47 protein-coding genes and 1 tRNA gene (2 of these 48 running past the window's edge) are annotated in these 56,609 nt (G+C 69.2%); 25 read left to right on the top strand and 23 right to left on the bottom strand.

From position 1 onward, the window contains the following. Nucleotides 1-237, top strand: the 3' portion of a protein-coding gene (locus tag AC1PMG_RS05290) for a UDP-N-acetylglucosamine-peptide N-acetylglucosaminyltransferase (protein ID WP_481110895.1). The gene continues 150 nt to the left of window position 1, outside the view; only the last 237 of its 387 coding nucleotides appear in the window; the start codon falls outside the window, past its left edge; its stop codon occupies nt 235-237. Between the two features lie 50 nt (nt 238-287). Here AC1PMG_RS05290 and cysK read toward each other — a convergent pair whose 3' ends face one another. Continuing rightward, the gene (cysK, locus tag AC1PMG_RS05295; protein WP_017908608.1) at nt 288-1,247 is read right to left on the bottom strand and encodes a cysteine synthase A; all 960 of its coding nucleotides are present in this window, start codon (nt 1,245-1,247) and stop codon (nt 288-290) included. Between the two features lie 29 nt (nt 1,248-1,276). Then, entirely contained in the window at nt 1,277-2,467 is a 1,191-nt protein-coding gene (gene cobA, locus AC1PMG_RS05300) for a uroporphyrinogen-III C-methyltransferase (protein ID WP_481110896.1), read from the bottom strand. Between the two features lie 167 nt (nt 2,468-2,634). On the opposite strand from cobA, the gene AC1PMG_RS05305 reads away from it, so the two are divergent. After that, a complete protein-coding gene (locus tag AC1PMG_RS05305; RefSeq protein ID WP_481110897.1) occupies nt 2,635-3,618 on the top strand; it encodes a LysR family transcriptional regulator in 984 nt (327 codons plus the stop codon). A 371-nt stretch (nt 3,619-3,989) separates the two neighbouring features. Then, nucleotides 3,990-4,577, top strand: coding sequence for an LURP-one-related family protein (locus AC1PMG_RS05310; RefSeq protein WP_481110898.1), 588 nt, complete (start codon nt 3,990-3,992; stop codon nt 4,575-4,577). A gap of 384 nt (nt 4,578-4,961) precedes the next feature. Here AC1PMG_RS05310 and AC1PMG_RS05315 read toward each other — a convergent pair whose 3' ends face one another. The 4 genes from AC1PMG_RS05315 to AC1PMG_RS05330 all read right to left on the bottom strand — a co-directional run bounded on the left by AC1PMG_RS05315 (nt 4,962) and on the right by AC1PMG_RS05330 (nt 8,108). Beyond that, nucleotides 4,962-6,164, bottom strand: a complete 1,203-nt coding sequence (locus tag AC1PMG_RS05315) for a GAF domain-containing sensor histidine kinase (RefSeq protein WP_481110899.1) — start codon at nt 6,162-6,164, stop codon at nt 4,962-4,964. Nucleotides 6,165-6,299: 135 nt separating this feature from the next. Continuing rightward, nucleotides 6,300-6,722: an arsenate reductase (glutaredoxin) gene (gene arsC / locus AC1PMG_RS05320; RefSeq protein WP_481110900.1), complete on the bottom strand. Its 423-nt coding sequence runs from the start codon at nt 6,720-6,722 to the stop codon at nt 6,300-6,302. A gap of 168 nt (nt 6,723-6,890) precedes the next feature. Beyond that, a complete protein-coding gene (locus AC1PMG_RS05325; RefSeq protein ID WP_481110901.1) occupies nt 6,891-7,874 on the bottom strand; it encodes a DUF6976 family protein in 984 nt (327 codons plus the stop codon). Between the two features lie 12 nt (nt 7,875-7,886). Further along, nucleotides 7,887-8,108, bottom strand: coding sequence for a hypothetical protein (locus AC1PMG_RS05330; protein WP_481110902.1), 222 nt, complete (start codon nt 8,106-8,108; stop codon nt 7,887-7,889). A 309-nt stretch (nt 8,109-8,417) separates the two neighbouring features. Between AC1PMG_RS05330 and AC1PMG_RS05335 the strand changes: the two genes are divergently transcribed. The 3 genes from AC1PMG_RS05335 (at nt 8,418) to AC1PMG_RS05345 (ending at nt 12,387) form a co-directional block, all read left to right on the top strand. Beyond that, complete coding sequence (locus tag AC1PMG_RS05335) at nt 8,418-8,822, top strand: DUF2946 family protein (RefSeq protein WP_481110903.1); 405 nt, start codon at nt 8,418-8,420, stop codon at nt 8,820-8,822. A 68-nt stretch (nt 8,823-8,890) separates the two neighbouring features. Then, nucleotides 8,891-10,945 carry a TonB-dependent receptor gene (locus tag AC1PMG_RS05340; RefSeq protein ID WP_481110904.1) on the top strand — a complete coding sequence of 685 codons (2,055 nt, stop codon included), beginning with the start codon at nt 8,891-8,893 and terminating at the stop codon, nt 10,943-10,945. Beyond that, a complete protein-coding gene (locus AC1PMG_RS05345; RefSeq protein WP_481110905.1) occupies nt 10,945-12,387 on the top strand; it encodes a PepSY-associated TM helix domain-containing protein in 1,443 nt (480 codons plus the stop codon). Before AC1PMG_RS05340 ends, AC1PMG_RS05345 begins: the two co-directional genes overlap by 1 nt. A 315-nt stretch (nt 12,388-12,702) precedes the next feature. On the opposite strand, the gene AC1PMG_RS05350 is transcribed toward AC1PMG_RS05345, so the two are convergent. From AC1PMG_RS05350 to AC1PMG_RS05360, 3 genes are all read right to left on the bottom strand, one after another. Beyond that, nucleotides 12,703-13,443, bottom strand: a complete 741-nt coding sequence (locus tag AC1PMG_RS05350; protein ID WP_010341781.1) for a phosphoadenylyl-sulfate reductase — start codon at nt 13,441-13,443, stop codon at nt 12,703-12,705. Further along, nucleotides 13,440-15,164 (bottom strand): assimilatory sulfite reductase (NADPH) hemoprotein subunit, encoded by a 1,725-nt coding sequence (gene cysI, locus AC1PMG_RS05355; protein ID WP_481110906.1) that lies wholly within the window; start codon nt 15,162-15,164, stop codon nt 13,440-13,442. Before cysI ends, AC1PMG_RS05350 begins: the two co-directional genes overlap by 4 nt. A 141-nt stretch (nt 15,165-15,305) precedes the next feature. Next, the gene (locus AC1PMG_RS05360) at nt 15,306-17,180 is read right to left on the bottom strand and encodes an assimilatory sulfite reductase (NADPH) flavoprotein subunit (protein WP_481110907.1); all 1,875 of its coding nucleotides are present in this window, start codon (nt 17,178-17,180) and stop codon (nt 15,306-15,308) included. A 195-nt stretch (nt 17,181-17,375) separates the two neighbouring features. Here AC1PMG_RS05360 and cysD point away from each other — a divergent pair, with 195 nt between their 5' ends. The 6 genes from cysD (at nt 17,376) to AC1PMG_RS05390 (ending at nt 28,667) form a co-directional block, all read left to right on the top strand. Continuing rightward, nucleotides 17,376-18,284: a sulfate adenylyltransferase subunit CysD gene (cysD, locus tag AC1PMG_RS05365; protein WP_481110908.1), complete on the top strand. Its 909-nt coding sequence runs from the start codon at nt 17,376-17,378 to the stop codon at nt 18,282-18,284. Nucleotides 18,285-18,357: 73 nt separating this feature from the next. Further along, nucleotides 18,358-20,265 (top strand): sulfate adenylyltransferase subunit CysN, encoded by a 1,908-nt coding sequence (cysN, locus tag AC1PMG_RS05370; protein WP_481110909.1) that lies wholly within the window; start codon nt 18,358-18,360, stop codon nt 20,263-20,265. Nucleotides 20,266-21,074: 809 nt separating this feature from the next. Continuing rightward, the gene (locus AC1PMG_RS05375) at nt 21,075-23,753 is read left to right on the top strand and encodes a M1 family metallopeptidase (RefSeq protein ID WP_481110910.1); all 2,679 of its coding nucleotides are present in this window, start codon (nt 21,075-21,077) and stop codon (nt 23,751-23,753) included. 119 nt (nt 23,754-23,872) lie between these two features. Beyond that, nucleotides 23,873-24,295: a hypothetical protein gene (locus AC1PMG_RS05380; protein WP_481110911.1), complete on the top strand. Its 423-nt coding sequence runs from the start codon at nt 23,873-23,875 to the stop codon at nt 24,293-24,295. Nucleotides 24,296-24,447: 152 nt separating this feature from the next. Beyond that, on the top strand, nt 24,448-25,545 hold the full coding sequence (locus AC1PMG_RS05385) for an efflux RND transporter periplasmic adaptor subunit (RefSeq protein ID WP_481110912.1): 1,098 nt from the start codon (nt 24,448-24,450) through the stop codon (nt 25,543-25,545). Continuing rightward, nucleotides 25,542-28,667 carry an efflux RND transporter permease subunit gene (locus tag AC1PMG_RS05390; RefSeq protein ID WP_481110913.1) on the top strand — a complete coding sequence of 1,042 codons (3,126 nt, stop codon included), beginning with the start codon at nt 25,542-25,544 and terminating at the stop codon, nt 28,665-28,667. The genes AC1PMG_RS05385 and AC1PMG_RS05390 overlap by 4 nt, the downstream gene beginning before the upstream one ends. A gap of 24 nt (nt 28,668-28,691) precedes the next feature. Here the strand turns inward: AC1PMG_RS05390 and AC1PMG_RS05395 are convergent, their stop codons facing one another. Further along, a complete protein-coding gene (locus tag AC1PMG_RS05395) occupies nt 28,692-29,813 on the bottom strand; it encodes a glycosyltransferase family 4 protein (protein ID WP_481110914.1) in 1,122 nt (373 codons plus the stop codon). Continuing rightward, nucleotides 29,810-30,553, bottom strand: a complete 744-nt coding sequence (locus AC1PMG_RS05400) for a polysaccharide deacetylase family protein (RefSeq protein WP_481110915.1) — start codon at nt 30,551-30,553, stop codon at nt 29,810-29,812. The genes AC1PMG_RS05395 and AC1PMG_RS05400 overlap by 4 nt, the downstream gene beginning before the upstream one ends. Before the next feature lie 156 nt (nt 30,554-30,709). Between AC1PMG_RS05400 and AC1PMG_RS05405 the strand changes: the two genes are divergently transcribed. Then, a complete protein-coding gene (locus AC1PMG_RS05405; protein WP_481110916.1) occupies nt 30,710-31,267 on the top strand; it encodes a GNAT family N-acetyltransferase in 558 nt (185 codons plus the stop codon). A gap of 42 nt (nt 31,268-31,309) precedes the next feature. Here the strand turns inward: AC1PMG_RS05405 and AC1PMG_RS05410 are convergent, their stop codons facing one another. Then, nucleotides 31,310-32,371: a hypothetical protein gene (locus tag AC1PMG_RS05410; protein WP_481110917.1), complete on the bottom strand. Its 1,062-nt coding sequence runs from the start codon at nt 32,369-32,371 to the stop codon at nt 31,310-31,312. Between the two features lie 486 nt (nt 32,372-32,857). Here AC1PMG_RS05410 and AC1PMG_RS05415 point away from each other — a divergent pair, with 486 nt between their 5' ends. The 3 genes from AC1PMG_RS05415 to AC1PMG_RS05425 all read left to right on the top strand — a co-directional run bounded on the left by AC1PMG_RS05415 (nt 32,858) and on the right by AC1PMG_RS05425 (nt 35,225). After that, a complete protein-coding gene (locus tag AC1PMG_RS05415) occupies nt 32,858-33,721 on the top strand; it encodes a TrmH family RNA methyltransferase (RefSeq protein ID WP_481110918.1) in 864 nt (287 codons plus the stop codon). A 198-nt stretch (nt 33,722-33,919) separates the two neighbouring features. Further along, the gene (locus AC1PMG_RS05420) at nt 33,920-34,009 is read left to right on the top strand and encodes a tryptorubin family RiPP precursor (protein WP_017911958.1); all 90 of its coding nucleotides are present in this window, start codon (nt 33,920-33,922) and stop codon (nt 34,007-34,009) included. Nucleotides 34,010-34,097: 88 nt separating this feature from the next. Further along, the gene (locus tag AC1PMG_RS05425; protein ID WP_481110919.1) at nt 34,098-35,225 is read left to right on the top strand and encodes a cytochrome P450; all 1,128 of its coding nucleotides are present in this window, start codon (nt 34,098-34,100) and stop codon (nt 35,223-35,225) included. On the opposite strand, the gene AC1PMG_RS05430 is transcribed toward AC1PMG_RS05425, so the two are convergent. The 5 genes from AC1PMG_RS05430 to AC1PMG_RS05450 form a co-directional block, all read right to left on the bottom strand. Next, nucleotides 35,177-36,229 (bottom strand): LacI family DNA-binding transcriptional regulator, encoded by a 1,053-nt coding sequence (locus AC1PMG_RS05430; RefSeq protein WP_481110920.1) that lies wholly within the window; start codon nt 36,227-36,229, stop codon nt 35,177-35,179. The two genes, AC1PMG_RS05425 and AC1PMG_RS05430, sit on opposite strands and share 49 nt — an antisense overlap. A gap of 62 nt (nt 36,230-36,291) precedes the next feature. Further along, a complete protein-coding gene (locus AC1PMG_RS05435) occupies nt 36,292-37,707 on the bottom strand; it encodes a M28 family peptidase (RefSeq protein ID WP_342074126.1) in 1,416 nt (471 codons plus the stop codon). Nucleotides 37,708-37,803: 96 nt separating this feature from the next. Further along, nucleotides 37,804-38,223, bottom strand: a complete 420-nt coding sequence (gene mscL / locus AC1PMG_RS05440; protein WP_017910415.1) for a large-conductance mechanosensitive channel protein MscL — start codon at nt 38,221-38,223, stop codon at nt 37,804-37,806. Between the two features lie 109 nt (nt 38,224-38,332). Then, nucleotides 38,333-39,040 carry a fumarylacetoacetate hydrolase family protein gene (locus AC1PMG_RS05445; protein WP_481110921.1) on the bottom strand — a complete coding sequence of 236 codons (708 nt, stop codon included), beginning with the start codon at nt 39,038-39,040 and terminating at the stop codon, nt 38,333-38,335. A gap of 118 nt (nt 39,041-39,158) precedes the next feature. Further along, the gene (locus AC1PMG_RS05450) at nt 39,159-39,431 is read right to left on the bottom strand and encodes a hypothetical protein (protein ID WP_017910413.1); all 273 of its coding nucleotides are present in this window, start codon (nt 39,429-39,431) and stop codon (nt 39,159-39,161) included. Between the two features lie 202 nt (nt 39,432-39,633). Between AC1PMG_RS05450 and AC1PMG_RS05455 the strand changes: the two genes are divergently transcribed. Next, on the top strand, nt 39,634-39,972 hold the full coding sequence (locus AC1PMG_RS05455) for a Rieske (2Fe-2S) protein (protein ID WP_481110922.1): 339 nt from the start codon (nt 39,634-39,636) through the stop codon (nt 39,970-39,972). A gap of 33 nt (nt 39,973-40,005) precedes the next feature. On the opposite strand, the gene AC1PMG_RS05460 is transcribed toward AC1PMG_RS05455, so the two are convergent. From AC1PMG_RS05460 to thiS, 4 genes are all read right to left on the bottom strand, one after another. After that, nucleotides 40,006-41,874 carry an SLC13 family permease gene (locus AC1PMG_RS05460; RefSeq protein WP_481110923.1) on the bottom strand — a complete coding sequence of 623 codons (1,869 nt, stop codon included), beginning with the start codon at nt 41,872-41,874 and terminating at the stop codon, nt 40,006-40,008. A 122-nt stretch (nt 41,875-41,996) separates the two neighbouring features. Continuing rightward, entirely contained in the window at nt 41,997-42,749 is a 753-nt protein-coding gene (gene trmB / locus AC1PMG_RS05465; protein ID WP_481110924.1) for a tRNA (guanosine(46)-N7)-methyltransferase TrmB, read from the bottom strand. A gap of 10 nt (nt 42,750-42,759) precedes the next feature. Then, complete coding sequence (locus tag AC1PMG_RS05470; RefSeq protein ID WP_017910410.1) at nt 42,760-43,554, bottom strand: thiazole synthase; 795 nt, start codon at nt 43,552-43,554, stop codon at nt 42,760-42,762. Between the two features lie 64 nt (nt 43,555-43,618). After that, nucleotides 43,619-43,819, bottom strand: a complete 201-nt coding sequence (gene thiS / locus AC1PMG_RS05475; protein WP_342074122.1) for a sulfur carrier protein ThiS — start codon at nt 43,817-43,819, stop codon at nt 43,619-43,621. A 172-nt stretch (nt 43,820-43,991) separates the two neighbouring features. Between thiS and AC1PMG_RS05480 the strand changes: the two genes are divergently transcribed. The 3 genes from AC1PMG_RS05480 (at nt 43,992) to AC1PMG_RS05490 (ending at nt 47,384) form a co-directional block, all read left to right on the top strand. Beyond that, a complete protein-coding gene (locus AC1PMG_RS05480; RefSeq protein ID WP_481110925.1) occupies nt 43,992-45,812 on the top strand; it encodes an autotransporter outer membrane beta-barrel domain-containing protein in 1,821 nt (606 codons plus the stop codon). Between the two features lie 262 nt (nt 45,813-46,074). After that, a tRNA-Gly gene (locus AC1PMG_RS05485) sits at nt 46,075-46,148 on the top strand. 324 nt (nt 46,149-46,472) lie between these two features. Next, the gene (locus AC1PMG_RS05490; RefSeq protein ID WP_481111737.1) at nt 46,473-47,384 is read left to right on the top strand and encodes a hypothetical protein; all 912 of its coding nucleotides are present in this window, start codon (nt 46,473-46,475) and stop codon (nt 47,382-47,384) included. Nucleotides 47,385-47,501: 117 nt separating this feature from the next. Here the strand turns inward: AC1PMG_RS05490 and AC1PMG_RS05495 are convergent, their stop codons facing one another. After that, entirely contained in the window at nt 47,502-48,122 is a 621-nt protein-coding gene (locus AC1PMG_RS05495; RefSeq protein WP_481110926.1) for a histidine phosphatase family protein, read from the bottom strand. Nucleotides 48,123-48,313: 191 nt separating this feature from the next. On the opposite strand from AC1PMG_RS05495, the gene AC1PMG_RS05500 reads away from it, so the two are divergent. Further along, entirely contained in the window at nt 48,314-50,362 is a 2,049-nt protein-coding gene (locus AC1PMG_RS05500; protein ID WP_481110927.1) for a phosphocholine-specific phospholipase C, read from the top strand. Between the two features lie 256 nt (nt 50,363-50,618). Here AC1PMG_RS05500 and AC1PMG_RS05505 read toward each other — a convergent pair whose 3' ends face one another. After that, nucleotides 50,619-52,928, bottom strand: a complete 2,310-nt coding sequence (locus tag AC1PMG_RS05505) for a TonB-dependent receptor family protein (protein WP_481110928.1) — start codon at nt 52,926-52,928, stop codon at nt 50,619-50,621. A 280-nt stretch (nt 52,929-53,208) separates the two neighbouring features. Here AC1PMG_RS05505 and rimK point away from each other — a divergent pair, with 280 nt between their 5' ends. From rimK to AC1PMG_RS05525, 4 genes are all read left to right on the top strand, one after another. Beyond that, nucleotides 53,209-54,102, top strand: a complete 894-nt coding sequence (rimK, locus tag AC1PMG_RS05510) for a 30S ribosomal protein S6--L-glutamate ligase (RefSeq protein ID WP_342074118.1) — start codon at nt 53,209-53,211, stop codon at nt 54,100-54,102. 263 nt (nt 54,103-54,365) lie between these two features. Next, nucleotides 54,366-54,812: a hypothetical protein gene (locus AC1PMG_RS05515; protein WP_481110929.1), complete on the top strand. Its 447-nt coding sequence runs from the start codon at nt 54,366-54,368 to the stop codon at nt 54,810-54,812. Between the two features lie 14 nt (nt 54,813-54,826). Beyond that, nucleotides 54,827-55,504: a response regulator transcription factor gene (locus tag AC1PMG_RS05520; RefSeq protein ID WP_010340533.1), complete on the top strand. Its 678-nt coding sequence runs from the start codon at nt 54,827-54,829 to the stop codon at nt 55,502-55,504. Next, nucleotides 55,497-56,609 carry the 5' portion of a sensor histidine kinase gene (locus AC1PMG_RS05525; RefSeq protein ID WP_481110930.1) on the top strand. 222 nt of this gene lie beyond the right edge of the window, so 1,113 of the gene's 1,335 nt are visible here — the first part of the coding sequence; the start codon lies at nt 55,497-55,499; the stop codon falls past the right edge of the window. Before AC1PMG_RS05520 ends, AC1PMG_RS05525 begins: the two co-directional genes overlap by 8 nt.

The following is a 56,609-nucleotide window of genomic DNA, read 5'->3' on the forward strand; positions in this document are numbered from 1 at the left end:
CCGCTCACCTGCCTGGGTGCAGTGCTGTGCGATCGCGGCCACTACCGGCGGGCGCTGACCGCCCTGCGCCGCGCGGTGCGCCTGCGGTCCGACGACCGCAACACCTGCTTCAACCTCGGCGTGGCCTTGCTCAATGCGGGCCAGGAGGCCGAGGCGATGGCGGCATTCCAGCAGGCGGCCGGCTTGCGTGCCGCGCCGACCTCATGGACGGCGTATTTCGATCCGCACGCGCACTAGCGACACCGCGCCGGTGTCGCGCGGCGCCGGCACCAGCATGCGGTTGCGCGTTACGGCAGACCAGCCAGCCAGTCGTCGTCGCTGCCTTCGTTGATGTCGGCGAACAGCGGCGTGGAGAAGTAGCGTTCGCCGGTATCCGGCAGCATCGCCAGGATCACCGCGCCGGGCGCCGCGGTCTCGGCCACGCGCAGCGCGGTGGCTACCGTGCCGCCGCCGGAGATGCCGGTGAAGATGCCTTCCTCGGCGGCGAGGCGGCGCGACACCGTGATGGCGTCGGTGTCTTCCACGCTCAACACTTCGTCGTAGACCTCGCGGTTGAGCACCTCGGGCACGAAATCCGGCGTCCAGCCCTGGATCTTGTGCGGCTTCCACTCCTGGCCCTGCAGCAGGGCCGCGCCGGCCGGTTCGGTGGCGGTGATGTGCACTTCCGGACGCGCGAGCCGCAGCACTTCGCCGACGCCGGTGAGGGTGCCGCCAGTGCCCCAGCCGCTGACGAAATGGTCGAGCCGGCGGCCGGCGAAGTCGCGCAGGATCTCCGCGGCGGTGGTGCTGCGGTGGTAGGCCGGATTGGCCGGGTTGGCGAACTGCCGGGCCAGGAACCAGCCGTGCTGCCTGGCCAGTTCCTCGGCCTTGCGCACCATGCCGCTGCCGCGCTCGGCCGCCGGGGTCAGGATGACCTTGGCGCCGTAGGCGCGCATCAGCTTGCGGCGCTCGATCGAGAAGGTTTCCACCATCGTCGCCACGAACTTGTAGCCGCGTGCGGCGGCGACCATCGCCAGCGCCACGCCGGTATTGCCGGAGGTCGCTTCGACGATGGTGTCGCCGGGCTTGAGCAGGCCGCGCGCCTCGGCGTCGAGCACGATCGCCAGGGCCAGGCGGTCCTTGACCGAACCGCCGGGATTGAAGGCCTCGACCTTGACGTACAGGTCCACGTGCGCCGGCGCCAGCCGCTGCAGCTTGACGATCGGGGTGTGGCCGATGGTGTCGAGGATGTTGTCGTAGATGGCCATGGGCAAGGTCTCCGGGAATGGGGGGCGGGTCAGGCGGCGTGGGCCAGGGTAGGCGCCGCCTGCTTCGGGGAAGGTGAGGGCAGCGCGTGCAGCGGCGCGGCGCCGAACCAGTGCAGGGTGTCGGCCAGCGCGGCCACCTCGCCCAGGATCAGCAGCGCCGGCGCACGCACTGCATGCGCGCGGGCGGTGTCGGGCAGGTCGGCGAGGGTGCCGCGCACCACCCGCTGCTCGGCACGCGAGCCGTTCTCCACCAGCGCGAACGGCGTGCCGGCGGCGCGGCCGGCGGCGAGCAGGCGCGTGCGCACCGTGTCCAGGCCGGCCACGCCCATGTACACCGCCAGGGTCTGCCGTTCCTGTGCCAGTGCGGTCCAGTCCAGGGTGTCCAGCGAGGCCTTGCAGTGCGCGGTGACCAGGCGCAGCGATTGCGCGTGGTCGCGATGGGTCAGCGGGATGCCGGCATAGGCGGCGCAGGCCAGCGCCGCGGTGATGCCGGGCACCACCGCATAGGCCACGCCGTGCGCGCGCAGGTATTCCAGTTCCTCGCCGCCGCGGCCGAACACGAATGGGTCGCCGCCCTTCAGCCGCACCACCCGGCGTCCGCGCCGCGCGTGTTCCAGCAGCAGCGCATGGATCTGCTCCTGCGCCACGCTATGGCCGTCGGCCGACTTGCCGACGGCGATGCGCTCGGTGCCGGCCGGCACAAGCTGCAGGATCGCGGCGCTGACCAGGCGGTCGTGCAGGACCACGTCGGCCTGGCGCAGGGCGTGCAGCGCGTTGCCGGTGAGCAGGCCGGGATCGCCGGGCCCGGCGCCGACCAGGGTCACGCTGCCCGGGCGCAGCGGCAGCGCCTGCTGTGCGGCGGTCTCGTCGGCAGCGGCATCGGCCGCGGAGGCCGGCTCGGCCGGCACGGCTTGCGCCAGCACCCGTCGCGCGGCTGCGGCGTGCAGCGCCTGGCGGTTGGCCGCCGGATCCTCGCTGGCGGCGATCAGGAACCACACGGTCTCCAGCCAGGCGCTGTCGAAGTCGCCGTGCAGCCAGGCCAGCCGTCCCTGCGCGGCCAGCGCATGCAAGGCCGGGGTCAGGGTCGGCGCGGCCACCCGTGGCAGGGCGCCGGCGGCGAGCAGCGCCTGCACCTTGCGCTCGGCGGCCGCGCCGCCGCCGATCACCAGCACGGCCCGGTCGCGCAGGTCCGGATACAGGGCAATCGGGGCTGGACTCACAGGGACGGCTCGCAACGCAGGGCAGGCGGGAGCGATGACCGTAGCGCCGGCTCATAGCCCCAGGAAATGACTTCATGCCCAAGGCAGATAGCTTTCGGTTATAAGGTGAAAGGCCGAATTCCACTACAGTCGAGCGTCCCGCCTGGCGGCGCCTCGCCCTCGTCCCGATGACGCTGACCCAACTCCGCTACCTCGTCGCCATTGCCGATGCCGATCTGAACATCACCCTGGCGGCGGCGCGCGTGCACGCCACCCAGCCGGGGCTGTCCAAGCAGCTCAAGCAGCTGGAGGACGAACTGGGCTTCCTGTTGTTCGTGCGCAAGGGCCGCAGCCTGGAAACGGTGACCCCGGCCGGGCGCGAGGTGATCGAGCGCGCGCGCGCGGTGCTGGCCGAGGCCAACAACATCCGCACCTACGCCGCCAACCAGCGCCGCGAGAGCCAGGGCCAGCTGACCCTCACCACCACCCACACCCAGGCGCGCTTCGTGCTGCCGCCGGCGGTGGCGCAGATCAAGCAGGCCTATCCGCAGGTCAGCGTGCATCTGCAGCAGGCCGCCGAGAGCGCGGCGCTGGACCTGCTCAGCCAGGGCGACGCCGACATCGCCATCGTCAGTACCGCCGGTAGTGCGCCGGCGGCGGGCATCGCCGTGCCGCTGTACCGCTGGCGGCGGCTGGTGCTGGTGCCGCGCGGGCATGCGTTGGACGTGCCCAAGCGGGTGCCGGACATGGCCGCGTTGGCGGCACAGCCGCTGATCAGTTACGAATCCTCGACCCGCGCCGGCTCCTCGCTGCAGCGCGCCTTCGGCCGGCTCGGGCTGGAGCCGCGGATCGCGTTGACCGCACTGGACGCGGACCTGATCAAGACCTACGTGCGCACCGGACTCGGCGTGGGCCTGCTGGCGGAGATGGCGGTGAGCGCCAACGACACCGACCTGCGCGCGTGGCCGGCACCGCCGGAGATTCCCGACTGCATCGCCTGGGCGGTGCTGCCGCGCGACCGGGTGCTGCGCGACTACGCGCTGGAGCTGGTGCACGTGCTGGCGCCGCAGATCGACACCCGCGACCTGCGTCGGGTGATGGAAGGCAACCAGCAGCCGGACTGGCCGGCGCCGCCGAGCTGGGAAGCGCTGACTCAGACCATTACCAGTTGAAGCCGGGATTGGGGAATCGGGATTGGGGAATCGCGGTGAAGCTGGGATTGGGGAATGGGGAATGGGGATTGGGGAGTCGCGACAGCGGCGTCCTGTGCGTGATGCGTCGATTGGCTTTAGACGGATTTCCGAGCAGAAGATGTGCGGGCCACGGTACCGTGGCCTGTCGCTGAAATGCCGGAATGGCGACCACGCGGTGGCGCGGCTGCCTGCCGCGCGCGTTGCCGCGGCCGCGGCCGCCCCCTATCATGCGGCCCGCACTGCCGCCCGGCAGACCGCGACCCTGGATGTGCCGGCGGCTGTCGGCACCGCGCCGCCGCTGTGCGGCCGTCGCCCAGGGCGCGTCGACTATCCCAACGCAAGGACGCCCGATGCATCCTGTTCTCCAGCACAACCTGTTCTTCGTCAAGGAACAGGTCGGCATGTTCAAGGCCGCCAACAACTACGACGTGTTCGATCCGCACAGCAACCGCAAGCTGGTGGAATGCCGCGAGCCGAACCTGGGCGTGTTCACCAAGATCTTCCGGTTCACCGACTACAAGCGCATGACCCCGTTCCAGGTGGAAGTGCGTACGCCGGACGGGCAGAAGGTGCTGACGGTCAAGCGCGGCTTCTCGCTGTTCCTGTCCAGGGTCGAGGTGCTGGACGAGCGCGATCGGCTGGTCGGCTCCTTCAGCCAGAAGTTCTTCTCCATCGGCGGCAAGTTCGACGTGCTCGATGTCCAGGGCGCGCCGGTGTGCACCCTGCGCGGCAAGTGGACCAGCTGGGATTTCCGCTTCGTGCAGGGCGAGCGCGAACTGGCGCAGGTCTCCAAGAAGTGGGCCGGGCTGGGCAAGGAACTGTTCACCAGCGCCGACAACTACATGCTGTCGATCGCCGAGAGCCTGCCGGCCGAGGATCCGCGGCGGATCCTGATCATGGCTGCGGTGCTGTGCATCGATATGGTGTTGAAGGAGTGACGGTTGAAGAGCCGGGAATGGGGAATCGGGATTGGGGACTCGCAAAAGCGGGATTCCTGCGGCGGCTGCGCCCCGGCTCATTCGACTGAGCGGAGCCGTTGTGGGAGGGACTTCAGTCCCGACTGCAGGCTGCCGGAAGAACCCGGTGTTTCGCCGGTTGCTGCCGAGGCCTGACCCAGTGCGCGGTTGCCCGAAGGAGCGGCTCCAGCCGCGACGTGCATTCCCTGAAACGCGTCGCTTCCGCTGGCGCATAGCGCGCTCCGCCGCCGCTGACCCACCCTTCTCCCCCCAGGACCATGGCCCCCTTTTCGGGGGAAGGTGCCCCGAAGGGGCGGATGAGGGTACGGTCGCCAGTGCCAGTAACCGCGCCCAGCGCAGCGCAGCTCAGACGTCCGTGCTCGCCGCCGGCAGCAGCACGGTGAAGCGGCTGCCGTGGCCCGGCTGGCTGCGCACTTCCACGGTGCAGCCCAGGGTCTCGGCGGCGCGGCGCACGATCCACAGGCCCAGGCCGAGGCCGTCGCTGCGCGGGTCGGCCTGGTGGAAGGCCTGGAACAGCGTGCGCAGGCCGTCTTCGTCCATGCCGATGCCGCGGTCGATGATCTCCACCGCCACCTGGTCGCCGCGGCGCCGGCAGCCGATCAGCACCTTGCCCTGCGCGGTGTACTTGACCGCGTTGCCGAGCAGGTTGCCGAGCAACGTGGACAGCAAGGCCACGCTGCTGCGCACGCGCAAGGAGGTCGGCACGCTGCGCAGCTGCACGCCCTTGGCTGCAGCCTGCGGCTGCCAGGTGGCCAGGATCGGCGCCAGCACGTCGGCCAGGGCCAGGGTCTGCAGCGCCGGCAGGCGCAGCTCGCCGGCGGCGGCGTTGGTGGCGAGCTGGTCGAGCCCGCTGGCGACCTGGTTCAAGGCGGTGCGCGCGGTCTCCAGCGAACCATCCTGCGCGGCGTCCTGCTGGCGCTGCAGCTTGCTCAACGCATACGACGCGGTGCGCAGCGGAGTCTTCAGGTCGTGGCCGGCGATGGCCATCAGGCGACTGCGGTAATGGTTGGATTCCTGCGCCAGGTGCAGCGCCTTGCGCAGTTCCAGTTGGCCCATCGCCTGCCGCGCCAGCGCGCGCAGCGCTTCGATCTGCTCGTAGCTGAGCTGGCGCGGGCGCCGGTCCAGCACGCAGACGGTGCCCAGGGCCAGGCCGTCGGAGGTCTTCAGCAGCGCGCCGGCGTAGAAGTGCAGGCGCATGTCGCCGGTGACCAGCGGGTTGCAGGCGAAGCGCGGGTCCTCGCGGGTATCCGGCACCAGCAGCAGGTCGTCCTCGAGCAGGGCGTGCGCGCACAGCGAGGTCGCCAGCGGCGTTTCGCGCGTGCCCAGCCCGATCTCGCTCTTGAACCACTGGCGCTCGCTGTCGATCAGGTTGACCACCGCGATCGGCGCCTGGCAGATCAGCCCGGCCAGCCGGGTGATGTCGTCGAACGCCGGCTCGCGCGGGGTGTCCAGGATCGCGTAGCTGTGCAAGGCGTCCAGCCGCAGCGCTTCGTTGCGGGGCTTGGCCGCGCAGTAGACCGGGTCGGCGGCGGGTTCGACGGTGGACATGCGGCGCGACTCGGTCAGGAAGGCGCGCAGTTTATGGTAACTGTCACGGTTTTTGCCGACGCGGCGTTCACGCGGCGCTCGCGTGGGCTGCACCCGCGCTTAGCGAACCAGAAGATGGCCATCGCGGCCGGCGGTTCAGCCGACCCAGCGGCCCTGCGCGTCGACCAGCGGCGTGCCGTCCTCCTTGGCGAAGGCGCCGCGCTGCGGCGACGGCAAGATCTCCAGCACCGTCTCCGACGGCCGGCACAGGCGCGTGCCCAGCGGGCTGACCACGATCGGCCGGTTGAGCAGGATCGGGTGCTGCAGCATGGCATCCAGCAGCGCGCCATCGTCCAGCGTCGGGTCGTCCAGCCCCAGCTCTGCATAGGGCGTGCCCTTCTGCCGCATCAGGTCGCGCAGCGGCAGCCCGCTGGCCGCCGCCAGCGCCTGCAGGGTGGCGCGGTCCGGCGGCGTCTTCAAATACTCGATCACGGTCGGCTCGACGCCGCTGTTGCGGATCAGTCCGAGCACATTGCGCGAAGTGCCGCAGGCGGGGTTGTGGTAGATCGTGATGGTCATCTGGTCGACTCGCTCCGTGAACATGGCCGGTGGCGGCGCAGCGGCAAGGCAGGCGCCGCCGCGCCCGCCGCCGCCGATGGTGCCGGAATCGCCAGGACACGCAAGCCCTGAGCATCGGCACGACGACGGGCGCATCGCTGCGCCCGTCGCGGTCGACCGGTGCCGGGGTCAGGCCGGCGCGTCTTCGATCTGCAGGTACACCATGGTCTGATTGAGCAACTGGTAGGCGACCTCGCCGAAGGTCACCGGTCCGATCAGCTCGCCGGTGCGCTTGCCCTCCAGCTCCGAGTACAGGAAGTTGAGGATGCAGTTGCAACTGAACTCGGGGTGTTCTACCTCCTGCGGCAAATGTCGCGAGAACGCCTCCACGTAGTTGGCCACTGGCGCGGCGACGCGGTACTCGACCCCACGGAACACCGGTGCGTAAAGGGTGACCCGGTGCGCGCCGGTGTCGACCGACTGGATGCTGACATTGATCTTTTCGCCGTTGTAGTCGGCCACCAGCGGCAGGCGCAGATCGATCTGCGATGCGGTCAGATATTCGGCGAAATCGCGGGGCTGGCCGTTGATCAGCGCCTGACCGACAGTGAAGCCATCCTCCGGGAAGCCGATGCTGTCGCCGCTGCCTTGCGCGAAGCAGTTGACGATGCCCACCGAGACCATCTTGCTGTCCGGCAGGGTCGCGTGCAGTGCTACACAGCCTTCGCTGTAGGAGATGCCCGTGGTGCCGTCGTACACCCGTGGCGCCACGGCGCCAAGATCGGCCAGGTCCACGCCAGCCACCCAACCTACGATGTTTTTCATGAACAGGCCCGGATACTCCGGCGAATCCTGCGCGTAGCGCACGTGGGCCTGGCTGGTGGCGGGCAGGATGATGACGCTGAAGCCGTGGTCGGGCGAGTCGCTGGCGATTGACGGCAACGCGTCCACGTCGTACCAGCGTACCTGCGACGCCACGACGCAGGGATTCTGCTCGCTGACGAAGATCAATTCGCGGCTATGCGTGCCGCCCTGGGTGTCCATGAAATAGGGAATGGTGCCGCCGATCCAGTTGCCCTTGGGCAGGCCATCGAGCAGGGCCTGGTCTCCAGCCAGGTAAAGGGTGGCGCCTGCGCGGATCTTCTCGGCGACTTGTTCGCGTGTCATCAGCATGTCGGCGCTCCGTCAGAAATGGGCCTTCAGTTCGGCCGTGTAGAGGTTTTCGTACTTGCTGAAGAACGCATACGCCTCATCCACGCAGGACTGCAGGGTCTGCGGCGATGGGTCGCTTTTGATCTTGCGCGCGCACTGGCTCAGCATCATGTTGCCTGCGAAGACCTTGAATTGCAGCTTGGTATCGCCGCGCAGCAGCGGAATCCATTTTGGATGGGTCTTGCTTGGAATCATCTCGCCTCTCCCCGATGACGTCGGTCGACGGCCGAACCCATGTCCGGCTCGTAGTCGGCTAATCGGCGTCGGCGCTGGCGGCTTGAGCGCGGCGGCACGTTGTAAGCGCTTTCCTGTCGGGAATTGCGGAGTCCATCAACGCCGCTGCCTCGGCACACGAGCGGGAGGGCGGGGGGCGCCCGGCCAGGCGAAACATCGGTGGTCGCCGGCGCTGCAGACGCCATGCGATGCAACCGCCGTTTTGGCGCAACGCGCCGCAGGCCGTTCCGCCGTCGTCGCAATGTGCGCCGCACACTCTAGAATGCACGGATGTTCCGTCTCCGCCAGCTGCCGTCGTGTTGGGCCGCGCTCGCCGCGCTGGCGCTCGGCCTGCTGCTGCTGGCGCCGCCGATCAGCCAGTGGCGGCAGGCGCAGGCCGAGGCGGCGGCATTGCAGGACCAGGCGCTGTGCACCAGCGGCGGCTTGCGCCTGGCGGCGCTGGCAGGTGCTGTCTCCGCGGCGCATGGCGGCCACCACGACGATGCCGGCCTGGCGCACGCGCCGGCCTGCGATTACTGCCTGCTCGCCGCGCGGCTGCTGCCGTGGGTAGTGCTGTTGCTGGCGTTGCTGCCCTGGCGCTGTCCGCCAGTGCCGGTGGCGGCGCGGCACAGCCTTGTCGTCACGGCCACCGCACGCCGCGCACACCCGCCGCGCGGGCCACCGCTGCTCTCCTGATCCACGGGTTGTTGTTTCCGTGCCGCGGCGCCGCTGCGGCACGCCCTCGTGCCGATGGAGTTTTCGCCATGTTCCGTTTTCCTGCCATGCCACCGGTGGTGGCGTGCTGTTGTGTGTGTCTCGTCGCGGCCGCGCCCGCCCATGCCGCCGACGCGCCGCCCGGCGCCGCCGGCGATTCCGTGCTGACCCTGGGCAAGGTCCAGGCCACCTCGCCGCTCGCCGCCGGTTCCAGCGCGCGCAGCGTGTTCAGTTCCGTCGACATCCTCGGCGGCGACCTGCTGCAGGACCAGCATGTGGACTACAGCTGGGAGTTGCTGATGCGCGCACCCGGCGTGCAGGTGACCCAGTTCAAGATGGGCACCGACGCCGGGCGCTTCTCTTTTCGCGGCTTCAACGGCGAAGGCCGGGTCAATGCGGTCAAGCTGCTGATCGACGGCGTGCCCAGCAACGACAATGCCGGCGCCATGCCGTACCTGGACGCGGTGTTCCCGCTGGACATCGCCGCGATCGAGATCGTGCGCGGCACCAACGACCCGCGCTACGGCCTGGATGCGATCGCCGGCAGCGTCGACGTGCTGACCCGCAGCGGCGGCAACGACGGCCGCGCCAGCGTCACCGTCGGCAGCTTCGGCACCCGCGAGGTGCAGGCGACGCAGGGCATCGAGCGCGGCGCCTGGAGCCAGAACTACTTCGCCGCCTGGCGCGACAGCGACGGCTACCGCGACCACGCCGACGCGCGCAAGCACGCGTTCGCCGGCAAGTGGTTCTACACCGATCCGGACGGGCGCTGGCGTGCCGGACTCAGCGCGCGCGATTACCGCAACACGGCGCTGGAGGCGGGGTATCTGGACTATGCCACCGCGCAGCGCGCGCCACGCAGTTCGCCCGACTACGCGCGCGACGACCGCAGCCAGCGCCACACCACGCAGGTGTCGCTGCACCTGGATGCGCGCCTGGCCGAGACCGTGCAGGGCAGCGCCAAGGCGTACTGGAACCGCTACGACAACCAGCGCTGGGTGCGCTTCACCGCGGCCGGCGCGCAGCAGGAACGCGACACCGACGAGCGCCAGCGCGGCGTGCTGGCCAGGCTCAGCTGGCGCCCGGCGCTGGCCCGTGCCGACGCCTTCGCGCTGGAGGGCGGGGTCGATGCGCAGTGGCATGACAACCTCTCGCAGCGTTATCGCACGGTGGCGCGCGTGCGCACCGTGCCGTTGCGCGACTGGGACTTCGATCTGCATACCGAAGGCGCCTACATGCAGGCGGTGCTGCGCCCGACCGCGCGCCTGCAGCTGGTGCCGGGCTATCGGGTGGATCGCGTCGGCGGGCAGTTCCGCGACGTCGCCAGCGGCGCGCGCTATCCGACCTACGCCTACGGCACGATCCGCCAACCCAAGTTCAGCGCGGTGTACGCGCTGACCGCGCAGGCCAGCCTGTACGCCAACATCGGCCGCACGTTCCAGATCGGCAGCGGCAACGGCGCCTACCGCACCCAGGCGCGCAACCTGGCACCGTCCTACAACGACGGCTGGGAGACCGGCCTGAAGTTCGCCGGTGCGCAGCAGCGCTGGGACGCACGCGTGGCCTACTGGGAGCAGCGCGCGTCCGACGAAGTGGCCACCATCCTCGGCGTGAACGGCAGCGTCGGCACCGGCGAGGTCGGCAACGTCGGCAAGACCTTGCGCCGCGGCTGGGATGCGCAACTGAACCTGCGTCCGGACGAGCGCTGGACGCTGTGGCTGGCGTATTCGCGGCAGCGCGCGCTGATCGTCACCCCCGACCCGAGCGCGCCGGCCACACGCGGCAAGGAAATCGAGAACGTGCCGCACTACCTCGCCAACGCCGGCATCGACTGGCAGGTCACGCCACGGCTGACACTGTCGGCCTGGGGCAACGCACAGGGCGATTACTACGTGGAGCGCAGCAACACCCTCGGCCGCTACGGCGGCTACGCACTGGCCAATCTCGGCGCGACCTGGCGCTGGCGTGCGCAGCGCGAGGTCTCGCTGCAACTGAAGAACCTGACCGACCGGCACTACGTCTACGCCTGGTACGACAGCGGGTCCTCCGGTTACTCGCCCGGCGACGGCCGCGCGCTGTACGCCACGCTGAGCTGGGGCTGGTGATGGCGACGCACTCTCCCGCGTCGGCTGTGGCGCCGGCACGCTTCTACCGCGCCGTGTGGCGCTGGCATTTCTATGCCGGCCTGTTGGTGCTGCCGCTGCTGGTCTGGCTGGCGTTGACCGGTGCCGCATTCGTCTACCAGCAGCCGATCGACGGCTACTTCCACCGCGCGCTGAAGACCGTGCCGGTACCCGCCCACGCGCAGACACTGGCGCCGCAGCGGCTGCTGGACGCGGCGCTGGCCGCGCAACCGGGCCAGGCATTGCGCTACACCACGCCGCCGCGGCGCGATGCCTCGGCGGAAGTGACCATCGCCACCGCCGATGGCCGCCGCGCGGTCGTGTACGTGGACCCGTACCGGGCGCGGGTGCTGGGGCAGTTGCCCGAGCACGGTACCGTGGCCTGGACGATCCGCCGCCTGCACAGCCTCGACTATGTCGGCTGGTTCGCCAACGCGCTGATCGAAGTGGCGGCCGGCTGGGCGATCCTGCTGGTGTTCACCGGCGTGTACCTGTGGTGGCCGCGCGGGCGCCGCGGTGGCGTGACCACGGTGCGTGGGCGGCCGGCGCAGCGGCTGTTCTGGCGCGACCTGCACGCGCTCACCGGCAGCGTGGTCGGGGTGTTGCTGCTGTTCCTGGCGCTGACCGGGATGCCGTGGTCGTGGTTCTGGGGTGCGCAGGTCAACCGCTTGTCCAATGGTCATCACTACGGCTATCCCTCCGGGCTGCGGGTGGACCTGCCGATGTCGACGCAGCGGCTGAGCGACAGCGAGGTGCCGGCGTGGTCGCTACGCCAGGCGCGCCTGCCGCAGTCGTCGCCGCCGGCCGTGGACCCACACGCGGCGCACGGCGCGCATGGCGGACACGAGGAGCATGGCGAACACGGCGGCATGGCCGACATGCCGGACGCCATGCCGGCGGCGGGCGCGATCGGCCTGGATGCGGCGGTGGCGCGGTTCCAGGCGCGCGGCATCGCGCCGGGCTACAGCGTGGCGCTGCCGCGCGGCGTGAGGGGGGTCTATACCGCCTCGGTGTATCCGCCGGACCTGGCCCAGCAACGGGTGATCCACCTGGACCAGTACAGCGGTCAGGCGCTGCTGGACATGCGCTACGCCGACTACGGCCCGCTGGCCAAGACGCTGGAGTGGGGCATCAACGTGCACCTGGGCCAGGAGTACGGTGCGCTCAACCAGATCGTGCTGATCGTGGCCTGCCTGGGCATCGTGCTGCTGTGCGTGAGCGCGGCGGTGATGTGGTGGAAGCGGCGCCCGCAGGGCGGGCTCGGGGTGCCCCCGTTGCCGGCGGACCGGCGCACGCTGCGCGGCGTGGTCGCGCTGCTGGTGCTGGGCGGGATGCTGTTTCCGCTGGTGGGTCTGTCCCTGCTGCTGATGCTGGCGCTGGACTGGGCGCTGGTGTTGCGGCGCGAGCCGGTGGTGGGGGCTTAGGGCGTCGGTGTAGCAGCCCACTGTGTGCCCGCGGCGATAAGCAAAGTCATCGGCGCATCCGGCCTGGCTGCAGTCGGGACTGAAGTCCCTCCCACAAGGAGGGACCAGCGGTCAGCGCTGGCGTCAGGATTTGCATAGAAGACACGGGGCTGCCCTTGTAGGAGCGGCTTCAGCCGCGACCGGGCGTATCCATGAGCGCCCGGTCGCGGCTGAAGCCGCTCCTACGGAGAAGACTACGGTGTGGTCGGTAACGTCTTTCGCAGCTGAATCCACTCCTGCGAAGGCAGAAAAAAGCCGGGCGCGCGTTCGGGCGCGTCACAGATCCTCGTGGATGCCACACTCGCGCTTGAGGCCGAAGAAGCGGGTGTCTTCCTCGCGCATGCCCGGTTCCCAGCGGCGGGTGGTGTGGAAGTCGCCGATGGAGACGTAGCCCTGTTCCCACAGCGGGTGATAGGGCAGGTCGTGCTGCTGCATGTATTGCCACAGGTCGCGATCGCTCCAATCGGCGATCGGGTTGATTTTGTAGCGCTCGCCGCGCTTCTGCACGAACGGGGTCTGCGCGCGGCTGTCGGACTGGCTGCGGCGCAGGCCGGTGAACCAGGTGCCGACCTTCAGTTCGTCCAGGGCGCGACGCATCGGCTCGACCTTGCGCAGATTGTTGTACTGCTCGATGCCGACCATGCCCTGTTCCCACAGGCGGCCGTGGCGCGCTTCCATCCAGGCGCGGCTGACCAGCGGGCGATAGATCTTGAGATTGAGCTTGAGCCGCTCGGTCAGCGCGTCGGCGAAGCGGTAGGTCTCGGCGAACAGGTAGCCGGTGTCGATCAGGATCACCGGGATGTCCGGGCGCTGCCGGGTCAGCAGGTGCAGGGTGGCGGCCGATTGCGCGCCGAAGCTGGACGACAGCGCCGCTTCGGCCGGGCCGTGCTGCAGCGCCCAGGCCACGCGCTCGGGCGCGGACAGCGTCGCCAGCAGCGCATTGGCGGCATCGAGATCCAGGGCCGGCACCGGTGCGTTGGCGGAGGCGTCTTGGGAGGCGGCGGGCAGAGCGCTCATGCGTGCAGTTCCGACGGAATCAGGTGACGGTGGGTGGGATAGGCGGGCAACTCGACCACGCCGGTGCGGTGCAGGAAATCGCCGAAGCGCTCGTCCTCATGCCGCTCGTTGGCATAGCGCGCGAACAGCGGTTCCAGCGCGGCGAGGATCTCCGGCTCGGCGATGTTCTCGCGGTACAGGGTGTTGAGGCGCTGGCCGCGGTGGTCGCCGCCGAGCATCAGGTTGTAGCGGCCCGGCGCCTTGCCGACCAGGGCGATCTCGGCCAGGTACGGCCGCGAGCAGCCGTTCGGGCAGCCGGAGAGGCGCAGCAGGATCGGTGCGTCTTCCAGACCGTGGCGGGCCAGCAATGGCTGCAGCTGCGCGGCGAAGGCCGGCAGGTAGCGCTCGGCCTCGGCCATCGCCAGGCCGCAGGTGGGCAGGGCCACGCAGGCCATCGCCGCGCGCGCCAGGGCGGTGGGTGCGCGGTTGCCGGCGTCCAGCGCATGCGCGCGCACCAGCGCGTCGATCGCCTCGCGTTGCGCCGCGGGAACGCCGGCGATCACCAGGTTCTGGTTCGCGGTCATGCGGAAGTGCGCGCCGTCGCCGGCGTCGCGCAGCAGCGCGGCGATCGCGCGCAGGCCGCTGAGGTGCTGCACGCCGTCGGCATGGTCGGCGATGCGCCCGGCCGGCAGCGACAGGGTCAGGTGCCAGCGGCCGTCCTCGCCGGCCTGCCAGCCGGCACGGTCGCCGTTGTGTTCGAAGACGAAGTCGCGCGTGGCCTGCAGGCGCACGCCGGCGCGTCGCTCGATCTCCGCCAGCACCGTGTCCAGGCCGTGGTCGTCGATGGTGTACTTGAAGCGCGCGCGCTTGCGCACCGTGCGGTTGCCCAGGTCGCGCTGGGTGGTCACCACCGCGGTGGCGACGTCGAGCAGGTGCGCGCGGTCGATGAAGCCGACCACGTTGGCCACACGCGGGTAGGTCTCCGCATCGCCATGGCTGGCGCCCATGCCGCCGCCGAGGCTGACGTTGTAGCCGGCCAGCGTGCCGTCGGCGTCGAGCACGCCGATGAAGCCCAGGTCGTTGGCGAACACGTCGACGTCGTTGACCGGCGGCAGCGCGAAGCCGATCTTGAACTTGCGCGGCAGGTAGGCGTTGCCGTAGATCGGCTCGTCCTCCTGGCCGCTGCCGGCGACCTGCTCCTCGTCCAGCCAGATCTCGTAGTAGGCGCGGGTGTTGGGCAGCAGGTGTTCGGACACGCGCGCGGCGTCGGCGTAGAGCGTGGCGTGCGCCTGCGAGGCCAGCGGATTGGCGGCGACCTGCACGTTGCGGTTGACGTCGCCGCAGGCGGCCAGGGTATCGATCAGCGCGGCGTTGATCGCCTGCATGGTCGCCTTCAGCTCGCGCTTGATCACCCCGTGGAACTGGAACGCCTGACGCGTGGTGACGCGCAGCGAGTGGTTGCCGTAGGTGGTGGCGATGGCATCGAGCTTGAGCCACTGCGCCGGATCGACCACCCCGCCCGGGGTGCGCGTGCGGATCATGAACTGGTAGGCCGGCTCCAGCTTCTGCCGGCGCCGCTCCTCGCGCAGATCGCGGTCGTCCTGCTGGTAGCTGCCGTGGTACTTGATCAGCGTCTGATCGTCCTCGCGCAGCGCCCCAGTGACCGGATCGGCCAGGCTCTGCAGCAGCGACCCGCGCAAGCGCTGGCTGTGGTGCTTGATGTCTTCGACGGAGTGGGACATTGAGGGGCCGGGATTGGGGATTCGGGATTCGGGATTGGTGAAGCGAGCAGACGTGTGCTGAAGGATTAGGACCTTCGACAGTTCTCAGTGCAGGGAGAGCGGCTCTTGCGAATCCCCAATCCCGACTCCCCAATCCCCGCCTCAATAGACATCACGCGCATACCGCCCCTCCCGCTGCAGTTGGCTGAGGTAGGCCGCGGCGTCCTCGGGGCTGTGGGCGCCGTGTTCGGCGACGAGCTCCAGCAGGGTGGCGTGCACGTCCTTGCCCATGCCGATGGCGCCGCACACGTACAGGTGCGCGCCGTTCTGCAGCCAGTCGTAGACGGCGCGGCCGTGTTCGCGCAGGCGCTGCTGCACGTAGACCTTGGAAGGAGCGGTGTTCCCGCGCAGCGGTTGCACGTCGCGCGAGAACGCCAGGTCCAGCCGGTGCAGTTCGCCGCTGCGCAGCGCCTGTTGCCATTCGGCCTGGTAGAGGAAGTCGCGGTTGAAGTGGCGGGCGCCGAAGAACAGCCAGTTGCGGCCGCTGGCGCCGCTCTCGGCGCGTTCCTGCACGAAGCCGCGGAACGGCGCCACGCCGGTGCCGGGGCCGATCATCAGGATGTCGCGGCTGCCGTCGGCCGGCACTCTGAAGCGTTCGTTGGGTTCGATGTACACCGGCGCGCTGTCGCCTTCGGCCAGGGCGGCCAGGTAGCCGCTGGCGGCACCGCCGTGCGCATGGCCGTGGGCGTCGTAGGCCAGCACGTCGACGGTGAGGTGGGCTTCGTCGCCGACCCGCTTGCGGCTGGAGGCGATCGAGTACAGGCGCGGGACCATCGGCCGCAGCGCCTGCAGCAGCGCGGCGTGGTCCCAATCCGCCGGCCAGCGACGCAGCACGTCGATCACTTGATGATCGGCGAGCAGCGCCGCCAGGCCGGCGGTCTGGGTGGGGTCGAGCAGCTCGGCCAGCGCGGTCGCGCCGGCGCGTTCGGCGACCGCGCTGAGCAACGGGCGAGAGGCCCGGGTCAGTTCGCGGTGGCCGCTGAGCCACTCGTGCAGGGACAGTGTCTGCCCATCGGCGGTGAGTTCGACGTGACCGTCCAGTCGCGTCGCGGTCAACACCGCCTCGACCAGCGCAGGCGGGTTGCGATGGCGCACGCCCAGGGCATCGCCGGGTTCGTAGTGCAGGCCGCTGCCGGCCAGCGACAGCTCCAGGTGGCGCACGTCCTTGTCGGCCGGGCCGTGCGCGGCGTAGCGCGGGCCCTTGAAGTCGCGGCCGCTGATCGGCTGGTTGGCCAGGACCTCGGCGGCGAACGGCTGGGTGCGGCTCCACGGCGCGGCCACAGCGCCGCGCAGCGGGGTCACCGTGGCCGACGGCGTCGCCGGCGTGCGGCCGAGGATGTCGCGTGCCTGCGCCAGCGCCTGCGCGCGCCACGGTGCCGCCACCGTCTCGATCTCCAGGTCGGCCTCGCCCAGCGGCAGCAGCCGCTGCGCGCCGAGTTCGGCCAGGCGCGCGTCCAGGCGCCGGGCGATGCCGCAGAAATCGGCGTAGCTGGAATCGCCCAGGCCGAGCACGGCGTACTGCAGCTGCGGCAGCTTTGGCGCGCGCCGACCCTGCAGGAACTCGACGAAGCCGATCGCATCGTCCGGCGGGTCGCCCTCGCCCTGGGTGCTGATGACCACGTACAGCAGGCGTTCGTTGCCCAGCTCGCGGGTGGGATAGACGTCGGCGCGCAGCAGGCGCACCGCCAGCCCGGCCGCCTCGGCCTCGGCGGCCACCTGTTCGGCGGCGCGGCGCGCGTTGCCGGTCTGGCTGCCGTAGACGATGCTCAACTGCGGCGCCGGCGAGGGTGACGCGGCGGCGCCGGCGACTACGGCCAGCGCCGGCGTTGCGGGGCCCTGTGCCTGGGCCAGGCCGGCGGCGTAGCCGGACAGCCACCACAGGCCGGCCGCGTCCAGGCCCTCCACGGTCCGCGCCAGCAGTGCCTTGCGCTCCTCGGGCAAGGGGCTGGGCGGCAACGCGGGCGAGGCGGCGGTCATGGCCGGTCCGGGGGTTGGGAAGGGATGACCGATGTTAGGGAAGCGTTGCGCGGTGCAGAAAGGAACAGGGGTTATCGGCTCATGCCCGGGGCTTATTTCTGCCGGGCGGCCGGCGCGACGCACACTGCCGCCCCGACTGCCACGACCGCTGCTACGCTTCGGTCCGGTCTCCCACTGCCTGCCGCCGCCGTCTCGATGAGTGCGTTCCCCCTGTCCCACCTCGACCGCCTAGAGGCCGAGAGCATCCACATCCTGCGCGAGGTCGCTGCCGAGTTCCGCAACCCGGTGCTGCTGTATTCGGTGGGCAAGGACAGCTCGGTACTGCTGCACCTGCTGCTCAAGGCGTTCGCGCCGGCGCCGCCGCCGATCCCGCTGCTGCACGTGGACACGCGCTGGAAGTTCCGCGAGATGATCGCCTTCCGCGACTGCCGCGCCGCCGAGACCGGCGTGGAGCTGCGCGTGCACATCAATCCCGATGGCGTCGCCCAGGACGTCGGCCCGTTCAGCCACGGCGCCAGCGTGCACACCGACGTGATGAAGACCCAGGCGCTGAAGCAGGCGCTGGACCTGTGGAAGTTCGATGCCGCCATCGGCGGCGCGCGCCGCGACGAGGAGAAGGCGCGGGCCAAGGAGCGCGTGTTCTCGTTCCGCAACGCGCACCACCGCTGGGATCCCAAGCAGCAGCGTCCGGAGCTGTGGAATCTGTACAACCCGCGCATCCATCCCGGCGAGAGCGTGCGCGTGTTCCCGCTGTCCAACTGGACCGAACTGGACATCTGGCTGTACATCTACCGCGAAGCGATTCCGGTGGTGCCGCTGTACTTCGCCGCCGAACGCCCGGTGGTGGAGCGCGACGGCGCACTGATCATGGTCGACGACGCGCGCCTGCCGCTGCGTCCCGGCGAAACCCCGCAGCTGCGCCGCGTGCGCTTCCGCACCCTCGGCTGCTACCCGTTGACCGGCGCGATCGAGTCGCAGGCCGACACCCTGGAGAAGATCATCGCCGAGATGCTGCAGGCCACCACCTCCGAACGCCAGGGCCGGATCATCGACCAGGATCCGGGTGCGTCGATGGAGCAGAAGAAGGTGGAGGGCTATTTTTGATGAGCCGGGATTCGGGAGTGGGGATTCGCAAGAGCGCAGTCCGGCGACGGATGCGGTATCGGGAGGGGACGCCGTGACGACTCCCCAATCCCCAATCCCCAATCCCGTAGGCGGCGACGCAGTCGCCGCCTACCTGCAACAGCACGAACACAAGCCGCTGCTGCGCTTCATCACTTGCGGCAGCGTCGACGACGGCAAGAGCACGCTGATCGGACGCTTGCTGTACGACAGCAAGCGGCTGTTCGACGACCAACTGGCTGCGCTCGGTGCCGACAGCAAGCGCCACGGCACCCGCGGCGGAGCCATCGACTATGCGCTGCTGCTGGATGGCCTGGCCGCCGAGCGCGAGCAGGGCATCACCATCGACGTGGCCTACCGCTATTTCGATACCGACCGGCGCAAGTTCATCGTTGCCGATTGCCCGGGGCACGCGCAGTACACCCGCAACATGGCCACCGGCGCCTCCACCGCCGACGTGGCGGTGGTGCTGGTCGACGCCGCCAAGGGCGTGCTGACCCAGACCCGCCGGCACAGCTACATCGTCGCGCTGCTGGGCATCCGCCACGTGGTGCTGGCGGTCAACAAGATGGATCTGGTCGGCTTCGCGCAGGAGACGTTCGAGACGATCGCCGCCGAGTACCGCGCGCTCGCTGCGCAGCTGGGCATCGCCGATGTGCAGTGCATCCCGCTGTCGGCGCTGGAGGGCGACAACCTCTCGCAGCGTTCGGCGCGCATGCCCTGGTATGCCGGCCCGGCGCTGCTCGAACACCTGGAAGGCGTGCAACTGGACGCGCGCGGCGGCGACGGCGGCCTGCGCCTACCGGTGCAGTGGGTCAACCGCCCGCACGCGCAGTTCCGTGGCTTCGCCGGCACCGTGGCGGCCGGCGCGGTGCAGCCCGGCGATGCGGTGGTGGTGCTGCCGTCGGCGCGGCGCGCGCAGGTCGCGCAGGTGCTGATCGGCGCCGAACCAGTGCCGCGCGCGGTGGCCGGGCAGGCGGTGACCCTGACCCTGACCGAGGAGATCGACGTCAGCCGTGGCGATGTGATTGCCGCTGCCGGCGATCCGCCGGAGGTGGCCGACCAGTTCGCCGCGCACGTGCTGTGGATGGACGATGCCGCGCTGCTGCCGGGTCGCCCGTACTGGCTGAAGATCGGCGCGCGCACCGTGGCCGCCAGCGTCACCGAGGTCAAGCACCGCATCGACGTCAACACGCAGGAGCGGCTGGCGGCCAAGCGCCTGGAACTCAACGAGGTCGGCTACTGCAACCTGGCGCTGGACCAGCCCATCGCCTTCGCCCCGTACGCGCAGGATCGCGCGCTCGGCGGCTTCATCCTGATCGACCGTCACAGCAACGCCACCGTCGCCGCCGGGACCCTGGATTTCGCGCTGCGCCGCGCCGGCAACGTGCACTGGCAGCACCTGGACGTGGACAAGGCCGCGCGCGCGCGGATCAAGGGACAGACACCGAAGGTGCTGTGGTTCACCGGCCTGTCCGGCGCCGGCAAGTCGACCATTGCCAACCTGGTCGACAAGCGCCTGCACGCGTTGGGCTACCACACCTTCATCCTCGATGGCGACAACGTGCGCCACGGGCTCAACCGCGATCTCGGCTTCACCGACGAGGACCGCGTGGAGAACATCCGCCGCGTCGCCGAGGTGGCCAGGCTGATGACCGATGCCGGCCTGATCGTGCTGGTCAGCTTCATCTCGCCGTTCCGCGCCGAGCGGCAACTGGCGCGCGAGCGCTTCGGCGAGGGCGAGTTCCTCGAGGTGTTCGTCGACGTGCCGCTGCCGGTGGCCGAGGCGCGCGACGTCAAGGGCCTGTATGCCAAGGCGCGCGCCGGCCAGATTCCCAACTTCACCGGCATCGACTCCCCGTACGAGGCGCCGGAGCGGCCGGAACTGCACCTGCACGCCGACGGCGACAATGTCGAAGCGCTGGCCGCGCAGGTGCTGGCGGTGCTGGGGCTGCAGGACTGAGGTGGCGAGGGGGGGCAATTGGCGCGGCAGGTGTCGACCGTCTCGCCGTGCCCCTGTAGCGCCCTTTGTAGGAGCGGCTTCGGCCGCGACCACGCTTTCCCGGTAACGCCCGGTCGCGGCTGAAGCCGCTCCTACAAGTTCCGCTCGTCCGACAAGCAAAATCAAGCAACAGCAACGGCTTTCGCCCTTTCGGGCGAGTTACTTTTCTTTGCTCGCGCAAAGAAAAGTAACCAAAAGAAGCGCTTTACCACAGCCGAAGGCTGGTCAAGCGCGCCCTGCCTTGCGCCCTCCGCGCTTTGCGCTCCGGGTCCGCGTCCATCCCTGGGATCCGCGGAAGGGGCATCCTGCCCCTGCCGCGGACGGCGCACATCCATGTGTGCCGCCCTTCGGGTGTTTCCCCGCGATGGCCGCCGCTGCGGAAGGGAACCCGGCAAGTCAAAAGCCGAAGCAACAGCGATAGCAAAGCGAATGCGCTGTACTTGGTGGCCGACGTCGCCTGTTGATCGTGGTGGGCACGCAACAACGCTGTCCTCCGCAGCAGCCGCGGGCGTCATTCGCGCGTGTGGAACGACTTCTGCCGGGACTTACGATACGTTGGCCGAGTTCACTGTGGGAGGGACTTCAGTCCCGACGCCTTTCAAGGTTGGGGCACAGCAGGAATCGTTCGTCGCGGCTGCATGACAGTTGATTCCTAAGACGAACTACTCCCGCCGCGCTAGCGCCTGTGTTGTCACACTGGCCGCCATCACGTGACAGCCGCGGCCGCGCATGCTTAAGTCGTCGCCCTCCTCATCGGCGAAGGCCCGTCCATGCCAACTCTGTCCCGTCGCGTGCTGTTCTCCGTCCTCGCGCTGTGCTGCGGCGCGGCCTGTGCGCAGGCGCCCGATGCGGTGCCGACCGGACGCCTGCCGGATTGGGCGGTGCCCGAACACTATGCGCTGGACCTGAAGATCGATCCGGAGCGCACCGACTTCGACGGCACCGCCACCCTGCGCGTGCGCCTGGAGCGCGCCTCCGACCATCTGTGGCTGCACGGCAAGGAGTTGCGGGTGAGCAAGGCCACGCTGCGCACCGCCGATGGTGCGTCGTTCCCGGTGCGCTACACCCAGGCCGACGCGCAGGCCGGCGTGGCCCGCATCGCCTTCGGGCGCACCCTGCAGCCGCAGGAGCTGACCCTCACCATCGTCTACAGCGCACCGTTCAACCAGCAGTTGCAGGGGCTGTACCAGGTCAAGGCGCAGGGGCATGCCTACGCCTTGACGCAGATGGAGCCGATCAGCGCGCGCTACGCCTTCCCCGGCTTCGACGAGCCGGCGCTGAAGACGCCGTTCGCGCTACGCCTGACCGTGCCCGAGGGCGAGCAGGCGCTGGCCAATACCCGCGCCGCGTCCACCGAACCGGCCGGCAAGGGCTGGAAGACCGTGCGCTTCGCCGAGACCGTGCCGCTGCCGACCTACCTGGTGGCTTACGCGGTCGGGCCGTGGGACGTGGTCGACGGGCCGGCGCTGCCGGCCACGCCGCAGCGGCCGCAGTCCACCCCGTTGCGTGGTGTCGCCGCGCAAGGGCAGGGCCCGCGCATCCGGCGCGCGCTGCAGCAGACGCCGGAGATCATCACCGCGCTGGAGGACTACTACGACTTCGGCTATCCGTTCGACAAGCTGGATCTGGTGGCCGCGCCGGACTTCTCCGCCGGCGCGATGGAGAACCCCGGGTTCGTCACCTTCCGCGACTGGCTGCTGTTGCTGGACGACGATTCGCCGCGGCACAACGTCGAGGGCTCGTTCAACGTCACCGCGCACGAGTTGGCGCACCAATGGACGGGCGACACGGTGACCATGGCCTGGTGGGACGACCTGTGGCTCAACGAGGCCTTCGCCACCTGGATGCAGCAGAAGATCACCATGCGCCTGCGGCCGCAGTACCGCGCCGACCTGGACCGCATCAGCGCCGCGCATGACGCGATGAACAACGACAGCCTGGTCAGCGCGCGCAAGATCCGCCAGCCGATCACCGGCAACGGCGACATCGAGACCGCCTTCGACAGCATCACCTACCGCAAGGGCGCCGCGGTACTGGGCATGTTCGAGCAGTTCGTCGGCGAGGACACTTTCCGCAGCGGCATGCGCAGCTACATCCGCGCGCACCGCTTCGGCAACGCCACTGCCGACGATCTGGTCGACGCCATCGCCGCCGCAGCCGGCAAGGGCGAGGATGTCAAGGCCGCGTTCCGCAGCTTCCTCGATCAGCCGGGCGTGCCCTACCTGCAGGCGCGTGTGCAGCCGCAGGCGGGCGGGGCGGTGCTGCAGTTGCACCAGCAGCGCTTCCTGCCGCTGGGGTCGCGTGGCAGCGCCGCGCAGACCTGGGGCGTGCCGGTCTGCGTCAAGTACGGCACGCGCCAGGGCGTGCGCCGCGCCTGCCAGATGCTGTCCGCCAGCGACGGCCGCCTCGCGCTCGCTGGTGCCGATGCCGACAGCTGGGTGATGCCGAACGCCGGCGGCACCGGCTACTACCGTTTCGCCCTGCCCAAGCCGCAACTGGCCGCGCTCGGCCGCCATCTCGATGCGCTCGACGATGCCGAGAAGCTGGCCTATGCCGACGCCATCGACAGCGCGTTCCGCACCGGCGAGGCCGATACCGCGGACGTGATCGCGGCGATGCAGCAGCTGGCGCCGGCCAAGGCCACGGCGGTGGCCACCGCGATGAACGACCGCATCGGCTGGATCTGGCGGGTGCTGGCGCGCGACGAGGCGCAGCGCGCCATGCTGCGCCAGGCCACCGACGCCGCTTTCGGCGCACGCCTGCAGGCGCTGGGCGATCGGCGCCGCGCCGGCGACAGCGATGACGACGTGGCGCTGCGCTCCGATCTGGCCGAACTGCTCGGGGTGACCATGGGCGTGCCGGCGGTGCGGCAGGCGCTGCTGGCCCAGGGCGATGCGGTGCTGGCCGGCAAGGGTGGCGCGCCGGATTTCGCCGCCGCCAACCCGGATCTGCTTGGCGCAGCGCTGACGGTGGCGGTGCAGGCGCGCGGCGCCCCGGCGGTGGACGCATTGATCGCGGCCTTGCGCGGTCACGGCGAACCGGCCCAGCGCAACGCGATGATCGAAGCGCTCGGCGCCGTGCAGGATCCGCAGCAGTTGCAGAAGGTGCGCGATTTCGCTCTGACCGATGCGATCAAGGTCGGCGAGATGAACAGCCTGCTGATGGGCGCGCATGCCGAGCCGGCCACGCACGCCTCGATGTGGCCCTGGTACACCGCCCACTTCGATCGCATCGTGGCGCGCTCGGGTTCCTTCGACGGCGGTCGCTTGCCGGCGCTGGCGGCCAGCGGTGGCTGCGATGCCGCCGAAGCGGACCGGCTGGAGGCGTTCTTCACGCCGCGCCTGAAGGCACTCAGCGGCGCCGACCGCGGCCTTGCGCAGACCGCCGAAACCATTCGCCTGTGCAGTGCGCTGCAGGCGCGGCAGCGCGCCGCTTTTCCGCCGCAATGATTGCAATTGCCAGGTCCCTGCGCCGCCCGCATGCGATGCGGCGCGCGCTCGCGCGGCAGGCGCAGGGATGGCGGATTCGGTGGCGGACGACGCTGCCGGGCAACGTTCACGGGGGATGCATGGATCCGAAGCTGCATGACGTGTTGGCCAGAACCAATGTGGCCGAACTGGTCCAACCGGCGTGCACCGAACAGGTGACGCATCAGCCGGTGCAGCCGGAGCCAGCGCCGCCACCGCCGCCCAGATACGCTACCTCCGATCCGTTCCAGTACCACTTGGCCAGCACAGAGGTCGTCGGCAAATTAGCCGAGGGGCGTACGTCGCCGGCGCTGCGCTTTTTCGGTTGGCTGGTGTTCGGACTGCCGATGGCCTCGTTCGGATTGATGATGCTGCACGCGATCTGGTATGACGCGTCGGCGCATGCCCTGTCTGTGCCGCACACCCTGGGGCAGGCGGTGCGCATGCTGCTTGGGACTGCATCGGCGCTTGCCTTCATGGTGGCCTATCCGTACTTCACCCGGCGTCGTACCGGCAAGGACTGATTGAGCGGCCCAAGCCGCAACACGCGTGCGCTGCGTCTCATCGCGCAGCGCATGCGTTGGCCGGCAAGGGTCGTCGGTCATGGTCGCGACGTGTCAACGCCCGTCACGCCAGGCCGTTAGACTGGGTCGAACTCCACGCGTCCGGGATCTCCATGCCGCACCGACCACGCGCCGGCGTCCGCCTGGTGTGCCTCCTGTTGTCCTCGCTCGCGCTCGCCGGTTGCGGCAAGGCTCCGGCGCCGGCCGCAGCCAGTGCCGCGATCCCGGTGACGCTGCAGACGGTGCAGCCCCGCGAGTGGAACGACAGCCTGGCCGCGCTGGGCACGGTCAAGGCTCGCGAGTCGGTGACGCTGACCGCCAAGGTCAGCGAGATCGTGGAGCGCGTGCATTTCGAGAGTGGCCAGGAGGTGGCGGCCGGCGCGCCGCTGGTGACGCTGCGCGGGCAGGGTCAGCAGGCGGCGTTGCGCGAGGCCGAGGCCACCTACACCGAGGCCGAGCAACTGTATCGGCGGCAGAGCGAACTGGTCGGGCGGCAGCTGGTGTCGCGCGCGCAACTGGACACGCAACGCGCGCTGCGCGATGCCGCGCAGGCGCGGGTGCTGCAGATGCGCGCGGAGATCGGCGACCGCAGCGTGCGCGCGCCGTTCGCCGGCGTGCTCGGCCTGCGTCAGGTCAGCCCCGGCGCGCTGCTGACGCCGGACGCGACCATCGCCACGCTCGACGACGTGGCCCAGGTCTACGTGGATTTCCAGGTGCCGGAGGCGGCGCTGTCGACGGTGAAGGCGGGCGATGCCGTCGGCGGCCGCAGCGTGGCCTATCCGGGACGCGCCTTCGACGGCAAGGTCGCCACCGTGGATGCGCGCGTGGACAGCGCCACCCGCGCGGTCACCGTGCGCGCGGCCTTCGACAATGCCGACCGCGCGCTGCGCCCGGGCATGCTGATGGACGTGCGCCTGTATCGGCCCGCCCGGCAGGCGCTGGTGATCCCGGAGATCGCGGTGGTGCAGGTGGGGCGCGACGCTTTCGTCTATCGCGTCGGCGCCGACGCCACCGTGGCCCGCGCCGACGTGCGCACCGGCGCGCGCCGCGACGGCCTGGTCGAGATCGTCGACGGCCTGCAGCCCGGCCAGCGCATCGTGGTCGAGGGCACCGGCAAGCTGCGCCCGGGCGTGGCGGTGGTCGATGCCGCCGCCGGCACGCGCGGTGGCGGTGCGCGCAGCGGCAGCGCCGCGGCGGACCTGGCGCGATGAAGCTGTCCGACGTCTCCATCACCCGGCCGGTGTTCGCCGCGGTGATGAGCCTGTTGCTGGTGGTGCTGGGGGTGATGGCGTACAGCCGGCTGACCCTGCGCGAGCTGCCGGCGATCGATCCGCCGATCGTGTCGGTGGAGGTGCGCTACCCCGGCGCCTCGGCGGCGGTGGTGGAGAGCCGCATCACCCAGGTGCTGGAGGACGCGCTGGCCGGCATCGAAGGCATCGAGACGATCCAGGCACGCAGTTCCAACGGCGTGGCCGACATCAGCATCGAGTTCCGCGCCACCCGCGACATCGAGGCCGCCGCCAACGACGTGCGCGACGCGGTCAGCCGCGTGCTCGACCGCCTGCCCGACGAGGCCGACGCGCCGCAGATCGCCAAGGTCGAGGCCGATGCCGATGCCATCCTGTGGCTCAACATGAGCTCCAGCACGATGGACGCGCTGCAGCTGTCCGACTACGCCGAACGCTACGTGGTGGATCGTTTGTCCAGCATCGACGGCGTGGCCCAGGTGCGCCTGGGCGGGCGCCAGCGCTATGCGATGCGGATCTGGCTGGACCGCGACCAGTTGGCCGCGCGCGACCTCACCGTGGCCGACGTGGAGAACGCGCTGGCCCGCGAGAACGTCGAACTGCCGGCCGGCCGCCTGGAGTCGGCCGACCGCGACTTCACCCTGCGCGTGGAGCGCAGCTACCGCGCGCCGGCGGATTTCGCCACGATCCCGCTCGGCAAGGGCCGCGACGGCTACGTGGTGCGGCTGGGCGATGTGGCCAAGGTGGAACTGGCCTCGGCCGAGCGCCGCGCCTACTTCCGCAGCAACGGCGTGCCCAACGTCGGCCTGGGCATCGTCAAGACCTCCACCGCCAACAGTCTGGATGTGGCCCGCGCCGCGCGCGCGGCCGCGCAGCAGATCCAGCAGACCCTGCCCAAGGGCACGCAGATCTTCGTCGCCTTCGATTCCACCGTGTTCATCGATGCCTCGGTGGAACGCGTCTACCACACCCTGATCGAGGCGGTGGTGCTGGTGCTGGTGGTGATCTGGCTGTTCCTGGGCAGCGTGCGCGCGGCGCTGATCCCGGCGGTGACGGTGCCGGTGTGCCTGGTGGCCGCGTTCATCGCGCTGTATGCGTTCGGCTTCTCGATCAATCTGCTGACTCTGCTCGCCCTGGTGCTGTGCATCGGCCTGGTGGTGGACGATGCGATCGTGGTGGTGGAGAACATCCAGCGCCGCGTCGACTTGGGCGAACCGGCACTGGTGGCGGCGCGGCGTGGCACCGCGCAGGTCGCCTTCGCGGTGATCGCCACCACCGCGGTGCTGGTGGCGGTGTTCCTGCCGGTCGGGTTCCTCGAAGGCAACACCGGGCGCCTGTTCCGCGAACTGGCGGTGGCGCTGGCCGCGGCGGTGGCGATCTCCGCCTTCGTCGCGCTGACCCTGACCCCGATGATGTCGTCCAAGCTGCTCAAGGCGCATGCGCGCGAGAAGCCCAACCGCGTGCACGGCTGGGTCGAGGCACGGCTGCAGGGGCTGAGCGCGCGCTATCGGCGCGTGCTCGAGCGCCACGTCGGCCGCGCCTGGGTGTTCGGCGCGCTGATGCTGGCGGCGCTGGCGGCCAGCGCGCTGCTGGCGCGGATGATTCCCTCGGAACTGGCGCCGGCCGAGGACCGCGGCTCGTTCCAGGTGATGATCGATGCGCCGGAAGGCGCCGGCTTCGACTACACGGTGGGGCAGATGCACCAGGTCGAGGCGATCCTCGACCGCCACCGCGGCGACGGCCAGCCGATCGCGCGCGCCAACCCGCGCGTGCCCGGCAGCTTCGGCGCCAGCGAGGAGATGCACACCGGCCGGGTCAGCGTGTTCCTGCGCGACTGGAGCGAGCGCGACGTGGCCACCGCCGACGTCGCCGCGACGCTGCAGGAAGAGCTGCGCGCCTTGCCCGGCGTGCGTGCGCGCACCCAGGTCGGCGGCGGCCTGGTCAACAGCCGCGGGCAGCCGTTCCAGATCGTGCTCGGCGGTCCCGACTACGCCGAGATCGCGCAATGGCGCGACCGCCTGCTCGCGCGCATCGCCGACAACCCCGGCCTGGTCGGGGCGGACTCGGACTACAAGGAAACCCGGCCGCAGATGCGCGTGGAGATCGACCGCCAGCGGGCCGCCGACCTCGGCGTGCCGGTGACCGAGATCGGCCGCGCGCTGGAGACGCTGATGGGCGCGCGCCAGGTCACCACCTTCGTCGACAACGGCGAGGAGTACGACGTGATGCTGCAGGCCAGTCGCGACGGCCGCGCCGATCCGGCCGACCTGGCGGCGATCCGGGTACGCGCCGACAGCGGCCAGCTAATCCCGCTGTCCAACCTGGTGACCCTGCGCGAAGTCGCCGAGCCGGGCAACCTGCATCGCTTCAACCGCCTGCGTGCCATCACCATCAACGCCGGCCTGGCCCCGGGCTATCCGCTCGGCGAGGCGATCGCCTGGGCGCAGCAGGTGGCGCGCGAGGAACTGCCCGATTACGCGCAGCTCGACTGGAAGGGCGAATCGCGCGAGTACCAGAAGGCCGGCGGCGCGGTGCTGCTGACCTTCGCCCTGGCTTTGCTGATCGTGTACCTGGTGCTGGCGGCGCAATTCGAGAGCTTCATCCACCCGCTGGTGATCATGCTGACCGTGCCGCTGGGCGTGCTCGGCGCGCTGATCGGCCTGGCGATCAGCGGCGGTACGCTCAACCTGTTCAGTCAGATCGGCATCGTGATGCTGGTCGGGCTGGCGGCCAAGAACGGCATCCTGATCGTCGAGTTCGCCAACCAGTTGCGCGATGCCGGGCGCAGCGTGCGCGACGCGATTGTAGAAGCCTCGGCGGTGCGCCTGCGGCCGATCCTGATGACCTCGCTGGCCACCGTGGTCGGCGCGATCCCGCTGGTGGTCGCCGGCGGCCCCGGGTCGGCCAGTCGCGCCACCATCGGCATCGTGGTGATCTTCGGCGTATCGGTGTCCACGCTGCTGTCGCTGTTCGTGGTGCCGGCGTTCTACGCGCTGCTGGCGCCATACACGCGTTCGCCGGATGCGGTGCAGCAGCGCCTGCAGCAACTGGAAGCGCAGACCCCGTCGGTCGGCGGCCACGCCTGAGCCGGGCCGCTCAGGCAGCGGCGCTCAGGCCGGATCGACGCGCGACGGTGCCAGCGGCTGCGGCGCGCAGCGCGGCTGCTGCAGCAGATGCACGAACTGCGCGGCGATCACCGCGCCACCGAAATGGCGCTGCACGAAGTCGCGCCCGGCCTGGCCCATGCGCTGGCGCCGTTCGCTGTCGCACAGGCGCAGGATCGCGTCGCGCCAGCCGTCCACGTCGCCGGGCGTGAGCAGTTCGCCGCTGACCCCGGGGTCCAGCGTCTCGGCGGTACCGCCGACGTGGCTGGCCAGCACCGGCACGCCACTGGCCTGCGCCTCCACCGAGACCCGGCCGAAGGTTTCCGGCGCCAGCGACGGGAACGCCAGCATCGACATCGCGTTGTAGTACGGCGTGGTGTCGTTGACCCAGCCGACGAAACGGTGGCGCTGGCCGTGCGGCTGCGCTGCGGCCTGCGCCTGCAACTGCGCCGCGTCCGGGCCGTCGCCCAGCCACAGGCAGTGCAGCCGCGGCTCCTGCGCCATCGCTGCCCCAGCGGCTTTCAGCAGCGGGAAGATGCCCTTGCCGGCATGCATGCGGCCGCTGTAACCGAGCACGATCGCATCCTCGGGCAAGCCCTGCGCGGCGCGGATGGCGCGGCCGCGTTCCGGATCCGGGCGCAGCCGCTCCATGGTCACCGGGTTGTACAGCACCTGCACCAGCGCCTCGGGCACGCCGCGCTCCAGGTAGGCCTGGCGGGCGTAGTGCGAGACCGCGAAGAAACGCGCGGCCAGGCGCGGGATCGCGTAGCCGGACAGCGCGCTCATCGCCGGCGTGCGGTGGCGGAACAGCGTGACCGGGATGCCCAGCGCGCGTCCGGCCAGCAGCAGCGGCCAGTATTCCTTGCCGAAGTTGCCGACCAGCCAGTCCGGCCGGCTGTGCCGCGCCACCCGCAGCAGCGGCCGGTAGCCGTCCGGGTCCAGCACGTTGCGGAAGTGCCCGACGTGCACGGTGATGCCGCTGCGGCGCAGCTCGTCGGCGATCAGGCCGCCTTCGCAGGCGATGACTTCGACCTGGTGGCCGACGCCGGCCAGCGCCTGCGCCAGCGCCACGAAATGGGTGGCCGCGCCGGTGTTTTCGGGATTGGTGCCGACGAACAGGAATTTCATCCGCGGCGGTCCTCGTAGGCGGTGAAGGCGCGCAGCGCGAATTGCGGCAGCAGGTGATGGCGCGCGACCTGGATGCGCGGATAGCGCATCGGGTCCGAGCCGGCCGGGGCGCGGCCGCGGCGGGTGCTGGTGGCGGCGGTGTAGCCGGCCTCGCGCACCACGTCGGCGACGCGGTCGTCGACATCGCCATAGGGGTAGCAGAACTGTGGCACCGCCTCGCCGAGCAGGTCCTCCAGTTCGCGCTTGCAGCCGCCGATCTCCTCGCGCAGCGCCGCATCGCTGCAGCCGGTCAGGTGCGGGTGCGAGCGGGTGTGCGCGCCGACCTCCATGCCGCCGGCGCGCCACTGGCGCAGCTCGGCGAGGTTCATCAGCGGCTTCTCGATGCCCAGCTTCTGCGCATCCCACACGTTGTGGCGGCCGATGCAGCCGCTGACCATGTACACCGTGGCGGTGAAACCCAGGCGCTGCAGCACCGGCAGCGCCGCGTGCAGGTTGTCCAGGTAGCCGTCGTCCAGGGTGACCACCGCGACCTTGCCCTGGCGCTCGCCACGCAGATAGGGCATGGCGTCGGACATGGACACGCCGCGGTAGCCCAGCCGCTGCAGCAGGCGCATCTGCCGGGCGAAGCGGCCCGGGCTCACGTACAGGCTGCGGTACACCTTCAGGTGCCGCGGCGCCTCGGCCACGTTGTGGTACATGAAGATCGGAATGCGGGCCGTGGCGGCGGTGTCGGAAGGCATCGGGGAACGGCTCTTTGGACGGAAGGGCGAGGTGCGGCGCGGGAGTCTACCGGGCCTGGCTTTCGCTGGTCTGTCGGGTAAAACCCTCAGCCGTAGACGATCGCGCCGCCGCGGCCGGCGGCTATGCTGGGCGTTCCGCCAGCACAGGAGCCGCCGATGTCCGAGACCGCCGCTGCCGCCCCCTGGCGCGATCTGCAGCTGCATCTGGACGGCATCGTGCTGCGCCGCTGGCGCACCGACGACCTGGACGCACTGGTCCGGCATGCCGACGACGCCCAGGTGGCGCGCGGGCTCAGTCGGCGCTTTCCGCATCCCTACACGCGCGCCGACGGCGAGGCCTTCCTGGGCGGGCAGGTGATCGACCTGAACGACCCGGTGCTGGCGATCGAAATCGGCGGCGAGGCCTGCGGCGGCATCGGCCTGCATGCGGCGGCGCAGCCGGCGCCGGAGCGGGCCGAGCTCGGCTACTGGCTCGGCCGCGCGCACTGGGGCCAGGGGCGGATGACCCGCATCGTCGCCGCCTACCTGGACTGGGCGGTGCCGGCGCTGCGCCTGCAGCGGATCGAGGCGCTGGTGCTGCCGGACAATCACGGCTCGGCGCGTGTGCTGCAGAAGAACGGCTTCGCCGAGATCGGCACGCGCCGCGAACTGTCGCTGCGCGACGGAAAGCCGCGCGATCTGCGCCTGTTCGCGCGGACCGGGGCGGCGGCCTGAGTCGCGCGTCGCCCGTGCGAGCGACGCGCGCGGGCCACGGCTTCAGTAGGAAATGGTGGCCGAGGTCGCGGTGGTGTCCACCGCGTAGTTGCATTGCACGTCCAGGCCCGAGCTGTCGCTATACGACACCCACGCCGGCGACGCCACCTTCTGCATGCGGTAGTCGTAGACGCCGATCGCATCGAAGGTGATGCTCCCGTCCGGCGGATACTGGTCGCAGCTGTCCACCGCATAGACTTCCAGCGCGCCGCCCACCACCAGGTGCGTCCGGGAGTTGATGTCGTAGGTGGTGCTGAGCCGCACGCTCTGGCCGGTGGTGACGTTGCGCGTGTCGACGTTCCAGTTCGTGCAGGGCAGGCCGTTGTTGCAGGTCGCGTAGGTGTCGCCGACGATCCGGTCGCCGGCCCTGGCCGCGATGAAGTCGCTGTGCCACACCATGCCGTCCTGGCAGCAGTTCCAGCTGCTCAGGTCCCAGCTGTCGTTGTAGCCGCGGTAGCCGAGCACCGGTTGCAGGATCGTGGGATCGTCGCTCTGCATTCCCGGGAAGAAGTACACCGTCTGCTGGGCCACGTTGGTCGGGTTCTGCGGCACCGTCCAGCTGGCCACGATGCGCCCCATCTTGTTGCCGGTCACGTCGATGGCCGACTGCACCCAGTCGTGGGTGATCGGCGGCGGCACCGCGCCGCGCGCGCGCGCTGCCCGCAGCGCCGCACCAGTGCGGATCGGCTGGCCATCCAGGCCACGTCCGTCGGGGTGCACGCGGGTGCCGTTGGGGGTGAAGTTGTCCTGGGTGCAGGCCTGCGCCTGTTCGCGCGCGCCATCGGCATGCTGCAGGGTGCCGTCGGCGAGCACGCTGTCGCTGCGATGGACCAAGCGCACGCAGGCCGGCGCGAAGTAGCCGAACGGCGTCTGGATGTAGTCGTCGGGGACGTTGGTGGGCTTGTGCGCGGCGGGCAGGGCGCCGACCCGTGCCAGGCGGGCGTCGGGCGCGGCGGTCTGGGCCACTGCGCTGGCGCTCAGGCCGAGCAGGGGCAGCATCAGCAGCAGGGCGGCGTGCACGCAGCGGCGTGCGGACGAGGAAAACGGACGGATGTCGGAGTGCATGGGAATCGCCTTGTCGTGAGAATGCGGAGTGCGTTCTCGGGAGCCCGCGGAACACGGCGCTACGCCATGCGGCGGCGCAGGCCATCGCAGGTCTCCCGTCTGCGAAGCGAATGGCACGGTGATGGTGGGTCGATGGCGCCTGCGTGGTGGCGGAAGGAGCGGCGACAATGGACCCGATGCGCACGTCAGGCTTGTCGGATTTGCGCATGCGCTGCCGCGAATTCCGCACGGTGGAAGGCGGGAGCGAACCACTTCACGGTGCGGCCGGAATGCGGGTTGCGCTTTGCGTGGCATGACGTAGACAAGTCTCGGGGCCGCGCTGCGTCATGCCGGGGCAGCCAGTGGGGCGCGGATGAGCGAAAATCCCCACAGCGCGCCGTCCCTGGCGCGCGCCCCGTGCGTTTTCCAGGAGAGTCCCATGCGTCATGCCCTTCGTTCCCGCTGTGCCGCGCCGGCGCGGTACGCCTGCGCCGCGGGCGTACGCCGATGACCTCGCCCTGGGGCAACCGCCCGCGCGGCTCGCGGCCGCCGGCGCCGTCGGAGCGCCACCCCTCTCCCCCCGGGAGAGGGGCCGGGGGTGAGGGTACGGCGGCGCCGACCAACCGCAACGAACTGCGCCTGTACGGCCTCAACGCAGTGCGCGCGGTGTACGCGCGGCGGCCGGAGGCGATCCGCAAGCTGTACCTGAGCGAGGCACGGATTCCGGCATTGCAGCCGCTGCTGAAGTGGTGCGTGGCCAACCGGGTCGGCTACCGCGTGGTGGACGAGGCCGATCTGCACAAGCTCGCCGCCAGCAGCCATCACGAGGGCGTGGTCGCCGACGTGCTGCGCGTCGCGCCGCTGGCCCTGGCCGACTGGCTGCAGGCGCTGGCGCCGGGTCCGGCGCTGGCGCTGTGGCTGGATGGTGTGGGCAATCCGCACAACTTCGGCGCGATCCTGCGCTCGGCGGCGCACTTCGGCGTGGGCGCGATCCTGTTGCCGGAGCAGGCCGCACTGGCACTGTCCGGTGCCGCCGCGCGCGTGGCCGAGGGCGGCGCCGAGGCGGTGCCGCTGGTGCGGCTGCCACCCACGATGCAGGCGCAGGCGCAATTGCGCGACGCGGGCTTCGCCCTCGCCGCGACGCTGGTGGACGGCGGCGACGATCTGTTCGTCACTGCCTTGCCGCAGCGCCTGGTCTACGTGATGGGCGCCGAGAGCGACGGCATGGACCGCGACTTCGCGCAGGCCTGCGATCTGCGCCTGTCCATCCCCGGCAGCGGCGCGGTGGAAAGCCTCAACGTGGCCGCCGCCACGGCGGTGTTGCTGGGGACCTGGCGCAGCCGGCATCCGCATGGGCGCGCGGCGCGCTGAGCACGGCGTCACGCGCTGAGATGCGGCTGCATTTGGCTACGCAATAGTGTGCGCGGCGGCCGGTTTCGGGTTTGCGAGGGGCCTGCCGGCGGCGTAGCGTGCAGGCGCGCCTCGCCGATGCGATCGCGCCACGCGCGCTGGCGTCGGCGAAACCGCGCAGTCCCCCCGCCCGAAAGGGCCATCGTCACTCCTGCGGAGATGTCGCTCATGAAGCTGCTGTTCTCCATCAAGCACCTGCTGTCGTCGAAGAAGCCGCTGAAGTCGTACGCCTGGTACATCTGGTACTGAGCGCCGTGTGCGTTGCCGCGCGGCATGCCGTGCGGCCGGTGCCCGGCGGATGCACTGCGCCGGGCGTCGTTCCTTCAGGAGACTGGCGATGTCCGCCACCATGGTCGACCGCGATGCGCGCGCCACGGTCTTCGCGCCGCGTCTGCAGGCGTTGCTGCGCACGCATATGGGGCAGGAGGCGTTCCGCCTGGATGCCGACACGGTCGGTGTCGCCGGCGCCGCGCTGAGCGACCGCCTGCTCGCGGCCCGGCCCGCCACCGAACACGAACGGCCGACCTTCAAGCCGTTGCACGGCCGCTCGATCGCGCGCAGCGAAGCGGCGAAACTGATGCAGGCGATCGGCCGCGACGTGCGCGAGGCGCTGAAGCGTCCGCCGCCGCCCACACTCGACCTGTCCGGCCCATGGCCGCACGTCGGCCATGTCTATCTGCGCGACCTGCTGCTCGGCGGCGACCCGTGGCGGCTGCGCCTGCTGATGGACCGCACCCTGGAACTGACGCCGCGCCTGACCTGGGCGGTGATCGCCGCCGGCGCGCTCGCACCGCTGGCGCCGGGCGCGGAGGCTTCGGCGTTGGCCACGCTGCTGTCCGCGGCCGATGGCTACCGCGCGCGCCGCGATGCGATGGGCCTGTACCGGCGCACCGCCGCGCCGGTGTGCTTCACCATTTCCACGCTGGTCGCCAACGCGCTGTGGCTGGGGTCGCCGTTCGACGCGCGCGTCTGCAACCGCAACATCCTCTACGAAACCCTGCGCCTGCTGCCGCCGTCCTGGAACATCCTGCGCAATGCCTCGCCCGAGTACGGTGCACTGGATCCGCGTATCGGCGCCGGCGACGACGTGCTGGTGCTGCCCTTGCTCAGCCATCGCGATCCGGCGCTGTGGGAAGAACCAGAGGCGTTCCGGCCCGAGCGCTGGGACGGCGTGGATCCCGATGCGTTGCCCGGCTACCTGCCGTTCGGCCATGCGTCCGAGCGCTGCTGGCGCCGGCACATGGTCATGCCGCTGGCGGAGCGGCTACTGGACTTGCTGCGCGGTCAGGACCTGGTCGTGGATCCGCGGCAGCGTCGCGCCACTGTGCCGTTGACCGGGCTGCTCGGTGTGGCCCAGGTCGACGTGATCCGGCACGCGCGCGCGCGAGGCGTTGCTGCCGCACGCGGTGCCGACGCTCAGCGCGATGCGGGCGGCGCGGTGGACCCGCGCGTGACCAGGGTGTAGTCCAGCACCTGGTGGGTGCCGCGGCTGGGCAGTCCGTCGCGGCGCTGGCGAATTTCGCCGAGCAGCAGCGTGACCGCGGCCCTGCCCATTGCCGCGACCGGCTGGTGGATGGTGGTCAGCTCCGGCCAGATCGTGGTGGCCACCGGCGTGTCGTCGAAACCGGCGATCGACAGATCCTCGGGCACGCGCAGGCGCAGTCCGTGCGCGATGGCCAGCGCTGCCGCGGCCATGTCGTCGTTGCTGCACAGGATCGCGCTGGGACGCGGGGCGACCTGCAGCAACGCGGTGGCCGCGAGCAGGCCGGAGCGGTAGGTGAACAGGCCTTCGGCCACGCGCTCCGGCGCCACCGTCAGCCCGGCCCCCGCCATGGTGTCGAAGAACGCGCGACTGCGCAGCGCGCTGGGCGTGTGCCCGGGATCGCCGCTGACGAAGCCGATGTCGCGGTGACCCAGGTCGAGCAGATGCCGGGTGAGCGCGCACGCCGCCTGGTAGTCGTCGATGCGCACCGAGCTGACCCCGGGCATCGGTGCGCCGGTGGCGACCGCCACCAGCGGAATGCCGCGCGCATCCAGTTCGGCGATGGTCTGCCGCGCATCGCACAGCGGCGGCGGCAGGATCAGGCCATCGGCGCCGGCCTCGAGCAGGCGTTCGGTGGCGGCGCGCTGGCTGTCGCTGTCGTCGCTCTTTTCCACCAGCACCTGGCAGCCTTCCAGGCTGCTCTGCTCGAGCATGCCGAGCATGAATTGGTTGAGGTAGGCCGCGCTGGGATTGCTGTACAGCACGCCGATGCGCGCCAGTCCTGCGGTGCGCAGCGAGCGGCCGGCGAGGTTGGGGCGGTAGCCGAGCGCCTTGATCGACGCTTCGACGCGCTCGCGCATGGTAGCGCTCACGCGCGGGTGGCGATTGATCACGCGCGAAGCAGTCATCGGCGACACGCCCGCATGGCGGGCTACATCCAGCAACGTCACCGCTGAGCCCGCGCGACGTTGCCGTATGCCCATCAAAGGTCCTGGCGCTGCTGCGGAAGGGAAGCCCCTGCGCGCGTCCTGCGCAGGTCCGGTTTACTTTACTCCCTGGGCGGTTCCACTGTCTTGGCCTGACTGCCGAAACTGCCATCGGCCTGCGCCGCCAGATATGCGAACACCGCATACGCGGCGACGTTCTGCGCCAGCGCCTTCGGGTCGATCTTGTCCAGGGTGTCGTCGGCGGTGTGATGCAGATCGAAGTAATCGCTGCCGTCCTGCGCCAGCCAGGCCCAGGCGCCGCCCTTGGCGGCGAGCGGCCCGACGTCCGGGCCGGGGCCGCCGGCGTCCGGCGCATAGGCGATGCCGAGCGGCGCCAGCGCCTCGGCGATCTGCCGGGTCGCCTCGCGCGAGCCGGCGGCGTCGCCCGAGCCGGTGTTGAAGGCATAGATGCGGCCGGCGCCGAAGTCGCTCTCGGCGGCGATCTGGTGCCGCGCCACGTCCTTGGCATGCGCCTGCGCGTAGGCCTTGCCGCCGTACAGGCCCTGCTCTTCGTTGGCGAAGGCGACCACGCGGATGCTGCGCTTGGGCGCCTGCTTGAGCTGGCCGATCAGATGCCCGGCGGCCATGCTGATGGCGACGCCGGCGCCGTCGTCGATCGCACCGGTGCCCAGGTCCCACGAATCCAGGTGCCCGCCGATCAGCACCACCTCGTTGGGCAGCGTGCGCCCGGTGATCTGCCCGATCACGTTGTAGGAGGTGGCGGTGCCGTCCCAGCCGCAGTCCAGCGCCAGACGCAGGCGCACCGGGCCGCGCGCGAGCAGACGCGCCAGTTGGTTGGCATCGGGCACCGACAGCGCCGCCGCCGGCACCGGCGTCAGTCCCTCGTCGAAGCGGGTGATGCCGGTATGCGGCACGCGGTGCGAATCGGTGCCGGCCGAGCGCATCACGAAGCCGATCGCACCCTTGCGGATCGCTTCGGACGGCCCCTTGCTGCGCACTGCGCCGCCATTGCCGTAGTCCTTGCCATCGCGGGTGCGCAGCATCTGGTAATCGACGAAGGCGATCTTGCCGCGCAGCGCATCGGCCGGCGCCGCCTGCAATGCGGCCAGGTCGGCGAAGCGCACCACCTCGGCCTCGACCGTGCCGCCGGGGCTGCCGCCCAGCGCGGTGACGGTGAGCGGTTGCGCATGCGCGCCGAGCACCTGCGCGTGTTCGCTGCGCCGCTCCCATTTCGGAAACGTCACCGGCTCTGTCCAGACCTTGTCGAAGCCCAGTGCCTTGAACTTGGCGGTGGCCCAGGCCACCGCGCGTGCATCGGCCTCGCTGCCCGCCATCCGTGGGCCGATCTCGGTGGTCAGCGATTCGACCACCTTCCAGCCGGTGTCGTCGGCCAGTGCCCGCTCGCGCAAGGCTGCCGCGTCGCGGAGTGCCGCCTCCGGGATGCGCGTGGCCTCGGCGGCAACCGCAGGGGAGGACAGACTCAGCACAGCAGCAATGACGACGGCAAGACGACGCATGGAAAACTCCGCGGACACAGGAACCGCGAGCTTAGCAGTGCCTCACCGCCGTGTACGACGCGGCCTCCATGGCGGAAGCCGCGTGTGTCCTCGCGCTTACTCCGGACGCGGCTCGTGCTTGAGCGAATCGCGGATCTCGCGCAGCAGCAGCACTTCCTCGGTCGGGGCCTTCGGCGCCGGCGGTTCCTTGCGGGCGATGCGGTTGATCGCCTTGACCAGCATGAAGATGGCGAAGGCCACGATCACGAACTGGATGATGGTGTTGAGGAAATCGCCTATGCCGATCACCACGGCCGGTACCGGCTTGCCGGCGGCGTCCACCGTCGCCGCCTTCAGCGTCCATGCCCAGCGCGAGAAATCCACGCCGCCCACGAGCAATCCGATCGGCGGCATGATGATCTTCTCGACCAGCGCGGTGACGATCTTGCCGAACGCGGCGCCGAGCACCACGCCGACCGCCAGGTCCAGCACGTTGCCGCGCATGGCGAATTCCTTGAATTCGCGGATCATGCTCATCGGGACTCCTCTCTTGTCAGTGCGGGCCTGTCGCCGCCGCGCTAGCCTAGCGCAGTCGCCGTGGTGGTCGAGTCACAGGCGCGCGTATGCCGCGCGACAGGCGCGCCCCTCAGCCGACGATGCGGCCGTGCCGCTCGGCCACGTTCTCCAGGCGCGCGCTGAAGCGGTCACCCGGGCGCAGCGCGGCCACGCCCGCCGGCGTGCCCATGAACACCAGGTCGCCGGCGCGCAGCGCGAACAGCTTGGACAGTTCGTGCAGGATCTCCGGCACGTTCCAGATCATCTGCTCCAGCAACGATTGCTGGCGCACCTCGCCGTTGACTTCCAGCGAGAGGTTCAAGGCCTCCAGCGCACCGACCTCGCCGGCCGGGATCAGCTCGCTGATTGGCGCGGAGGCATCGAAGCCCTTGGCGATGTCCCACGGCAGGCCCTTGGCCTTGGCCGCGGCCTGCAGGTCGCGACGGGTCAGGTCCAGGCCCACGCCGTAAGCCAGGATCAGGGCCTCGGCGCCATCCACCGGCAGCACACCGGCGGGCGCGTCCTGGCCCAGCGCCACCACCAGTTCGACCTCGTGGTGCAGATTCTCGGTCGCGGACGGGTAGGGAATGGCCTCGTCGCCGATCACCAGCGCATCGGCCGGTTTCATGAAGAAGGTCGGCTGGCCGCGCTCGGCCTTCGAGGCCGGCGCACTGGCGCCCATCTCGCGCGCGTGGTCGGCGAAGTTGCGACCCACGCAGTAGATGCGATGCACCGGAAACAGGCCCTGCCCACGCACGGGAACGCGCGGAGCCTCGGCAGCAGCAAATAGGTCTTTCATGGGCGTGCATCCAATGAGAGGGGATGCAGCAGTCTACCGCGATGGGTTCAACCCAATTCCAACAGACAGGTGGGTGCCGCTTTCACGAATCCCCAATCCCGATTCCCCACTCCCGGCTTTACAACGGCAAGGCCGGCTTGCGCACCACCCGATACTCGCCATCGACCACATGGCGACGCGCGGTGGCCGGACGCTTGCCGCGCTGGCTCAGCAGCTTCATCGCGATGCCACCCAGGATCATCGCCGCGCCCACGAACACGCTGACGAACACCAGCCCGGCCAGGATCGCCAGGCCGAGCAGGCCCACTGCCAGCTTGACCAGCGGATGGCGCGGCTTGCGCGGCGCGAAGACGTGCCGGAATTGGTCGAAATTGAAGAGGCGAGCACGCATGGCAGAACTCTGTTTCAGTTTGAACCGAAGGGGCGCAGTATCGGCGCTGTTTTATGTGACGGAGTGAAAACTTCGTTAAGCGAAAAATTAACACTTTGCGCTCAGGGGCTTGCGTGTGCTCGCGGGGTGAAGGGCATGCGGCGTCACGGCTGCCGATCGCCCATGCCAGAATGACCACCCCTTGCTGCCCGCGCTGCGTTCCATGACCGACTCATCTGCCGTGCTGGCACCGCTGCACGACTTGGTTTCCGGGGAGCTGGCCGAGGCCGAGGCGCTGATCGGCGGCGAGCCCGAATCGCTGCTGCTGTACCGCGAGGGCGACCGCGTGCGCGCGTGGTTGAACGTATGCCCGCACGCCGGACGCCGCCTGGACTGGGCACCGGGGCAATTCCTGAAAAGCCGCGAGGGCCATGTGGTGTGCGCCGCGCACGGCGCCGCATTCGAGCTGCAGGACGGCCTGTGTGTGTCCGGCCCATGCCGCGGCCAGAGCCTGCATGCGGTGCCGGTGGAGGTACGGGCAGGGCAGGTGGTGCTGGTCTAGCGCGCAGGGCGCGCGCTTGCGGTGCGACGCACGCTACAGCGCGTGCCACCAGCCCATCGACATCAGGTTGACCATCAGCACCACCACCAGGGTGTAGATCAGCGACAGCGGGCCGCCGACGCGCCACAGTTCGCGCGGCTGGTAGTTGGCCGGGCCGGTGATCATCGAGATCACCGGATTGGATGCGGTCATCAGGTTGTTGGATGCCGACAGCGCCACGATCAGCGCGAACGCGGTGGGATTGCCGCCGGCCGCCAGCGCTAGGTTGACCGCGATCGGCACCATCACGATGGTCGCGCCGACATGGCTGATCACCAGCGAGAACGCGGTGGTCAGCAGGCCCAGGGCGATCTCCAGCGCCCACACCGGCATGCCCTCGGGTAGTCGCGCAATGGTATGGCCGGCGACCCAGGCCGCCGCGCCGCTGCTGTCCATCGCCCAGCCCAGCGGGATCAGCCCGGCCATCAGGAACACGGTCTTCCAGTTGATCGCCGCGTAGGCCTCGTCCATCCGCAGCACGCCGGTCAGCAGCATGCCGGCCACGCCGGTCATCAGGGTCAGCGCCACCGGCAGCCTGGAGGTCAGCGCGATCAGGATGGTCAGGGCGAAGATCGTCATCGCGATCTTGAACTTGTGCGGGCGGTGCTCGCCCTTGGGGTAGTCGGTGACCACCACGAAGTCGCGGCTTTCCGAGGCCTGCGCCAGGTCCTGCCAGATGCTGTGGAACACCAGCATGTCGCCGGCGCGCAGCGGCACCTTGCGCACGTCCTCGCGGATCACCTGCTTGTCGCGGTTGATCGCCAGCAGGCTGATCCCGGCCTGCTTGCGCAGGCGCAGCTCGGCCGCGCTCTTGCCGATGAAGCGCGAGGTCGGCGGGATCACCGCCTCGGAGATGCCGGCGCGGCTGGGGTTGAACAGGTCGCCGAGGTTGCGCAGGCGCGAGGACAGGCGCAGGAACTGGTTCTGCGCGAAATCGGCGACCTGCTGGCGCGCGCCCATCACCCCGAGCACGCTGCCGACCCAGATGCGCATGTCCGCCGGCGGCGCCAGGCGGGTGTCGTTGCCGGTCTTCAGGGCGAGCAGCAGTGGCGCGTTGTGCACGGTCTCGGCCTCGCCCAGGGTCATGCCGACCAGCGGGCTGTCGGCGCTGACGATCAGCTCGAACACGTCGCCTTCGATGCCGTAGGTGCGGGCGAAATAGCTCTCGGTGCGTGCCGGGGTGACGCCGTCGTTGATCAGCCGCTCTTCTTCGGCCAGCGCCTTGTCGCCGCGCACGCGGAAGTAGATCAGCGAGGCCGCCAGCAGCGCCACGCCGATCGGCAGCGGCGCGAACATGCGCAGCGGCTCGATGGTGGCCATGCCCGAGGGCAGGTTGTTGTTGGCCGACTGCAGCAGGTCGTTGAGCAGGATCAGCGGCGAGTTGCCGACCATGGTCAGCGCGCCACCCATCACGATGGCCGCGGCGATCGGCAGCAGCAGCCGCTGCAGGGTCAGGCCGGTGCGTCCGACCAGGCGCGAGGCCACCGGCAGGTACAGCGCCATCACCGAGGGGTTCTGCATGAACGAGGAGTTGAGCCCGGCGATGGCGGTGGTCAGCAGCATCAGCCGTTCCTCGACCCCGCGCGCGCGGCGCAGCAGCCACGACGCCAGCCGGTTCAGCGCGCCGGTGCGCTCCAGCCCGGCGCCGAGGATGGTGGTGGCGATGATGCTCATCACCGCGTTACCGGAGAAGCCGCTGAACAGCTCCTCCGGCGCGATCAGGCCGGTCACCCCGAGTACCACCAGCACCACCAGCGCCACCACGTCGGCGCGGATCCGCTCGAACACGAACATCGCCATGGTGAAGCCGACCAGCCCGAGCACGAGCTTCATATCGGTGGTCAGCGTCAGCGCGGTGTCCATTCGGGGCCGGGATTGGGGATTGGAGATTCGGGATTAGCTAACAGCGCGAATCGTGACCGGCCGCGGTAATGGCGTGCCGCGGATGCAGTGTGTCCGAAAGTTGGCGGATTCGCTCTTCATCTCTAATCCCGAATCCCCAATCCCGGCTTGTCATAAAGCAAATCCCACACCCCATGCCCCAGATTCTGGCCACGGGTCTCGAAGTGGGTCTGCGGGCGCCAGTCCGGGCGTGGCACGTGGCCGCGGGGGCCGGCGCGGTTGACCAGGCCGGGGGTGGCGTCGAGCACGTCCCACATCTGCTCGGCGTAGTCGGCCCAGTCGGTGGCGCAGTGCAGGCGGCCGCCGTCGCGCAGCTTGCGTACCAGCAGCGCGGCGAAGGCCGGCTGCAGCAGGCGCCGCTTGTTGTGGCGCTTCTTGTGCCAGGGGTCGGGGAAGTAGATGCGCACTTCGTCCAGGCTGCCGTCGGCGATCTCGTGCTGCAGCACCTCCACCGCATCGTGGTGGTACAGGCGCACGTGATCGGCGCCGTCCTCGGCCAGGGCGTTGAGCAGGCGGCCCACGCCCGGCGCGTGCACTTCGATGCCGATGTAGTCGCGGCTGGGGTCGTGCTGTGCGGCATGGCGCAAGGCGGCGCCGTTGCCGAAGCCGATCTCCAGCACCTTGGGCGCGGTGCGGCCGAAGGTGGCATCCAGGTCGCGCGGCTGGCCGTGATAGTCCAGGCCGAAGCGCGGCCACAGCGCGTCGAACGCGCGCTGCTGGGCCGGGGTGAAGCGGCCCTGGCGCAGCACGAAGCTGCGCACCTGGCGATGGCCTTCCTCGACGGTGAAGGGTTTCGGCGGGGTCTTGGCGCCGGCGCTGGAGAACGGATCGGTCATGCCTGCGGCCTCACCCGATCAGTCCGTCGACCGGCGAGGAGGCGCTGGCGTAGCGCTTGCGCGGGATGCGCCCTGCCAGGAACGCCTCGCGGCCGGCCTCCACCGCCTTGCGCATGGCGCTTGCCATCAGCACGGGGTTGCGCGCGCCGGCGATGGCGGTGTTCATCAGCACGCCGTCGCAGCCGAGCTCCATCGCGATCGCCGCGTCCGAGGCGGTGCCGACGCCAGCGTCGACGATGATCGGCACCTTGGCGTTGTCGATGATCTCCAGCAGGTTGTAGCGGTTCTGGATGCCCAGGCCGGAGCCGATCGGCGCGGCCAGCGGCATCACCGCCACGCAGCCGATCTCTTCCAGGCGCTTGGCCAGGATCGGGTCGTCGCTGGTATAGACCATCACCTCGAAGCCATCGGCGACCAGGATTTCCGCGGCCTTGAGGGTCTGCACCACGTCCGGGAACAGGGTGCGCTGGTCGCCCAGCACTTCCAGCTTGGTCAGGTTGTGGCCGTCGAGCAGTTCGCGCGCCAGCCGGCAGGTGCGCACCGCGTCCTCGGCGGTGTAGCAGCCGGCGGTGTTGGGCAGAATGGTGTACTGCTCCGGCGGCAGCACGTCGAGCAGGTTGGGCTCGCCCGGATTCTGGCCGATGTTGCTGCGGCGAATCGCCACGGTGACGATCTGCGCGGCGGCGGCCTCGGTGGCCAGGCGGGTCTGTTCGAGATCGGCGAACTTGCCGGTGCCGGTGAGCAGGCGCGAACGGTAGGGTTTGCCGGCGATCACCAGCGCATCGTGGGGGGCGGGAGCGTTCATCGGCGGATTATCGCCCATCGCACCGGCCCTGCCGAGTCCGCGCACCTGCGCGCGGCGGCGCGATTCAGCCGCCGCCCAGCGCGTGCACGATCTCGACCCGGTCGCCAGCATGCAGCTCGTGGTCGGCATGCGCGCCGCGCGGCACGATCTCGCCGTTGACCTCGACCGCCACGCGCCGCTGGCCCAGCCCTTCGGCCTGCAGCAGCGCGGCCACGGTGGTGGCCGGCGCCAGCGTGCATTGTCTGCCGTTCAATTCGATGTTCATGCCATCATTGTGCAATGCGCGCCGTGGGCGCGCGAGTCGCAATCTTGCGGCAGTGCAACGTGAGCGTGTCCGGCAGAGGTGGAATGATGTCGGCCATGCGGCTACGTATGGTGCGGCCGCTCCCCCGTTTCGCTGCATTTCTCGTGTTCCATTTCTGCCCGGGAGGGCTTCCATGACTTCGTCCATCCGTCCGCTCCGTTCGCTGCTCGCCGCCGCGATCGTGCTCGCCGCCGCGCCTGCGTTCGCGCAGTCCACCTACAGCCGCACCGTGTTCTTCGGCGACAGCCTGACCGACGCCGGCTACTACCGTCCGCTGCTGCCGGCCTCGGTGCGTGCGGTGACCGGCCAGTTCACCACCAACCCCGACTTCGTCTGGGCGCAGTACGTGGCCGAGTACTACGGCACCAACGCCGCCGCCAACGGCAACGGCCAGATCGGCGACGACTATGCCGCCGGCAATGCCCGTGTCGGCGTGGCCAACCCGAGCGCGCTGGGCGTGGCGCCGTCGCTGGCCACCCAGGCCAGCAACTACCTGGCCGCCAACGGCGGCAAGGCCGATCCGAACGCGCTGTATTCGGTGTGGGGCGGTGCCAACGACCTGTTCGCCATCGCCGGCGGTGCGCCGGTGCAGGCCACCATCGGCAATGCCGTGACTGCCGAAGTGGGCATCGTCGCCAGCCTGCAGAACGCCGGCGCGCGCTACGTCATGGTCAACAACCTGCCCGACGTCGGCATCACCCCGCGCTTCCGCGCCGGCGGCGCCGCGGCGATGGCGCAGGGCACCGCGCTCGCCACCGCCTACAACACCGCGCTGTTCTCCGGCCTCAAGAGCGCCGGGCTGCGGGTGATCCCGGTCGATACCTTCCACCTGCTGCAGGAAGTGGTGGCCAACCCGGGCGCCTACGGCTTCACCAACGTCACCGGCACCGCCTGCCAGCCGCAGATCACCGCCCAGTCGCTGACCTGCAACCCGACCAGCTACGTCAGCGCCGATGCCGCCGACACCTACGTGTTCGCCGACGGCGTGCACCCGACCGGCCGCACCCACGAACTGCTGGCGCAGTACGCGCTGTCGATCCTGGAAGGCCCGCGCACCCAGCAGATCCTGACGCACTCGGCGCAGATGGTCGGCCGCTCGCGCGCCGACCAGGTCGCCTGGCACGTCGACGGCCGCCCGGACGCGGATGGCGTGCGCTGGTGGGGCAACCTGCGCGGCGACATGCAGCGCTACCAGCACGGCGACCTGTACGACGGCATGGCCCCGGCCGGCCTGTTCGGCGTGGACTGGTCGCGCGGCGAGTGGGTGTTCGGCGGCTTCGGCGGCTTCGGTCGCACCGATGCCGACTTCGGTAACCGCGGCGGCGACTACACCCAGGACGACAGCACCCTCGGCGGCTTCGCCGGCTGGTACGGCGAGCATGCCTGGGTCAACGCCCAGGTCAGCTACACCTGGCTGAGCTACGACGTCACCCGCAAGGTCAACCTCGGCCCGGCCACCATCGAGCACAAGGGCTCGCCGGACGGCAGCAACCTGACCGCGGCGCTGCAGGGCGGCTACGAGTTCGGCGAAGGCAGCTTCAAGCACGGCCCGGTGGCCGCGGCGATCTGGCAGAAGGTCAAGCTCGACGGCTACACCGAGAGCAACCCGAACTCCAGCGCGCTGGGCTACAGCGACCGCGACGTCGAGTCGATGGTCGGCCGCATCGGCTGGAAGGCCAGCATCGATGCCGGCACGGTGAAGCCGTACCTGCAGGCCACCTACGACCACGAGTTCAAGAAGAACCAGGAAGCCACCGCGTGGCTGCAGACCATGTCCGACCTGGGCGAGTACGCCGTGCCGGGCATCAACTTCGACCGCAACTACGCGTCGGTGGTGCTGGGCGCGCGGACCAAGCTGTGGGGCTTCGAGAGCAACGTCGGCCTCGCCACCACCACCGGCCAGTCGCGCGCACACGACACCTCGCTGTTCGTGAACTTCGGCGGCAGCTTCTAAGCACCACCCGGGTTTGCCCACCTTGCCCGGCTGCGTGCCGGGCGGGGTAGGGCAGACAGGGTGACGTAAACCAACGGCATTGGATGCCAGTTGTGGGAGGGGCTTCAGCCCCGACGCCTCGGAGTTCGAGCCGTCGGGACTGAAGCCCTTCTGCATTTCCAGGGCAAGCTGCTGGGAGTGCCGGGATCGCCCGCGCGCTGCAGCCGCATTGCGCCGATTTCTTGCGCAACCCCCGGCCCAGCGCATAGACTGCACCGGCAATGCGGGCGTAGCTCAATGGTAGAGCTGTAGCTTCCCAAGCTACTGACGTGGGTTCGATTCCCATCGCCCGCTCCACGATTCCAACTCAGTCTGCAAGTGATTGACTGGGTTGAAGATTCAGGCCGATTGATGATTCCGAGCGATGCCCTCCGAGGTATCAGTCGAGGTATCAATCTTGCCCAAGCCTCTGATGATTTCGCGCTCGGCTGGCCTGTATGCGCGCTTCTTTGTTCCCGCTGATCTGCAGCCCATAGTCGGCGCGCGCTACGTCTTTTCGACCAAGGCGGGTATCTTGGAACCATCCCAAGTTAGTGGCTTGATTTTCTATAGGGCGGGCTTGGCAGACTATCGCGTGGGTCGAGAAGATCGCGCCTTGAGGGACATGAAAGACGTCTCGCCTTGGTGCGTCTTGACCACATTCGGAAATCGGTTGTCTCCGGCAAGGCAAGAGTGAACTTCATTTTGCAAATTTCAAGCGAGAATATGAATCTGGCCTCGATAGACGAGATTTTCGTCGATCGGGGGTTTTCAAGTATCCAGGGCGAGATGTCTCTGGTGACCGCAGTTTTTGGGTCTGATAGCTATCAAAAGTTCATCAAAAATCAGTCCTTTCCAGAATTCTTTGTTGCCGCTAAGGAGCGTGAGGGTGAGCTTGGCGTCCGACTCGCGGAGTGGAACGCCACCTCTCGAGAAGAGGTTAGTAAGGCCATTGAGCTTATCTTGGATGATCCTATTCTCGATTTCTTGCGAAAGCGTGATTTGCTCGTGCGGTTCTTTCCTGAGCAACTCGGACAGATGCTCTCTGCGCATCTGCCGGCATATCAAGAAAGCGTCGAGCAGGAGGTTGAAAATCTCTGCATCGTCACGCGTGGAGCGGCCATCGATTTGAAGGGGGGCGAAGCGATTGTTGCGCGGAAGCAAATATTTAATGAAGTCGCAAGAGGCGCGTTTGCGAAAATTGGGCTATCTGTTGCTGGCGAAAAGGGTGGGCTGCTTCACTTTTCTGGGGTAGGAGGCGATGGCGCCAAGATTTCGGCGCAGATGGAGCCTTCATCCCTCACTAGAATATACTTGACGTATATGTGGCCGACCATTCGATACTGGCCTTTGATGTATTTTAGCTTGGTCGTCAAGAAGAGAGTGAAGGGCGAGAAGAAAGCGGCGACCATGATGCCGCCCGACGTCCAGTCACTGGCAGCGCTGCGCCTGGGCAAATACGAAGACAGTCACTCGTTAGAGATTGCTGTGCGCGCTTTGGCACTATGGGTCGAATTGGAATTTTTCGGTGGCCCAGCCAAAAAGAACTGTTGAAATGATCAGAACTTTGAACCTTTCCCGGTGTCTGGTTGCGCTCCGCTCAGAGCAGGCCTTCGCGGTCGCCTGCACGACAGTGCCTTCCAAGGCCGCAAACAAGCGCATTGGACGGCACTAGGCACCAAGCCCGAGCGTGTGATGGGTTTCGTTGAGGCGATGGAGGGTGAAGTCATCTTCTGCGATCACGATTTCATTCACGCAGCACGGCTCTTGCCTGATTCGCCAATAGCGCCTCAGCGGAAGTCCAAGGCATTGCAGCAGAAGCACCCGATTGATGCTGTCGTGGCCGACGAGAACCACGGTCTGGCCGCTGTGATGGTGCAGGATGTTCTGTAGAACCCGCGTGGCGCGAACCAGAACATCTGCCAGCGTCTCGCCTCCCGGAATCACCGCGAGGTCCGGCATGGCAAACCAGGTCCTTGCGATGTCGGGCCAGCGCGCAGCCACCTCTTCGTGCGTCAGTCCCTGCCACTGGCCGTAATCGATGTCGGACAGGTCGTCCAGGGTCGTGGTCGGCACGCCGGTCGCTTGCGCGATTGCCGCACCGGTCCGCACGCACCGCGACAGCGGACTGGTGTAGATCGCGTGCGGTGTCCAGCTTTGCGCAACGCGCGTCGCCAAGGTTGCGGCCTGCAGTTCGCCAAGCTGCGATAGCGGCAGTTCCGCACGCCCGCGGAACCGCTCGGGTGCAATCCAGTCGACATGCCCATGGCGGGCGAGGATCAGGGTGGTCATGGCCCCTTTCTCTCATTGTCTTGTCGAACCAGCGCTGAGCGGTCGCGAGCCAGCCGAGACAGCCGCCGGCGCACTGTCAAACCCGCTTCATCGACCAGCGCTAGGCTGGCCGACGCCTGAGCGTTCGCTCGTTGCCGGTGTTGCTTCCCGTGGTCGATCACAGCCGTCGTCGTTTTCTCACCCGCACGTCCATGGCCCTGGGGGCCGGTGCGGCCATGCCGCTGTTGCCGGGCGTCATCCGCAGTGCGCTGGCGGTGCCGCCGGCGCGGGTCACCGGCACGCTGCAGGACGTGCAGCACGTGGTGATCCTGATGCAGGAGAACCGCTCCTTCGATCATTACTTCGGCTGCCTGCGCGGGGTGCGCGGCTATGGCGATCCGCGGCCGCTGCGGCTGCCCAGCGGCAAGCCGGTCTGGTACCAACCCGAGCGCAAGGGCAGCGATCGTTATGTGCTGCCGTTCCGGCTCAACAGCCAGATCAGCAGCGCGCAGTGGATGAAGGATCTCAACCACGACTGGAAGGGCTCGCACGAGACCTGGAAGCATCACGATGCCTGGATCGCACAGAAGAGCGCGATGAGCATGGGCCACTTCCAGCGCGAGGACCTGCCGTTCTACTACGCGCTGGCCGACGCCTTCACCCTTTGCGACGGCTACCACGCCTCGCTGTTCGGCCCGACCAATCCCAATCGCATGTACATGTTCACCGGCACCAGCGGCCTGAGCGTCGGCAACGATGGCGAGCAGGCGGTGAACAACCGCGACGACGGCAACTGGACCGCGGACATGGCGCGCGACAATCCGCGCTTTCCCGGCTACACCTGGAGCACCTACTCCGAGCGCCTGCAGCAGGCCGGCATCAGTTGGCAGGTCTATCAGGAGTTCGACAACTACGGCGACAACAGCCATCCGTACTTCGCCAACTTTCGCAAGCTGGACCGCGCGTCGCCGTTGTATCGCCGCGGCCGCGCCATCGTGCCCGGCTCCACCGCCGACAATGCCAAGGCTTCGCGCGGCGAACACCTGGTGGCTGCGTTCGCGCGCGACGTGCGCGCCGGTACGCTGCCGCAGGTGTCGTGGATCGTCGCGCCGTACCTGCTCAGCGAGCATCCCGAGGCCACCCCGGCCTATGGCGAATCCTTGAGCGCGCGCCTGCTGGAGGTGCTGGCCGCGTCGCCGGAGGTCTGGTCGAAAACCGTGTTCCTGATCAACTACGACGAGAACGACGGCTTCTTCGACCACGTGCCGCCGGCGTTGCCGGCGATCCGGCCGGAACTGGGCGCCAGCAACGTGGACCTGCATGGCGAGGACTATCACGGCGTGCCGGTTGGGCTGGGGCCGCGGGTGCCGATGCTGGTGGTGTCGCCGTGGAGCCGCGGCGGCTGGGTGAACTCGCAGGTGTTCGACCACACCTCGGTGCTGCGCTTCCTGGAGCAGCGTTTTGGCGTGATGGAGCCGAACATCAATCCCTGGCGCCGCGCGGTTGCCGGCGATCTGACCTCCACGCTGGACTTCGTCGGCCACGATCCGGCGCCGGTGGCGTTGCCGGACACACGCGACTACATCGCGCGCATCGATGCCACCGCGACGCTGCCGCCGCCACAGCGCCCTGCCCAGCAGACGCTGCCGGTGCAGGAGCCCGGGCAGCGCCCGGCGCGTGCGCTGCCCTACGACTTCGACGTGCGGCTGCAGGTGCAGGCGGATGCGCGCGTGTTGCGCATGCGCAACCGCGGCGCCGCCGGCGTGGCGCTCAATGCCTATGCCGACGAGGGTGTGGCCGGGCCCTGGTTCTACACGCTGACTGCCGGCAGCGAGCTGCAGGATGCGCGCCCGTGGCGCGGCGCTGCCGCCGATGCCGGCTATGCGCTGCGCGTGCATGGCCCCAATGGTTTCCTGCGCGAGTTCCATGGCGATGGGATCGGCGATGCCGGTCTGCAGGCCGAGGCCGACTACGATGCCGCCACGCAATGCCTGCTGCTGACGCTGGTCAATGCCGGTGAGCAGCCGTGCGCGCTGCGTGTGCGCGACGGGTATCGCGGCGATGGTGGCGAGCAGGCGATCACGCTCGCTGCCGGTGATCGCACCGTCCTGCGTCTGCCGTTGCAGGCGCAGCACCACTGGTATGACCTGACCATCGACAGCGCGACGTTCCCGCAGTGGCGGCGGCGCCTGGCCGGGCACATCGAGACCGGCCGGCCGAGCATGAGCGATCCGGCGATCGGCCGCGCGGTAGACGCGTAGAGATCGCGGCGTTCCGGCATGGGTGCACGATTTCTAGTTGTATCCGGTCGCGGCTGAAGCCGCTCCTACGGGCCAGGCGGCTGTCGTAGGAGCGGCTTCAGCCGCGACCGCTTCGAACGCATGCGATCCGAAACGCCTGACCACACTGTCAGTCACCTATCGCACAACACGCATTTGCCTAATCCCAAAACGCAAACGCCGCCGCTGCATGAGCAGCGGCGGCGCGTGATGTCTTCCCTGACGGTGTCGCGTCGGCTCAGAACTTGCCGCTGAAGGTGACGAAGAACTGGCGCGGCGCACCGGCCATCAGCGTCTGGTTGTAGCCGTTGGGGTCGGAGACGACGTAGCCGTTGGTGCCGACGGTGGCGAAGTAGCGCTTGTCGAACAGGTTGGTGACGTTCGCGCTCAGGCCCAGGTTCTGGAACATGCCGACCTGGCCGAAGTCGTAGCCGGCGCTGAGGTCGAAGCGCCAGTAGCTGGGTACCGACGAATCGTTGAGGTAGCTGATGTAGCGGCGGCCGGTGTACTTGCCGTCCAGCGAGGCGTGCCAGCCGGCGTTCTCGTAGGCCAGGCTGCTGGAGAACATCCACTCGGGGATGCCGACCACGCGCTTGCCGGAGGTGGCCACCACACCGCCGTTGAGGTAGTCGTCCTGGTAGGTCGAGTCGTCATAGGACAGCGAGTTCAGCCAGCGCAGCTGTTCGATCGGACGCCAGATCACCGCCAGGTCGGCACCCTGGCTACGCACCGAACCGACGTTGTTGAGCGTGGCCGAGCAGGTCTGGATCGCGCTGCACGGCGAGGTCACCAGCAGGCGGTCGTCGAAGGTGGTGTGGTACAGCGCCAGCGACGCTTCCACGCCGGCGCCGCGCACGCGGTAGCCCAGCTCGTAGGTCTGCGCCGTCTCCGGCTCAAGCGAGCCCTTGATCGCATTGAACGCGGCCTGCGATTCCTGGAACGGGGTGAAGCCGAAACCGGCCATGTTCTTGTTGTAGGAGGCGTAGACCTCCTGGTGATCGTCGATCTTGTAGTTGATGCCGACCTGCGGCAGCAGGTCCGAGTCGGCCTTGATCTCGCCGGCGGCATTGGAGGCGGACGGCACCTGCGACTGCGCGGTGGTGTCGACGATCAGCTTCTTGGCGCCGAAGTTCAGGGTCAGGCGCTCGTCGAGCAGGCGCAGCGTGTCCTGCGCGTAGACCATGGTGGTGTCGGTGTCGTAGTGCTGGGCGAAGCCGCGCGCGAACAGGGTGCCGTTCTTGTTGAAGTAGTACAGATCGGTGAACGGGCCATCGAGCAGGAAGTAGTTGCGCTCCTGCACGGTCTTGGCGTTCTGGTACCAGCCGCCGATCTCGATCTCGTTGCCGGCCACGGTGAAGTTCAGCGAGCCGGTGACGCCATGGCGGTTGAGGCGGTAGTCGGTGGTGCGCATCGACAGCGGCACGCTGGCCGAGGACGGCGCGTACGGCGTGGTCCACTGGCCCTCGCCGTTGTTGTCGTGGTAGTAGCCGGTCAGGTTCAGCGTGGCGCTGCCGCCGAGGTTGAACACGCCGCTGAGCGCGGCCAGGTTGTCGCGGCGCAGGCCGGCGCCGGAGTAGTAGGACGCATCGGCCTTGCCGTAGTCGGCGGGCAGGCCGTTGAGGCTGGCCGGGTAGCTGCCCTTGCCGTTGAGCGCGTTGGCGATCTGCACCGCGCTGTTCCAGTCCGGCATCAGGTAATCCCAATCCCAGCCGAGGACCCGCTGCGAGGTCAGCGACAGGTCCATGATGTCGTATTCCTTGCGGTGCGAGCTGTCCAGGTACAGGCTGACCCGGTTGCCGTCGCCCCACTGGTACAGCGCCTTGGCATTGGCCTGGTTGTACTCGTTGTTGCCGTAGCCCTTCCACTTGTCCATTTCGCCGTGCACCAGCGAGGTGTACAGCGAGAAGCCGTGGATGTCGCCGGTGTCGCCGCGCAGGTAGGTGCGGCGGGTGCTGTCGGAGCCGAGGGTCTGGCTGAAGCGGAAGCCGGCGTCGGCATCCGGATCGGCGGAGTAGTAGCGCACGGTGCCGCCGAGGTTGCTGCTCGACGGCGTGCCGAGCCCGCCGGCGCCCTGCGCCAGTTCCACCGAGGCCACGTTCTCGGAAATGATCGCGCGGGTCACCTGCAGGCCGTCGCTGACGCTGTAGCTCATGTTGCCCAGCGGCACGCCGTCCAGGGTGAAGCCGAGCCGGCTCTGGTCGAAACCGTGCAGGCTGATCGCGGTGGACCATTCGTAGGCGCCGAACGGGTCGGCCGACTGGAACTGCACGCCGGGCAGCTTGTCCAGCACCTTCAGTGCGCTGGTGCCGGGGGCGGCGATTCCGATGTCCTCACGGGTGATGCGCTGCACCTGGCGGGTGGTGCCGCTGGACACGACGGTGATCGCGTCGAGCATGGTGGCATCGTTGCCGCTCGCGCTGGCCGCCGCATCGGCGGTTGCGGTGGCGGCGGCCGGCGCGGTCTCGGCCAGCGCGGCGAAGGCCGGCAGGGCGGACGCGACGGCGAGCACCAGCGCGTGCGGGCGCAAGGATCTGGAAGTGGGGGTCATCGAAAGTCACCAATCAAGAGGGGGAGACGTTCCGGTCCTGCCGCGCGGGGCGCGGGCAGCCGGCACCGGGCCGGTACGCGGCCCGCCCGCCACGATGCAACGGTTTTGTGAACGTTTCGGGGCGGTCCGGTGTCGGCTGTGGGACAGCGCGCGGACGGTGGGTGATGGCGATCACCGCGCATCCTGGCCGCGCGGTGGGTCGGCGGTTACGACGACGCGCGGCATCGCGGCGCCGGTGGCGCGACGTATGATGCCGGGCCTGCCACCGCCGCCGCCTTCGATGAAGCTCGCCATCCTGTCCCGCAATACCAAGCTGTACTCGACCCGGCGCCTGGTCGAGGCCGGCCGCGAACGCGGGCACACGGTGCGCGTGCTCGACCCGCTGCGCTGCTACATGCGCATCGCCGCCGGCGCTTTCACCATGCATTACAAGGGCAAGCCGATCACCGGCTACGACGCGGTGATCCCGCGCATCGGCACTTCGGTGACCCGCTACGGCACCGCGGTGCTGCGGCAACTGGAGATGATGGGGGTCTGCACGCCCAACCCGTCCGACGCGATCCTGCGCGCTCGCGACAAGCTGCGTGCGCACCAGCTGCTGGCGGCCAAGGGCATCGACATGCCGATGACCGTGTTCGGCGACAACCCGGACGACACCGGCGATCTGCTGTCCATGCTCGGCCCGCCGCCGCACGTGGTGAAGTTGAACGAGGGCACCCAGGGCACCGGGGTGATCCTGACCGAGAAGGCCAGCGCCTCGCGCGGCGTGGTCGAGGCGCTGCGCGGGCTGTATGCCAATTTCCTGGTGCAGGAGTTCATCGGCGAGGCCGAGGGCGCCGACCTGCGCTGCTTCGTGGTCGGCAACCAGGTGGTGGCGGCGATGCGCCGCACCGCGCCGGAGGGCGACTTCCGCTCCAACCTGCATCTGGGCGGCACCGCCGAGAAGACCGCGGCCAGCCGCGGCGAGCAGGAGGTGGCGGTACGCTCGGCCAAGGCGCTGGGCCTGGGTGTGGCCGGCGTCGATCTGATTCGCTCCAAGCGCGGGCCGCTGGTACTGGAGGTCAACTCCACGCCGGGCCTGGAAGGCATCGAGACGGTCTGTGGGCTGGATATCGCCGGCAAGGTCATCGAGCACCTCGAAGCTTGCCTGAAACGAAAGAAATCAGGGGCTTAGTCGCATTACTGGCCGTTCGTTCTGGCTTAACACCGGTTTAATTCCGCCCTGCGTAAGCTTCTTCGGACCGCAGCTCTGCCCTCCTCAGCAGGAACGGTAATCGGGATAGAAAAACTTTCGGCCCAGGCAGCCCCGCTGCCTGGGTCTTTTTCTTGGGCAATCGCCCACCAGGCTTCTCTCGCGGCCCGCTTGCCGCGGTGTTTCAGCGGGGGCTACATTGCGGGGTGGGTCTAATCTGCGAGGGGAAGGGGATGAAACGATCGATGGCCTTGGTGCTGGGCATGCTCCTGGCGTGCACGGCGATGGCGGCGCCCAAAGGTGAGGCGCCCATGAACGTGAAGAAAGCGTTCGCGCAGCAACTCAGTACAATCCGGCAGCAATTGAACGACGGCAAGACCTATTCCGAAATCAATGCTGACGATCGCAGCAAGGTCGAGGCTGCATTGACGCGGATGGCTGCGATACTCGACGCCCACCAGGACGTGGAGACCTTGAAGGAAGAGCAGAAGGTCGCATTGTTCAACGATCAGGAAATGGTGAATACGCTGCTGACGAAAGCGGCAGCGGACAGCCGGATGGTGTGCAGGCGCGAGGCCGTGACCGGCTCGTTGCGCACGACCACGCAATGCAGGACCGTGGCGGAACGCCGCCGCGACAACGAGGATGCGCAGGAACTGATGCGGCGCAATCCAACTGGCAAGTACGACTGACGGGGTAAATGTTGGTGCGAATTCTAGTGATCGAAGACAACAGCGACATCGCTGCCAATCTCGGCGACTACCTCGAGGATCGCGGTCATACCGTCGATTTCGCCGCCGATGGCGTCACCGGTCTGCACCTGGCGGTGGTGCACGAGTTCGATGCGATCGTGCTCGATCTCAATCTGCCCGGCATGGACGGCATCGAGGTCTGCCGCAAGCTGCGCAACGAGGCGCGCAAGCAGACGCCGGTGTTGATGCTCACGGCGCGCGATTCGCTGGACAACAAGCTCGCCGGCTTCGATTCCGGCGCCGACGACTACCTGATCAAGCCGTTCGCGCTGCAGGAAGTGGAAGTGCGGCTCAACGCGCTGTCGCGTCGCGGCAAGGGCGTGCACACCCGGGTGCTGGAGACCGGCGATCTGGAATACAACCTGGATACGCTGGAAGTGCGCCGCCAGGGCAAGCTGCTGCAGCTCAATCCCACCGCGCTGAAGATCCTGCAGGCGCTGATGGAAGCCGCGCCGGCGGTGGTGACCCGGCAGGAACTGGAAACCCGCGTCTGGGGCGAGGAACTGCCCGATTCCGATTCCCTGCGCGTGCATATCCATGGCCTGCGCGCGGTGGTGGACAAGCCGTTCGACGTGCCGATGATCCAGACCCGCCACGGCATCGGCTACCGCATCGCCGCCCCCGATGCCTGAAGCACCGGCGTTGCCGCGTGCGGTGCGGCGGCGCGGACGCTACCGCCGCCGCCTCCGCAGCCGCATCATCCTCTCGTTCGTGCTGTTGGGCTTCGGCCTGACCGCACTGTTCGCGTTCGCCACCAACTGGGCGCGGGCACGCGTGGAGAACCAGCTGGTCGAGGTGGTGCTGAACCGCAACATCGACGAGTACTCGCACCGGTTCTTCTCCGATCCGTCGAAGAACCCGGACCTGCCTGTGCAGCAGATGGTCGGCCGGGTGGTGAAGAGCGACCGCTTCGAGGCGCTGCGGCGCGAGCAGCCGGAGTGGTACAACTTCTCCGACGGCATCCACAACGTGTCCGGTCGCGACGAAACCGGCAAGCCGTTCTCCTACAAGGTGGCGGTGCGCAAGACCCCGAACGTCTGGTTCTTCCTCGCCTATGACATGACCCAGACCATGCAGGGCGAGGTGCAGCTCAAGCGCACCCTGATCCTGTCGGTGCTGGTGTTCAGCGCGTTGTCGCTGGTGATCGGCTGGTGGTCGGCGTCGCGGGTGATGCGGCCGGTGTCGGACCTGGCTGCCCGCTTGCGCGCCTATCGCGGCAGCAGCGATCCCAAGCCGCTGGCGCCGCACTTTCCCGACGACGAGGTCGGCCAGTTGGCCGAGGCGCTGGACGACTATTCGGCGCGCCTGACCGAAGTGGTGCAGCGCGACCGCGAGTTCAATGCCGACGTCAGCCATGAACTGCGCACGCCGCTGGCGGTGATCCGCGGCGCCACCGAGCTGCTGCTGACCCGACCCAATCTCGACGAGAAAGTGCTGCAGCGCCTGCAGCGCATCCAGCGCGCCGAACAGCAGTGCAGCGACTTGATCGGGTCGCTGCTGCTGCTGTCGCGCAACGAGCGCGGGCAGGGACACAGCAACGTCGCCAAGGTGGCCGAGCAGTTGATCGAGTCGCATCGCGCGCAACTGGGCGGCAAGCCGCTGCAGTTGCTGTTGGAGGGCGAGCGTAACCTCACCATCGATGCCCCGGAAGCGGCGCTGTCGGTGGCGCTGGGCAATCTGATCGGCAATGCGGTCAAGTACACCCAGGAAGGTCAGGTGGTGGTGCGGGTGCTGAGC

It is taken from the genome of Xanthomonas sp. NCPPB 2250 (genome assembly GCF_056725265.1).

Excerpts from the sequence above, each read along its gene's own strand:
- AC1PMG_RS05425 (WP_481110919.1), top strand. The coding sequence starts at position 34,098 with ATGTCCGCCACCATGGTCGACCGCGATGCGCGCGCCACGGTCTTCGCG.
- rimK (WP_342074118.1), top strand. The coding sequence starts at position 53,209 with ATGAAGCTCGCCATCCTGTCCCGCAATACCAAGCTGTACTCGACCCGG.
- cysK (WP_017908608.1), bottom strand. The coding sequence starts at position 1,247 with ATGGCCATCTACGACAACATCCTCGACACCATCGGCCACACCCCGATC.
- mscL (WP_017910415.1), bottom strand. The coding sequence starts at position 38,223 with ATGAGCATGATCCGCGAATTCAAGGAATTCGCCATGCGCGGCAACGTG.
- AC1PMG_RS05420 (WP_017911958.1), top strand. The coding sequence starts at position 33,920 with ATGTCGCTCATGAAGCTGCTGTTCTCCATCAAGCACCTGCTGTCGTCG.
- AC1PMG_RS05450 (WP_017910413.1), bottom strand. The coding sequence starts at position 39,431 with ATGCGTGCTCGCCTCTTCAATTTCGACCAATTCCGGCACGTCTTCGCG.
- AC1PMG_RS05480 (WP_481110925.1), top strand. The coding sequence starts at position 43,992 with ATGACTTCGTCCATCCGTCCGCTCCGTTCGCTGCTCGCCGCCGCGATC.
- AC1PMG_RS05395 (WP_481110914.1), bottom strand. The coding sequence starts at position 29,813 with ATGAAATTCCTGTTCGTCGGCACCAATCCCGAAAACACCGGCGCGGCC.
- AC1PMG_RS05380 (WP_481110911.1), top strand. The coding sequence starts at position 23,873 with ATGGATCCGAAGCTGCATGACGTGTTGGCCAGAACCAATGTGGCCGAA.
- AC1PMG_RS05350 (WP_010341781.1), bottom strand. The coding sequence starts at position 13,443 with ATGAGCGCTCTGCCCGCCGCCTCCCAAGACGCCTCCGCCAACGCACCG.
- AC1PMG_RS05315 (WP_481110899.1), bottom strand. The coding sequence starts at position 6,164 with ATGTCCACCGTCGAACCCGCCGCCGACCCGGTCTACTGCGCGGCCAAG.
- AC1PMG_RS05495 (WP_481110926.1), bottom strand. The coding sequence starts at position 48,122 with ATGACCACCCTGATCCTCGCCCGCCATGGGCATGTCGACTGGATTGCA.
- AC1PMG_RS05415 (WP_481110918.1), top strand. The coding sequence starts at position 32,858 with ATGACCTCGCCCTGGGGCAACCGCCCGCGCGGCTCGCGGCCGCCGGCG.
- AC1PMG_RS05340 (WP_481110904.1), top strand. The coding sequence starts at position 8,891 with ATGTTCCGTTTTCCTGCCATGCCACCGGTGGTGGCGTGCTGTTGTGTG.
- AC1PMG_RS05410 (WP_481110917.1), bottom strand. The coding sequence starts at position 32,371 with ATGCACTCCGACATCCGTCCGTTTTCCTCGTCCGCACGCCGCTGCGTG.
- thiS (WP_342074122.1), bottom strand. The coding sequence starts at position 43,819 with ATGAACATCGAATTGAACGGCAGACAATGCACGCTGGCGCCGGCCACC.
- AC1PMG_RS05515 (WP_481110929.1), top strand. The coding sequence starts at position 54,366 with ATGGCCTTGGTGCTGGGCATGCTCCTGGCGTGCACGGCGATGGCGGCG.
- AC1PMG_RS05390 (WP_481110913.1), top strand. The coding sequence starts at position 25,542 with ATGAAGCTGTCCGACGTCTCCATCACCCGGCCGGTGTTCGCCGCGGTG.
- AC1PMG_RS05360 (WP_481110907.1), bottom strand. The coding sequence starts at position 17,180 with ATGACCGCCGCCTCGCCCGCGTTGCCGCCCAGCCCCTTGCCCGAGGAG.
- cysD (WP_481110908.1), top strand. The coding sequence starts at position 17,376 with ATGAGTGCGTTCCCCCTGTCCCACCTCGACCGCCTAGAGGCCGAGAGC.
- AC1PMG_RS05385 (WP_481110912.1), top strand. The coding sequence starts at position 24,448 with ATGCCGCACCGACCACGCGCCGGCGTCCGCCTGGTGTGCCTCCTGTTG.
- AC1PMG_RS05405 (WP_481110916.1), top strand. The coding sequence starts at position 30,710 with ATGTCCGAGACCGCCGCTGCCGCCCCCTGGCGCGATCTGCAGCTGCAT.
- AC1PMG_RS05375 (WP_481110910.1), top strand. The coding sequence starts at position 21,075 with ATGCCAACTCTGTCCCGTCGCGTGCTGTTCTCCGTCCTCGCGCTGTGC.
- AC1PMG_RS05345 (WP_481110905.1), top strand. The coding sequence starts at position 10,945 with ATGGCGACGCACTCTCCCGCGTCGGCTGTGGCGCCGGCACGCTTCTAC.
- AC1PMG_RS05335 (WP_481110903.1), top strand. The coding sequence starts at position 8,418 with ATGTTCCGTCTCCGCCAGCTGCCGTCGTGTTGGGCCGCGCTCGCCGCG.
- cysI (WP_481110906.1), bottom strand. The coding sequence starts at position 15,164 with ATGTCCCACTCCGTCGAAGACATCAAGCACCACAGCCAGCGCTTGCGC.
- AC1PMG_RS05505 (WP_481110928.1), bottom strand. The coding sequence starts at position 52,928 with ATGACCCCCACTTCCAGATCCTTGCGCCCGCACGCGCTGGTGCTCGCC.
- AC1PMG_RS05435 (WP_342074126.1), bottom strand. The coding sequence starts at position 37,707 with ATGCGTCGTCTTGCCGTCGTCATTGCTGCTGTGCTGAGTCTGTCCTCC.
- AC1PMG_RS05325 (WP_481110901.1), bottom strand. The coding sequence starts at position 7,874 with ATGCTGATGACACGCGAACAAGTCGCCGAGAAGATCCGCGCAGGCGCC.
- arsC (WP_481110900.1), bottom strand. The coding sequence starts at position 6,722 with ATGACCATCACGATCTACCACAACCCCGCCTGCGGCACTTCGCGCAAT.
- AC1PMG_RS05445 (WP_481110921.1), bottom strand. The coding sequence starts at position 39,040 with ATGAAAGACCTATTTGCTGCTGCCGAGGCTCCGCGCGTTCCCGTGCGT.
- AC1PMG_RS05500 (WP_481110927.1), top strand. The coding sequence starts at position 48,314 with ATGGCCCTGGGGGCCGGTGCGGCCATGCCGCTGTTGCCGGGCGTCATC.
- AC1PMG_RS05470 (WP_017910410.1), bottom strand. The coding sequence starts at position 43,554 with ATGAACGCTCCCGCCCCCCACGATGCGCTGGTGATCGCCGGCAAACCC.
- AC1PMG_RS05455 (WP_481110922.1), top strand. The coding sequence starts at position 39,634 with ATGACCGACTCATCTGCCGTGCTGGCACCGCTGCACGACTTGGTTTCC.
- AC1PMG_RS05305 (WP_481110897.1), top strand. The coding sequence starts at position 2,635 with ATGACGCTGACCCAACTCCGCTACCTCGTCGCCATTGCCGATGCCGAT.
- AC1PMG_RS05460 (WP_481110923.1), bottom strand. The coding sequence starts at position 41,874 with ATGGACACCGCGCTGACGCTGACCACCGATATGAAGCTCGTGCTCGGG.
- AC1PMG_RS05330 (WP_481110902.1), bottom strand. The coding sequence starts at position 8,108 with ATGATTCCAAGCAAGACCCATCCAAAATGGATTCCGCTGCTGCGCGGC.
- AC1PMG_RS05310 (WP_481110898.1), top strand. The coding sequence starts at position 3,990 with ATGCATCCTGTTCTCCAGCACAACCTGTTCTTCGTCAAGGAACAGGTC.
- trmB (WP_481110924.1), bottom strand. The coding sequence starts at position 42,749 with ATGACCGATCCGTTCTCCAGCGCCGGCGCCAAGACCCCGCCGAAACCC.
- AC1PMG_RS05400 (WP_481110915.1), bottom strand. The coding sequence starts at position 30,553 with ATGCCTTCCGACACCGCCGCCACGGCCCGCATTCCGATCTTCATGTAC.